The sequence below is a fragment of the Pseudomonas yangonensis genome (assembly GCF_009932725.1).
GTDB lineage: Bacteria > Pseudomonadota > Gammaproteobacteria > Pseudomonadales > Pseudomonadaceae > Aquipseudomonas > Aquipseudomonas yangonensis.
On record NZ_BLJU01000005.1, the window covers coordinates 115,344 to 172,466 of the forward strand.

The window sequence follows — 57,123 nt, forward strand, 5'->3', positions numbered from 1 at the left end:
TCGCACGGTGCAGCATGACGGGGCGCTTGCGGTTGTTGTCTTCGGCGATATAGCTGGCGTCCAGGCGCTCGGGCAGGTTCGGATCGTACTGCAGCGTACCGCACTGCCAGTTACGACCCAGGCAGTCGCGCAGAGTGAACTCGATCTTCGGACCATAGAAAGCGCCCTCGCCCGGCTGGTATTCCCACTCAAGGCCGGATTCGTTCAGCGCATCGGCCAGCGCACCCTCGGCACGATCCCACAACTCCTCGGAGCCCACGCGCTTGGCCGGACGAGTCGAGAGCTTCATGGCGATGTCGGTGAAGCCGAAATCCTTGTAGACATCGAGCGTCAGCTTGATGAAGTCGGCCGCCTCCTTCTTCACCTGCTCCTCGGTGCAGAAGATATGCGCATCGTCCTGTACGAAACCACGCACACGCATGATGCCGTGCAGCGCGCCGGACGGCTCATTACGGTGACAGGCACCGAACTCGGCCAGACGCAGCGGCAGGTCACGGTAGGACTTCAGCCCCTGGTTGAACACCTGCACGTGGCACGGGCAGTTCATCGGCTTGACCGCATAGTCGCGGTTTTCCGATGCGGTGGTGAACATGTTCTCGGCATAGTTGGACCAGTGGCCGGAGCGCTCCCAGAGGATGCGATCGACCACTTGTGGCGTCTTGATCTCCTGGTAGCCGTTCTCACGCTGCACCTGGCGCATGTACTGCTCCAGCACCTGATAGACAGTCCAGCCATTGGCGTGCCAGAACACCATACCCGGCGCTTCTTCCTGCAGATGGAACAGGTCCAGCTGCTTGCCGATGCGACGATGATCGCGCTTCTCGGCCTCTTCGATGCGCTGGATATAGGCAGCCAGCTGCTTCTTGTCCGCCCAGGCAGTACCGTATACGCGCTGCAGCTGCTCGTTCTTCGAGTCGCCGCGCCAGTAGGCGCCGGAAATACGGGTCAGCTTGAAAGCCTTGAGGAAACGGGTATTGGGCACGTGCGGACCGCGGCACATGTCGACGTACTCTTCATGGAAGTACAGCCCCATGGCCTTCTCGTCCGGCATGTCGTCAATCAGGCGCAGTTTGTATTCCTCGCCACGCGACTTGAACAGCTCGATCACCTCGGCACGCGGCGTCATCTTCTTGATGACGTCGTAGTCCTTGTCGATCAGCTCGGCCATGCGCTTCTCGATGGCCGCCATGTCTTCCGGCGTGAAGGGACGATCGATGGCGATGTCGTAATAGAAGCCCTCATCGATGACCGGACCGATCACCATCTTGGCGTTCGGGTACAGCTGCTTGACCGCATGCCCAACCAGGTGAGCACAGGAGTGGCGGATGATTTCCAGCCCCTCTTCATCCTTCGGCGTGATGATCTGCAGGGTGGCGTCGGCATCGATAATGTCGCAGGCATCGACCTGCTTGCCATTCACCTTGCCTGCCAGGGTGGCCTTGGCCAGACCCGCACCAATGGATTGAGCAACCTCCAGCACGGATACCGGATGATCGAACGAACGCTGACTGCCGTCGGGAAGAGTAATGATGGGCATGGCGCCTCCTCTCCTAGTGGTGACCCCTACCAAAGGTCACGTGGGTTGGGATGAGCCAGGAAGCGATTCGGCGGTATGTCTGCCCAACGATAGCAGGAGCCCGAAGACCAACCAGACCGAACCAGAGTCACTGGAAGTAAAGAGCGGGGATACTTTCAGAAAGCCTGAGCCCTGACAAGCCGCCGCTTGAAAACAAACCACTTATCACCCAATAAAATTCGGGCAATAAAAAAGGGGTCGCCTGGCGACCCCTTTTTATCGATTTGGTAGGCACAATTGGACTCGAACCAACGACCCCCACCATGTCAAGGTGGTGCTCTAACCAACTGAGCTATGTGCCTTCGATGGGTGCGCATTCTACGCAGATCTTTTTGGCCGTCAACAGATTTTTTCGCTAACTCACTGAAATAATCCAATTTTTTATTCGAAGCAGAAACGTTGAATATTTTGCACGGGCACTAGCCGGGCATTTTCAACTCAGGTAGCATCGATTCATTCGTAAAAAATAAAGAACAGAGGTTCAAGATGGCGCACACGGCATATCCACAATCCTATTACGCCGCTTCTGCCAACAACGCCCCGCAACGCCCCGCCCTGCAGGGCGAGGTGGAGACCGATGTGTGCATCATCGGCGCTGGCTATACAGGCCTGTCCACTGCGCTGTTTCTGCTGGAAAACGGCTTCAAGGTCAGCATCGTCGAAGCGGCCAAGGTCGGCTTCGGCGCTTCCGGTCGCAACGGCGGACAGATCGTCAACAGCTACAGCCGCGACATCGACGTGATCGAACGCACGGTCGGCCCCAAGCAGGCGCAACTGCTCGGGCAGATGGCCTTCGAGGGCGGGCGCATCATTCGTGAGCGCATCGCCAAGTACGACATTCAGTGCGATCTGAAGGACGGCGGCGTGTTCGCCGCGCTCACCGGTAAGCAAATGGGCCACCTGGAGTCGCAGAAGAAGCTGTGGGAGCGCTACGGCCACACCCAGCTGGAGCTGATGGACGCCAAACGCATCCGCGAAGTGGTTGCCACAGACAACTACGTCGGCGGCATGCTGGACATGAGCGGTGGTCATATCCATCCGCTGAATCTGGCTCTGGGCGAGGCTGCTGCCGTGGAGTCGTTGGGCGGCGTGATCTATGAACAATCCCCGGCCATACGCATCGACCGAGGCGCCAACCCGGTGGTGCACACGCCCGAAGGCCGCATCAAGGCCAAGTTCGTGGTGGTCGCCGGCAATGCCTATCTCGGTAATCTGGTGCCGGAGCTGGCGTCCAAGTCGATGCCTTGCGGCACCCAGGTGATCACCACCGAGCCATTGTCCGATGAAGTCGCTGCCAGCCTGCTGCCGCAGGATTACTGCGTCGAGGACTGCAACTACCTGCTCGACTACTACCGCCTTACCGGCGACAAACGCCTGATCTACGGTGGTGGCGTGGTCTATGGTGCGCGCGACCCGGCCAATATCGAAGCGATCATTCGCCCGAAGATGCTCAAGACCTTCCCGCAGTTGAAGGACGTGAAGATCGATTTCGCCTGGACCGGCAACTTCCTGCTCACGCTATCGCGCCTGCCTCAGGTCGGCCGTATCGGCGACAACATCTACTACTCGCAGGGTTGCAGCGGCCATGGTGTGACCTACACGCATCTGGCCGGCAAGGTGCTGGCCGAAGCCCTGCGTGGTCAGGCCGAACGCTTCGATGCCTTCGCCGGTCTGCCGCACTACCCCTTCCCGGGCGGCCGCCTGTTCCAGGTGCCGTTCAGCGCCATCGGCGCCTGGTACTACACGCTGCGTGACAGGCTGGGTGTGTAAGCGACGCTCGAAAAAAACGGCGCCCTGGGGCGCCGTTTTCATTCGCTTTCATGGACAGGCCGGCAAGGCCTGACACTGCCCACCTGAACCACTGGCTTTCGGCGGTGCAGCGAAGCGTGCATCCTCCGGCGCCAGGCGCTGAGCACAGGCCTGAGCCTGCTGCGCCTCACGTGCACAGCCCTGCTCGCCCATTAGCTGAGACAGGTTGAGCCAGCCCGCGGCGAAACCTGGCTCGCGCTTCAGACTCTCTCGCAGCGCCTGCTCGGCGCCCTTGCGATCATCATCGGCATAACGGCTATTGCTCAGGGCGAACCAAGGCAAGGCCTGTTCCGGCCAGGCCTCGGTAGCGCGACGATAGGCCCGCCGTGCAGGCTGGGCATTGCCGGTTTGCTCGAGATCGTTGGCGGCCTTCATCCAGACGTGCATGTCGGCCTGTGCCGGCAGGCGCTCCGGCGGCAGGGTCAACACCGCCCAACGACCGCCCCGCGCCCAGGTTCGGTCGAAACTGGCGAAGCTGTCTTCGAGCCGGCGCGTGGTGCCGGAACGCAGGATCAGCGTGCGCTCACGGCGGTCGTAGCCGACCACCACGGCGAAATGCCACTGCGGATAGAAGTCGAACGCCAGGTTCTGCAGCACCAGCACCGGATTGCCGGCCGCGACCTCTGCCAGTACTGCGTCCAGCCGCGGTTGCAGCGGGTACACCAGCATTTCGTGACTGCGCGCCGCGGCGACCATCTCGACCTGCAGACTGCCTTCACGGCTGGGGAGATAGACCTTGTCCTTGAGCACACCCGGCGTGGTCATCAGACCGCGCTGGTTGAGCATGGTGGCAAGAGCCGCCGGCCCGCACTGGAATGCGGCCTGAGGAAAAAAGGGAACGTCGGTGAGCTCCACCCGTTCAGGCAGACGCGCGGTCTCCGGTGATAACACCGGAGACCGCGCGCAGGCTGTAAGTAGAACGATCGAAGCGATACAGCAGAGACGAATCAGCGATTTATGCATTTGACGAAATTGAAGATGTTGGTGGCGCACAGCATATCAGTGATGATGAAGATCACCAGAAACAACACGATGATGCCCACCACACCGGCACCGGCAGGCGCCTGATCGAGCTGCTGGTTGAACTGCGCCAGTTCGGCCGGGGTCAGGCTGGCGATACGCGACTCGACCTGCTCGCGATCGACGCCCATGGCGACCAGCTTGTCCTTGACCTGTTCGTCATCGAGCATGGCCATCAACTGTTCCTGATCGACCTTGTGCTGCTGCTCGGCGATCACCTCATGGGTGCCGATCATCGCGGCGTTGGCAGCGGGAATCTGCACCACCAGCAGCAGATGGAACAGCGCGGTAATGGCGGCCAGACGGCGCATAACGGGGTTCATGGCAATTGTCATTGTGGTTATCTCCTGAGGGACGAGGTAGCCAATAGACACCATCGAAATCACTCAGGTTCACTTGGCCAGATGCACTCGTTCAGGTTTCAGTCAGCAGCTGGCTGAGTACCGCACGCAACTTGCCCGGCTTGACCGGCTTGTTCAGCAGGGGCGCGCCCAATGCCTGCAACTCGCGACGACAGGCATCGCTGCGGTCGGCGCTGATGATCAGTGCCGGAATTGACCTGGCAAACTCATCACGTAGCTGCCGAATCACCTGGCACCCGAGCACGCCGTGATCGAGGTGATAATCCGCCAGGATCACGTCGGGCGCCCTGCCCTGCAGACGCTGCAAGGCCTGGTTAAGATCGACCGCCGTGACCACTTCGCAGCCCCACTGCCCGAGCAACGCCTGCATGCTGTGCAGGATGTCCACTTCGTTGTCGATCACCAGCAGGCGCCGCCCCGGCAGAGGATTGCCAAGCACCGGCTGCGCAACGGCGTGTACCTGCCGCAGCGGCAGCTTCTCGGCCAGGGGTACACGAATGCTGAACACCGAACCGCGTCCCGGCTGCGAACGCACCTCTATCGGGTAACCAAGCATGCGCGCGATACGCTCGACGATGGCCAGCCCCAGGCCGACGCCCTTGCGCTCGGCGGCGCGGCCGACTTCCAGCTGGTTGAACTCAAGGAAGATCTTGTCCAGCTGATCGGCGGCAATACCGCGCCCGCTGTCCCATACCTGCAGCTCGACGAAGGCCCCTCGGCGCCGCGCGCCAAGCAGCACACCACCGCGGTCGGTGTAGCGGCAGGCGTTACTGAGGAAGTTACGCAGGATACGTGTGAGCAGGCGAAAGTCGGTGCGTACCGCACAGTCGGCGATGTGCACACGCAGACGCAGGCCACTGGAACTGGCGACGCTGTCGAACTCCGATGCCAGCGGCGCCAGCAGCTCTTCCAGGCGATAGACGTCGACGTCCGGCTTGATCGCAGCCTGGTCCAGCTTGGAGATATCCAGCAGATCAGCGAGCAGATCCTCGGCACCTTCCAGCGCCAGATGGCTGCGTTCCACCAGATTGTGCTCGGCGCTCGGCAATTCGCGTTCACGCAAGGTAGAAATCAGCAAGCGCGCGGCATTGAGCGGCTGCAGCAGGTCGTGGCTGGCCGCGGCCAGGTACTTGTCCTTGCTGCGGTTGGCTGCCTCGGCGGCGTCGCGCGCCTCGCGCAGGGCCAGTTCGATGCGCTCGCGCTCCTCGATCTGCCGTTGCAGGTTGCGGTTGGACTCGAGCAGCTCGAAGGTGCGAGCGGCGACGCGGCGTTCCAGTTCGTCATTGAGCTGCTGCAGGCGTTTCTGCGCTTGCTTGCGCTCGGTGATGTCGGCGACGAAGCCCTCGAAGACGCCATCGCCCTCAGGCTTGAGCAGCAAATTCATCAGCACGTCGATGGTGCTGCCATCGCGCCGGCGCAGGCGCGTTTCGTAACCGAGCAGAGCCTGCCCCTGGCTCAGGCGCTCACGAATCAGCGTCAGCTCATCGAAGCCGCCAACGAACAGGTGCCGGGCCAGATCGTCCGGTGCCCAGAGCACCTGCTGCGGATCGTCATAGCCAAGCATGCGCGCCATCGCCGGATTGGCCGCCAGCACGCCGTCCTGCAGGCTGGCCTGGATGATGCCGTGTACTGCGTGCTCGAACAGCCACTTGTAGCGGTTGCGCTCGGTTTCCAGCTCTTCCAGGCGCGCCAGCAGCTCGGGATAGTGACTCTTGCGCGCCGACTGGCTACCGAGACCGAGCAGCCCGGCCAGCGCTTCGTCAGAGCGCCTCGCCATAGACCACCTCGACGTCACGCTGGGTCGACTCGCGCGGGTTGGTGAGGATGCACGGGTCGTCCATGGCATGACTGGACAAAAACGGAATGTCCGAAGTGCCGACGCCATGCAGCGCCAGGGTTTCGCGGAAGCCCACGGCATGCTTGAAGGCGATCAGATGCTCGACCAGACGCTGGCGAATCTGTGCGTGATTCAGACCGCGGCAGTCGATGCCGAGGGTTTCGGCGATGACCTTGAAACGCTCCGGCGCCGCGCTGTAGTTGAAGGCCACCACGTGCTCGATCAATACCGCATTGCACAGGCCGTGTGGCAGATCGAGGAAGCCGCCGAGGCTGTGGCTCATGGCATGCACCGCGCCGAGGATCGCGTTGGAGAAGGCCAGACCGGCCTGCATGCTGCCGAGCATGATCTTCTCGCGCAGAGCGATGTCGCCCGGGTTGGCGATCATTTGCACCAGGTTGCCGTTGATCAGGCGCATGGCTTCCAGCGCGTGCGGGTCGGTCAGCGGGCCGTGGCCGGTGGAGACGAACGCCTCGATGGCATGCACCATCGCGTCGATACCGGTGCAGGCCGACAGGAACGGATCCATGCTCAGGGTGGTTTCCGGGTCGATCAGCGACACGTCCGGTACCACCGCCTTGCTGACGATGGAGAACTTCATCCGCTCCTGCTGATTGGAGATGATCACGAACTGCGAGACATCGGCCGAAGTGCCGGCAGTGGTCGGAATCAGGATCAGCGGCGGGCTGGGCACGCGAATGGTGTCCACACCTTCGAATTCGAGAATGCTGCGACCATGGGCAACGACGATGCCGATGCCCTTGGCGCAGTCCATCGGGCTGCCGCCACCGACCGCGACGATGACGTTGCAGCCTTCGCTGCGATACAGCTCGGCGCCTTCCATCACCTCTTCCACACGCGGGTTGGGTGAGACCTTGGTGTACAGGCAGTAGGCGATGCCCTGAGCCTGGAGACTGGCTTCGACGTCACCGGCCCAACCAGCAGCGACCACACCGGGATCGGAGACGATCAGCACCTTGCGCGCACCGAAGGTCTTGGCGTAATTGCCGACGTTATGCCGGGAGCCGGCGCCGAAGATGATCTCGGGGGAAACGAACTTTCGCAGCTGATTCAATTCGTGGCTCATACAACGGCCTGAAATTTCTTGTTATGGAATGGCGCTCAGCCTACTGCATTGCCGGTTTTATGCAATGCGACCTCCGTTCAGATCAGCCGCCGATAGAAGGCGTGTTCGGCGCGCAAGGCCTCGGCCAGATTGGCCGCCTGACGGAAACCATGGCGTTCTTCGGCGAACAGGTGATATTCCACCGGTAAATCTCGGCTGCGCAGCGCCTCGACCATGGTTTCGGTCTGGCTTGGCACCACCACGGCGTCCAGCGCGCCCTGGAAGAAAATCACCGGCGCCCTGATCCTGTCGGCCTGCAACAGCGGCGTACGGCTTCGATACCGCTCGGCATCCTGCTGCGGGTCGCCGATCAGCCAGTCCAGATAATCCGCCTCGAACTTGTGGGTGACCCGGCGCAGCGCCAGCGGGTCGCTGACGCCATAGAGACTGGCGCCGCCACGCAGCTGCGGCAGTTCGGCCAGCGCGCGCAACGCGCTGAAACCGCCAGCGCTGCCGCCGCGCACGAAGACTCGCTGCGGGTCGATACGGCCGTCGCCGGCCAGTGCTTCGATGGCTGCACGAATGTCCTCGACCTCCAGCTCGCCCCACCCGCCCGCCAGACGCAGGCGATAGGCGCGACCATAACCGCTGCTGCCGCGGTAGTTGAGGTCGAGCACGGCGAAGCCGCGCAGCGTCCAGAACGCGATGCGCGGATCGAACACCGGGTAGCAGGCTGAAGTGGGGCCTCCATGGAGGAAGATCACCAGCGGCGGACACGCGGGCTCACCAATCGGCGCATAGAAAAAACCATGGCAGCGCTCGCCCTCGCCCGCCGCACAGGTCAACGGCTGCGGCCGTGATAACTGTTCTTCAGCCAGCGGCTGAGCGCCACCGGCCAGCAGCCGTACTGCACCATTGCTGCGGCCGATGGCGAGTACCGCCGGCAGGCGATCCGGCGCAGCAGCGATGCAGTAGAAGTGGCTGGCATCGGCGGCCAGAGAGCGGAAGCGAGTAAAATTTTCGGCCAGCTGCGGCTCTGGGTAAGGCTCCGCCGCGCCTACCAGCAGAATGCCGACGCCCTGCTCGAAACGCGTCAGCAGAAACTCATCATTCTCTAGCGGCAGATAGGTGCGGCCGCCCAGTTGCCAGGGTGCCGGGGCGTGATCGCAGGGAGCGCCCTGAGGTTGCGCTTGCCCATCGACACACCAGGGTTGCCACCAGCCCGCTTTGTCGCTCAACACCCACAGCCGGCCCTGCGCATCGAAACGTGGCTGCTGCAGAGCCTGATCGCTGCCCTGCCCGGCCAGCACGCGGGTACGTTCGCCGGACTCGCGCTGGCACAGGCGCGTGGCGACCCAGGGCTGGTAGGGGCGATCCCATTCGATCCAGGCCAGACGCTGGCCAGTGGAGTCAGCCACCGGCGCGGCATAGAAGTCCGCGCCCTCGATCAGCACCTGGCGATGACCGGTGAGACCGATACGCACCAGGCGATGCACGACCGCGCCCGCCTCGTGGCTTTCCTCCACGGCCAGCAGCGCCTGCCAGGCGGGCACGAAGGACAAATCGCCGTAGCGGCAATTGACGCGATCCGTGAGCGCCTGTGGCTCAATATTCGTAGGAGCGGCTGGGCGGCATTCCGCTTCAGCCGCAATTTCTCTTGAATCAGCAAGATTCGCGGCTGAAGCCGCTCCTACGGGAGAGGGTGTGATCAACAGATGGTAGATCTGCTGATCACGCTCATTGACGAAAGCTGCGCCCCGCTCCGTGGCGCAGCAGTTGCCGCCGCCGTACTCATACACACGGCTGCGCACGGAAAACCCCGGCGGCGTCAGCTCGCGCACCACCCCGTCACGACAGAAGAACAGTCCGCACCGCGCCAGCCCGGGATCGAATGCCACCCACAGCACACCGCCATGGGCAGCGTGCAGCTCGGCAAAATCGGCGCTGGCGGCCGCGGCCTGTTCGGCGCTCCAGATCGAGTCCGGGTCGCTCACGCCTTGCATATGATCCGCGAAGCCTTCTCGTTGCGGTACTGCAGGGCATCCAGCCCCAGCGGCGCCTCATCGGCCTGGCGGCGCGCGGCGAGAATCACCTCATGGTGCGCCGACTTGCTGCACACCGGGTCGGCGTTGCTGGCATCGCCGGTGAGCATGAAGGCCTGGCAGCGACAGCCGCCGAAATCCTTGTGCTTTTCATCGCAGCTGCGGCAGGGCTCGGGCATCCAGTCGTCGCCGCGGAAGCGGTTGAAACCGAAGGAATGCCGCCAGATATGTTCGACGCTGTGCTCGCGCACATTGGGAAACTGCACCGGCAGCTGCCGCGCGCTGTGACAGGGCAGCGCGGTGCCGTCCGGGGTGATGTCGAGAAACAGATTGCCCCAGCCGTTCATGCAGGCCTTGGGCCGCTCCTCGTAATAGTCCGGGGTGACGAATATCAGCTTGCACGGGTGATTTTCGGCCGCCAGCTTGTCGCGCCACTGGTTGGTGATGCGCTCGGCGCGCTCCAGTTGCGCGCGAGTCGGCAGCAGCCCCGCGCGGTTGAGTTCCGCCCAGCCGTAGAACTGGCAGGTGGCAAGCTCGACGAAATCCGCCTCCAGCTCCAGGCACAGCTCGATGATGCGCTCGATATTGTCGATGTTGTGCCGGTGGGTGACGAAGTTGAGCACCATCGGGTAGCCGTGGGCCTTGACCGCGCGGGCCATGGCCAGCTTCTGCGCGAAGGCCTTCTTCGAGCCGGCCAGCAGGTTGTTCACCTCCTCGTCGGCGGCCTGGAAGCTGATCTGGATATGATCGAGCCCGGCGTCGGCGAATTCGGCAATACGTGCTTCGGTCAGGCCAATACCGGAGGTGATCAGGTTGGTGTAGTAGCCCAGGCCGCGCGCCGCCGCGATCAGCTCGGCCAGATCCTGACGCACCAGCGGTTCGCCGCCGGAAAAGCCCAGCTGCGCGGCGCCCAGCTCACGGGCCTGGCGAAACACCTCGATCCACTCGGCAGTGCTGAGTTCGGCGCCCTGCTTGGCGAAGTCCAGGGGATTGGAGCAGTACGGGCACTGCAGCGGGCAACGATACGTCAGCTCGGCCAGGAGCCAAAGCGGTGGCCCTGGTTCATGACCTGCTTTAGCGAAGCTCGATCCAGAACTGTGCATGGGCCACCTCGATAAAGGCCAGGATGTCTTCGTCGATGCCGGGCACATCGGGGAAGCGCTGGTGCAGGTTGTCGATGATCTCGGCCACCGAACGCTTGCCATCGACCTGCTGGAGAATCTCACCGGCACTGTCGTTGAGCTTGATCATGCCTTCCGGATAGAGCAGCACATGGCAGCCCTGCGCCGGTTCGAACTGCAGGCGAAAGCCCCGGCGAATCATCGGCACGTGATGCGAAGTCAGGGTGGTCATGTCGGGCGTTCCAGTCAATCCGCTCACAGGTCGATTCCCCGATGCCAGACACGCTCGGCCGTCACCGTGTGATACGGCGGACGCTCCAGCTCGTAGGCCATGCTCATGGCATCGAGCATGCTCCACAGCACATCCAGCTTGAACTGCAGGATGTTCAACATGCGTTCCTGCGCCTCACGAGTGCGGTAGTGCTCCAGGGTGATGCGCAGGCCATGTTCGACATCGCGCCGCGCCTGGCTCAGACGATTGCGGAAGTAGTCGTAACCGGCAGCATCGATCCAAGGATAGTGCTGCGGCCAGGCGTCCAGGCGCGACTGGTGGATGGTCGGCGCGAACAGCTCGGTCAGCGAGCTGCTGGCCGCCTCCTGCCAACTGGCGCGGCGAGCAAAGTTGACGTAGGCATCGACGGCGAAGCGCACGCCGGGCAGCACCAGCTCCTGCGACAGCACCTGATCGCGGTCGAGGCCGACGGACTCGGCCAGGCGCAGCCAGGCCTCGATACCGCCCTCCTCTCCGGGCGCACCGTCGTGGTCGAGGATGCGCTGGACCCACTCGCGCCGCGTTTCGCGATCCGGACAGTTGGCGAGGATCGCCGCATCCTTGAGCGGAATATTGACCTGATAGTAGAAACGGTTGGCCACCCAGCCCTGTATCTGCTCGCGGGTGGCGCGCCCTTCGTACATGGCGCGATGAAACGGATGATGGATGTGGTACAGCGCGCCCTTGGCGCGCAGCGCCTGCTCGAACTCGGCAGGTGTCATGGCAGCTTGGCTCATCAGAACTCCCCGGTGCGCACAGCCTATAAAACGATGCTCATGCCATCGAACGCGACCTCGATGCCGTGGGCGTCCAACTCGGCACGCTCGGGCGAATCCAGGTCGAGAATCGGGTTGGTGTTGTTGATATGGATAAGGATCTTGCGTGCGGTCGGCAGGCCGTCGAGCAACTCGATCATCCCGCCGGGACCGCTCTGGCAGAGGTGGCCCATCTCGCTGCCGAGCTTGTCGCCCACCTCGCATACGCGCATCTCGTCGTCGCGCCACAGCGTGCCGTCCACCAGCAGGCAGTCGGCGCGGCGCATCCAGCCCAGCAGCTGCTCGTCCACCTGGCCCAGGCCGGGGGCGTAGAACAAGGTCCCGCCCGTGCGCAGGTCCTCGATGAACAGACCGATGTTGTCGCCCGGATGCGGATTGCCGCGATGCGGCGAATACGGCGGCGCGCTGCTGCGCAGGGCGATGGCGGTGATGCTCAGCCCCGGGCAGGCGGGGATGGTGAACGGCTTGGCATCCAGCTCGATCAGCCGGTGCTGCAGGCCGCCGTTCCAGTGGCTGAGCATGTTGAACAGGGGAAAGCCGGTGGTCAGGTCCTGATGGACCATCTCGGTGCACCAGACCTGATGCGGGCAGCCTTCGCGCAGGGTCAACAGGCCCGTGCAATGGTCGATCTGGCTGTCGAGCAGGACGATGCCGGCAATCGCCGTGTCGCGCAGTTTGCGCGCAGGCTGCAGCGCCGGAAAGGCTTCGATCTGCGCGCGAATGTCCGGCGAGGCGTTGCACAGGATCCACTGCTCGCCTTCGTCGGAGATGGCGATGGACGACTGGGTGCGCGGCTGCGCCCGCAAGGTGCCGGCGCGCACGCCGCGGCAGTTGCGGCAGTTGCAGTTCCACTGGGGGAAACCGCCGCCGGCGGCGGAACCGAGAATCTGGATTTGCATGGCGGATTACCAGGGGGATGCCCCGGGCGTGCCGGGGCCAGGAGCGATCAGCGGTTGGCGAAGTACATGGTCACTTCGAAGCCAATACGCAGGTCGGTGTAGGCGGGTTTAGTCCACATGGTGCGGTCCTCTTTTTATGGCGCCGGGGCATTCCGGCACCCTCATTAAGCCCCCGCCAGGCAAGAGGCCAAATGGTACTTTGGGATGAATCGGCACTGGCATTGGTAGGTGACGCTATCAGTAGGCACGACTCGTACCCGAAGGTTCCTGTAATCGCCGGGCCTGAAACATGCATCAATAGAAAACGCCCGGCTGAAGGGCGGTAGGCGGGAATTCAGCGTATTCGCTCGATCACGGTGGGCCTGGTGCCAGTCTCCATCGCGGGTAAATCCGCTCCTACCAGCCACGCGCGCCTTTTCTGTAGGAGCGGATTTATCCGCGATTACGCTCAAGCAAATGCAGAGCCAAACCTCATCGCCAAATAAAAAACGCGACCGAAGCCGCGTCGCGATAAGGGTCTGCTGCCGTACAGGCTGATGGCCGCCTGCAGATCCACCCGGGTAGGGTTCTTCGCCGTGCAAAGGCGGCGCGCCGGAGCGAGCGCGCCGCTATGTGGATGCATCGGAACTCAGAGTCTGCTCACGATCTCGCGAGCTAGAGACCTACAAGGCAGAAACAGGCGAGAAAGCGGAGTGTACTTTTGTCCGCATGACTCGCTTCGCTCGCCCCTCCGGGGCCGCACTGAAGTGCGTTGGCCGCAAGCGGCCTGCCGAGCCTGTTTCTAACGCAGTAGGGCCGACGCGCAGCAGATCGTGGGCTGGCTCTCAGAAGAAGCCCAGCGGATTGATGTCATAGCTCACCAGCAGGTTCTTGGTCTGCTGGTAGTGGTGGAGCATCATCTTGTGGGTTTCACGGCCGACACCGGACTTCTTGTAACCACCGAAGGCGGCATGCGCCGGGTACAGGTGATAGCAGTTGGTCCATACGCGACCGGCCTTGATCGCGCGGCCCATGCGGTAGGCGACATTGATGTCGCGGCTCCACACGCCGGCACCCAGGCCGAACTCGGTGTCGTTGGCAATGGCCAGGGCCTCGGCCTCGTCCTTGAAGGTGGTCACACCGATCACCGGGCCGAAGATTTCCTCCTGGAACACGCGCATCTGGTTGGTGCCCTTGAGCAGGGTCGGCTGGATGTAGTAACCGCTGGCCAGGTCACCGTCCAGACGCTCGGCGGCGCCACCGGTGAGCACCTGAGCGCCTTCCTGCTGGGCGATCTCGAGGTAGCTGAGGATCTTGTCGAACTGCTGCTGCGAGGCCTGGGCGCCGACCATGGTCTCGGTGTCCAGCGGGTTGCCGCGCTTGATCTGCTTGACCTTCTTCATCACCTCGGCCATGAAGGCGTCGTAGATCGACTCCTGCACCAGTGCGCGCGACGGGCAGGTGCACACCTCGCCCTGGTTGAAGAAGCCCAGCACCAGGCCTTCGGCAGCCTTCTCGATGAAGGCCGGCTCGGCGTTCATGATGTCGGCGAAGAAGATGTTCGGCGACTTGCCGCCCAGCTCGACGGTGGACGGGATGATGTTCTCGGCGGCGCACTTGAGGATGTGCGAGCCCACCGGGGTGGAACCGGTGAAGGCGATCTTGGCGATGCGCTTGCTGGTGGCCAGCGCTTCACCGGCCTCACGGCCGAAGCCCTGGACGATGTTGAGCACGCCCGGCGGCAGCAGGTCGCCGATGATTTCCACCAGCAGGGTGATCGACAGCGGGGTCTGCTCGGCCGGCTTGAGCACGATGCAGTTGCCGGCAGCCAGGGCCGGGGCGAGTTTCCAGGCGGCCATCAGCAGCGGGAAGTTCCACGGGATGATCTGCCCGACCACCCCCAGCGGCTCGTGGAAGTGGTAGGCCACGGTGCCGTCGTTGATCTCGGCGGTGCTGCCTTCCTGGGCGCGGATGCAGCCGGCGAAGTAGCGGAAATGGTCGGCGGCCAGCGGCACGTCAGCATTGAGGGTTTCGCGCACGGCCTTGCCGTTGTCCCAGGTTTCGGCCACGGCCAGCAGCTCGAGGTTGGCTTCGATGCGGTCGGCGATCTTCAGCAGGATGTGCGAGCGCTCCTGCACGCTGGTGCGGCCCCAGGCATCGGCGGCGGCATGCGCGGCATCCAGCGCCTTGTCGATATCGGCAGCGTTGGAACGGGGGAATTCGGCGATCACCGAAGCGTCGACCGGGCTGGTGTTGCTGAAGTACTGGCCACTGAGCGGAGCGACGAATTCGCCATTGATGTAGTTGCCATAGCGCGGCTTGAGGGTGACGACGGCGCCTGGAGTACCCGGTTTCGCGTAAATCATGATGCTGACCTCTCTTGTTGTCGGAGCCCGCTGCCAATCGGGGAAGCGAGTCATGGTTCGATCTTAGGAAGGCCCCCGCGACCTCGGTATGCGCCCATGGCACAGATCGTCTCGTCATTTGGTAGTAGAGCGGCGAGCGGTCTGGCACGGGTCATTTGGCAGCAAGGTGGCAGGGCTGCGAAGGCTAAAGGCTAGACCCGTTCGCTTCGCCTTGCGTTCCCGGATACGAAAATTCGCCCCGCGACATTTCGAAGCAGCTCGCAACGGGCCAGTGGGAGCCGGAAACGACGATGGCCGGACAGAGTCCGGCCATCGTCTGCCACATCAACCGATCAGCGCTTGGCGACCAGCTCCTTCGGCAGCTTGAAGGTCCACAGCATGCCACCCTGGTTCAGGTGCTTGACGCGCTTGGCCACCTCGCCACCCCACAGCGGTACCGCACCACCCCAGCCGGACAACACAGAGACATACTGCTCGCCGTCCATCTCCCAGGTCACGGGCGAGCCGATCACGCCCGAGCCGGTCTGGAACTCCCAGACTTTCTCGCCGGTCTTGGCGTTGAACGCCTGCAGGTAGCCTTCCGGGTTGCCGGTGAACACCAGGTTGCCCTTGGTGGTCAGCACTCCGCCCCACAGCGGCGCGTAGTTCTTGTGGCGCCAGACTTCCTTGCCAGTCTTCGGGTCGATGGCGCGCAGCACACCGATGTAGTCCTCGTTCAGCGGCTTGATGGTGAAGCCGGCGCCCAGGTAGGCCGCGCCCTTCTTGTAGGCGATGTCCTCGTTCCAGATGTCCATGCCCCATTCGTTGGACGGCACATAGAACAGGCCGGTGTCCTGGCTGTAGGCCATGGGCATCCAGTTCTTCGCGCCGAGGAAAGCCGGCGCGGCGAACACGCTCTTGCCCTTCTCTGCCGCACTCGGCGAACCCGGGCGGTTGCTGTCGTCGTAGATCGGCCGGCCGTTCTTGTCCAGGCCCTTGGCCCAGGTGATCTTGTCGACGAAGGGGAAGCCGCGGATGAACTTGCCGTTGGTACGGTCAAGCACGTAGAAGAAGCCGTTACGGTCAGCGGTGGCCGCCGCCTTGATGGTCTTGCCGCCTTCCTGGTAGTCGAAGGACACCAGCTCGTTGACGCCGTCGAAGTCCCAGCCGTCGTGCGGCGTGGTCTGGAAGTGCCACTTGATGCTGCCATCGTCCGGATTCAGCGCCAGGCGCGAGGACGAGTAGAGGTTGTCACCCGGGCGCAGGTGCGAGTTCCACGGCGCCGGGTTGCCGGTGCCGAAGAACAGCAGGTTGGTGTCGGCGTCGTAGTAGCCGCCCAGCCAGGGCGCGGCGCCGCCGGTCTTCCACAGGTCGCCCGGCCAGGTCTTGCCGGCCTCGCCGCCGCTGATGCCGTTCTCGACGGCCTTGCCGTCCTTGTAGACGTAGCCCATGTGGCCTTCGACGGTCGGACGACTCCACAGCAGCTCGCCATTCTTCGGATCATAGGCTTCGATCTTGCCGACCACGCCGAACTCGCCACCGGAGACGCCGGTGATCAGCTTGCCGCCCACCACCAGCGGCGCGGCGGTGATCGAATAACCGGCCTTGTGATCAGCCACGCGCTTGCTCCACACCACCTTGCCGCTGTCCTTGTTCAGCGCCACCAGCTTGGCGTCCAGGGTGCCGAAGATCACCAGATCGTCGTACAGGGCGACACCACGGTTGATCACGTCGCAGCAAGGGCGGATGTCGTCCGGCAAGCGAGCTTCGTACTGCCACAGCTCACGCCCGGTGCGCGCATCGACGGCGAACACCCGCGAATAGGAGGCGGTAACGTACATCACGCCGTCCTTGATCAGCGGCTGCGCCTGCTGGCCGCGCTGCTTCTCACCGCCGAAGGACATGGTCCAGACCGGGCGCAGCTCCTTGACGTTCTGATCGTTGAGGATGTTCAGCGGGCTGTAGCGCTGGCCCTGAAGACCGAGGCCGTTGGTGACGATCTCGTTGGTGGTGGTGGCGTCCTTGAGAATCTCGGCGTCGGTGACCGCCAGCGCGGCGGCGGACGGCAACAGCATGGCGGCACAGAGTGCGGTGAGGAGGAAAGGCTGGCGAAGACCGGCGTGTTTCATTGCGGCTACCTCTGCGGGTTCATTGTTATTGCCGGGAATTTTTCCCGGTCTGCCGCAAATTCTTGGCTCGCACAGGCCACCCAACAATTGCACCCCCAGCCGATTTTCCTCGTTCCTTGGTAGCAATACCTGCTCCAAAGGCTGCGATCATTACGATTGCGGCGGCCACGGCTTTGCCCGACACTTGGCCGCCCGCACATTCTGACCGGAGACGCCCGTGCCCCACCCTCGCCAGGAAATTCTCAACCATCCCGATGCACTGGATTGCACTGTCTATCGTCCCGACGAGCAGGACCCGGATACCGAAGAGCAGGACCTGGGCGACGGCAAGGTCCTGATCACCGGCGCCTTCGAGCCGCCGCAGGACTGGGACGCGCACCAACGCGAGGACTACTACGGCGAAGAAGATCCCACCCACTTCGTCACAGCCCATATCGAATGCCTGGCCAAGCCGGCGACTCGGGATTTCTTCATGCCCGAGAGCGGTGACTATGTGGCCGTGCAATCCAGCCTGGGCGAAGTGGTGATGTATTACGTCTATGACCACGAAGAGACCGAGCACGGCCGTCATTACGTGCTGATTCGTGATGACGAAGAACTCTAGGCCCAGACACACTGTGGGAGGCGCTTCAGCGGCAATGTCTTCATGTGTGTAGCCCGGATGAAATCCGGGGATAGCGAGCATATTTCTCCCGGATTTCATCCGGGCTACGAAGCCGGCATAAGAGTGGGAGGCGCTTTAGCGGCGATATCTTCCTGCGCAGGTCGCGGCTGAAGCCCCTCCCACAGCCCCCCCTACAGCACCGCACGCCGCTAATCCTGACGATCCACCCGCGCCATGGCGTTGCGCTCGTAGCGCGGATAGAGATGGCTGACGCTGCGGATCAGCTCATAACGCGACAGATTGACCTGGGCGAAGCGCGCGGGGATGGGCGCGCGGATCAATTCGTTCATCTCCGCGCCCTGCTCCGCTCCCTGACGCAGCAAGCCATCGAGCCAGCCCAGGTAATCGCGCATCTGCGCAAAGGGCGCCGCGTCCGTGGTCACTGGGCCATGGCCGGGCACGATCTGCTTCCATGGCATCGCTTCGAGCCGGTCCATATCAGCCAGCCACACGTCCAGCCCAGGGCTGTTCGGTGTGGTCAGCGCGCGCTGGTAGAACAGGATATCGCCAGCGAACAAGACGCCCGTACGCTCGTCGAGAATAGCCAGGTCGGCGCCGGTGTGGCCGCGCAGCGCCAGCAGTTGCAGGCGCCTGCCGCCAATTTCCAGCGTGCCCTCCTGCACCTCCTCACTGGGCAACACCACCTCGGTGCCGCGCATCCAGTCGCCGACCAGGCGGTACATGTTCTCTGCCATGGCGTCGCCCTGTTCGGCCAGCAATCGAGTGGTCTCGGGTAACGCAGCGATGGGTACGCCGGCGAAGGCCTGGTTGCCCAGCACATGATCGGGATGATGGTGAGTCAGCAGTACGCGCACCACCTGTTTGCCGGTGGCCTTCTCGATGCTCTGGCGCAGCGCCTCGCCGTAGCGCCGCGACGGCCCGGTGTCGATCACTACCACACCGTCCGCGGTTTCGATGAAGCCGACGTTGACGATATTGCCGCCATTTTCCGCCGCGAAATTGTCGGTGCTGCCTTCCAGCAGCCAGACGCCGTCAGCGATCTGCCGGGGTTGCAGCTGGTAATCGAGTGCTTGGGCAAACCCGGTACCGAGAGCCAGCAGAAACAATATCCAGCGCATGCCTTTCTCCTCGAAATCTGCCTGAGCCGCGTGCTTCGCCCCGAGGCGGGGCTCCTACAGACTGGGCGAGCATCGTTGCTTCTTGTAGGAGCCGCGCCCCGCGGCGAATGGAACCGTCGTCAGAACGCGGCCTGGAATTCGTTGCCGTTGTTGTCGCGCAGCCAGACTTCGGCCTGCTGATCGCCACGCAGGTCGAAGGTCAGCGTCGGGTTCTCGCTGACCGCCGGGAACAATTCGATACGCCCCAGCACCTGGCCCTGGGCATCGCGCAGCTCGGCTTCCTCGATGTAGAACTCGGGAATACTGCCGACCAGGCCGTTGTCCATCGGGTGCGACACCTGCAGGCGCAAGCGGCTGTCCTCACCACGTACGAAGCGCTTGCCGAGGACCTGGCCCAGGCGCTCCTCCCAGCCAGCCTCGGCACGCACCACGCTGGGCGCAGTGCAACCGCCGCCTGCCGCCTCGACGCGAGCCGAGCCGATATGCCAGACGCCATCGTCGGTGAGCACCGCAGCACGAATCGGCGTGGCCTGCTCGACGCGGATACGGATGGCCAGGCTCGGCTCAAGCTCGGCGCCGGGGGCGAAATCGAGAATACGCGGGATGGGATTGAGTTCGGCCCAGGCCAGAATACGCTTGACCTTGCCGCGGTAGGCGCTGGCGTCGATCTGGATCGGCACCTGGCGTGCATCCTCGGCGAACGGTGGCACCTCGAGGCGAACCCTGTCGTCGAAAACGAAAGCCTCACCGTTCAGCAGACGCTGGTGGTAGTAATCCCACATTACCGAAGCGACCGGATCGGGCGCGGCCGCCCGTGCTTCCCAGGCCCAGGCAAACAGCGCCAGCAACATCAGGCTACGCCAATCCATCGCCCACCTCCGGCTCGAATCTTATTGGTATTGTTCAGGCTTCTCGAAGCGCAGCCCGTAGCGTGCGTACAGGCGCTCGAGCGAACCATCGAGAATCAGGCTTTCCAGCTGTTCTTCCAGGGCATAGGCGAGCTGACGATTGGTCTCGTGCACCGCCATTCCGATTTCCCAGATCTGCCGTCCCATGTCCGGGTAGGCGTTCTCGGCCAACGCCAGTTGCGGGTCATTGGCCTCGTGTACCAGCCAGTCCACCTCGCCACGCAGCGCCATCACCGCATCCACCTCACCACCCTGCATGGCGGCAAATGCCTGCTTGGGCGTCGGGTAGTGTCGGGTTTCCTGGCTGAGCATGCCGCCGTGCACCGAGCTCAGGTAGAACGAGGGCACGCTCTCGACCTCCACCCCGACCGGGTGCTGACGCAAGGCATGGATACTCGGCACCTCGGGCAGGCGCCGACGGTCGAACGCCAGTTGCCAGCGCTCGCGCTGATAGGGGCCGAACATCACCACGCGCTCGTTGACCAGTTCGCCCAACTCGTTGCGCAACTGCGCATAGTCACGGTCGTAAGGCACGCGCAGCATCACATCGGCCAGCTGGCCCTGCGCAGTCACCCGTCCACGCCAGATGTAGTCGCGCAGGTCATCGTCTAGCTTCTCACCCGGCGGCGCCCACATCAGTTCCAGCCTGAGGCCAAGCCCTTCTGCCAGTGCCTTGGCCAGCTCGTAGTCGACACCGCGCGGCTGACCGCCCTCCTCATAACTGTAGGGCGGGAAGTTCTGGTACAGCGCCACACGCAGAGTGCCCGACTCGATGATGCGGTCGAAATCACGCACCTGCGCCTGGGCTGTGCCCAGGCAAAGCAGCAGGCCACACAGGAGGATCAGCCGGCGCATGACGCGAGCGCTTATGAAGAAATCGTCGCGAGCGATGGCAGGTCGCGCTTCGCAGGGGCGCAGCAAGCGGAATGTATTGAAATACATGAGCATTGCGAGCACCGCCGAAACGCGAGATGCAGAGCGCAGCAGATTTATCATCAAGCGCTTACTCCTCGACGTGCACACTCTCCAGATAGGTACGCACCGCCCACAGGGCTTCCTGGCTCAGGTAGTCGGCCATCTTCGGCATGTACACGCGACCATCGCGCACCGCACCGTTGATCACCCGCTCCTTGAACCATTCGTCACCGCTGGCACCCAGCTCCAGCAGGCGCAGGTCCGGAGCGATACCGCCGGACTTGGCTTCCAGGCCATGGCAGGCGGCGCAGTTCTGGTTGTAGGCAGAGGAGCCGATCTCGATGGCGCGCGGGTTGTCGCGATAGGGGTTCTCTTCCAGCCATTCCTCACCCAGTGGCTCCAGGCCGTCGGTGTTCACTGCCTGCGGTACCACATCGCCATGCGCCCAGAGGTTGGTCGACGCGGCGAGCAGCAGCAGCGCCAGAGTGGATTGGATCTTCTTGTTCATGGCTAGGACCTCATCTAATGCACGCAAGACAGCCCGTTCAGAGCTTGTGGCGATCATCTTAGAAAGGCCGCGCAACGCGCCGAATGCTGCTTTGGTGGTCGCGTTCTAGTCCCTTGGTAGTAGGGCTTGGGTCGGGGTGTTGGCGATGCCTTGGCAGCAAGTCCAAGTCATGCCCCGACCGGGAAATCCTCCCGGTGAAGGCGGGAGTTTTTCCGTAGGCGCAAAGGTGGCCGGGTACCACCATCGACTTGCCACTGCGGCGATCACTTTCTTCAACGGGAAGCACAACCATGACAACAAGAAACCTACCCAGCACCCCGCGCCCCCTGGCGCTCGCCCTGATGCTGGCCGGCGGCCTGGCGCTGGGCCAGGGCGCGTTCGCCAAGCCGGTCACCTGGGAAGACATTGCCAACGACCACACCACCACCAACAACGTGCTGCAGTACGGCATGGGCACCAACGCCCAGCGCTGGAGCCCCTTGGCCCAGGTGAACGCCGACAACGTGTTCAAGCTGACCCCGGCCTGGAGCTACTCCTTCGGTGACGAGAAACAGCGCGGCCAGGAATCCCAGGCCATCATCCACGATGGCGTGGTCTACGTGACCGGCTCCTACTCGCGCGTCTTCGCCCTCGACGCCAAGACCGGCAAGCGCCTGTGGACCTACAGTCATCGCCTGCCCGACGACATCCGCCCGTGCTGCGACGTGGTCAACCGCGGCGCCGCCATCTACGGCGACAAGATCTACTTCGGCACCCTCGACGCCCGCGTCGTGGCGCTGAACAAGGACACCGGCAAGGTGGTGTGGAACAAGAAATTCGGCGATCACTCCGCCGGCTACACCATGACCGGCGCGCCGACCATCGTGAAGGACGGTAAGAGCGGCAAGGTGCTGCTGATCCACGGCAGCTCCGGTGACGAGTTCGGCGTGGTCGGCCGCCTGTTCGCCCGCGACCCGGATACCGGCGAAGAAGTCTGGATGCGCCCCTTCGTCGAAGGGCACATGGGTCGCCTGAACGGCAAGGACAGCACCCCGACCGGCGACATCAAGGCGCCGAGCTGGCCGGACGATCCCAACCACCCGACCGGCAAGAAGGAAGCCTGGAGCCAGGGCGGCGGCGCGCCGTGGCAGAGCGCCAGTTTCGATGCCGAAACCAACACCATCATCATCGGCGCCGGCAACCCGGCCCCATGGAACGGCTGGGCGCGTACCAGCGACGGCGGCAATCCCAAGGACTATGACAGCCTGTACACCTCCGGCCAGGTTGGCGTCGACCCGACCACCGGCGAAGTGAAGTGGTTCTACCAGCACACCCCGAACGATGCCTGGGACTTCTCCGGCAACAACGAGCTGGTGCTGTTCGACTACAAGGACAAGGACGGCAAGGTCACCAAGGCCACCGCCCACGCTGACCGCAACGGCTTCTTCTACGTGGTCGACCGCGCCAACGGCAAGCTGAAGAACGCCTTCCCCTTCGTCGACAAGATCACCTGGGCCAGCCATATCGATCTGGAGACCGGTCGCCCGGTCGAGAACCCGGGCCAGCGCCCGCCGAAACCCAAGGCCGGCGAAACCAAGGGTGAAGTGGTCGAGGTCTCCCCGCCCTTCCTCGGTGGCAAGAACTGGAACCCCATGGCCTACAGCCAGGACACCGGCCTGTTCTACGTACCGGCGAATCACTGGAAGGAGGACTACTGGGCCGAGGAAGCGCACTACAAGAAAGGCTCTGCCTATCTGGGCATGGGTTTTCGCATCAAGCGCCTGTACGACGACCACGTCGGCATCCTGCGCGCCATGAACCCCACCACCGGCAAGGTCGCCTGGGAACACAAGGAGCGTCTGCCGCTGTGGGCCGGCGTACTGGCCACCAAGGGCAACCTGGTGTTCACCGGCACCGGCGACGGCTACTTCAAGGCCTTCGACGCCAAGAACGGCAAGGAGCTGTGGAAGTTCCAGGTCGGCACCGGAATCATCTCCCCGCCCGTCACCTGGGAGCAGGACGGCGAGCAGTACATCGGCGTGACCGCCGGTTACGGCGGCGCCGTGCCGCTGTGGGGCGGCGACATGGCCGACCTGACCAAGCCGGTCGCCCAGGGCGGCTCCTTCTGGGTGTTCAAGCTACCGAGCTGGGATAACGCCAGCGCCCAACGCTAAAGGCCCAACGCATGGCGCACCTGAGTGCGCCATGCGCCTTTGCTTGTAGGAGCGGCTTCAGCCGCGAAGCGAACCAGGCCATCATCCCGAGGACTCGCCATGAACTACCTGCCCCTGCTTATCCCTGTCCTGCTGCTGGTAATCGGTAGTCACGCCATCGGCGCCGAGACCGAGAACGACGGCGTGCCGCAGATCAACGGCTGCCGCATCGAACCCGACAGCAAATGCCCCAACGCCAATCTGCGTGGTGCCGACCTGCGCAACCTCGACATGCGCCGCATGGACCTGTCCGGCGCCGACTTGTCCGGCGCCGACCTGCGCCACGTCAACCTCGACCTAGCCAACCTGGAGAAAGCCAAGCTGCGCGGCGCCAACCTGACCCGCGCCAGCCTGCAACAAAGCAACCTGCGCCTGGCCGACCTGTCCGGCGCCAGCCTGGTGGCCATCGGCGGCTGGGCCCTGTTCGCCCAGGCTGCGCAATTCGAAGGCGCCGACATGCGCGCCGCCAACCTGGAATTCGCCCGCCTCTCCGGGGCCAAGCTGCACAACGTCCAGCTGCAGGCCGCTAACCTGGAAATGACCTGGCTGAGCAAGGCCGACCTCAAGGGCGCGCATCTGGAGGATGCCAACCTGCAGGAAGTGAAGCTCGGCGGCTCCAACCTGGAAAACGCCAACCTCACTGGCGCACGCACCCGCTTCGGCAACTTTCAGGACGCCAACATGCCCGGCTGCGTGCAATGCCCCAAGGGCTGGGACTGAGCTTCACCACCGCTGCAACACCTCGGCTCTGTAGGAGCGGCTTCAGCCGCGATGCTTAAGAGCGCTTCGCGGCTAAAGCCGCTCCTACAGATCATCCAGGCGCCGGGCTAGACGCATCACCATCTGGGGCGGTGCCAAAAACAACTGAACCATGCCGGCACAAGGCAATCCCTTTTTAGGAACAGCCAGATCGAGGCGGCAGCGTCCGGGCCGCCATCAGTCATCGACCCAAGAGGGATCTGCCGTGACCACCACCACTGCAACTCCACACGCCTACCCCAACATTCTCAGCCCCTTGCACGCCACCCTGCTGTGCGGCCAGGTGCCACTTTTTCTCGGCGCCCTGATCGCAGACATCGCCTACTACCGCAGCTACCAGATCCAGTGGAGCAACTTCGCCTCCTGGTTGATCGCCGGTGCCCTGGTCTTTACCGGTCTGGCAATGCTGTTCGCCCTGGTCGGGCTGTTCCGCAGGCGCAACCCGCGCCCGCTCACCTACTTTCTGCTGCTCCTGGTTACCTGGGTACTGGGTTTCATCAACGCGCTGGAGCACGCCAAGGACGCCTGGGCCGCGATGCCCATGGGCCTGGCCCTGTCGGTGATCGTCACCCTGCTGGCCATCGCAGCCACCTGGGTCGGCATGGCCCAACCACGTACAGGAGATGCCCGATGAAAACGTACCTAGCACTGACCGCCCTGCCCCTGGCCCTGCTGCTGACTGCCTGCGGCGAAGAGCCCGGCAGCAACCAGCAGTTCTACGGTGCCCAGCCGGACCTGCCCGAGCCCGAACGCGGCCTCCTGCCGAGCATGACCATTGCCGAGCCGACGCCCTGGGGTGACCAGCGACCGACCGTGCCCGAAGGCTTCAGCGTCAGCGCCATCGCCACCGACCTGAAAATCCCCCGGCAAACCCTGGTGCTGCCCAATGGCGACATCCTCGTTGCCGAAGGCCGTGGCGGCAACGCAGCCAAGCTCAAGCCCAAGGACGTGATCGCCGGCGTGATCAAGGCACGCGGCAACACCTCGGTGGAAAGCGGCAACCGCCTGACGCTACTGCGCGACGCCGATGGCGATGGCACCTATGAGCTGCAGACGGTGTTCGCCGAAGACCTCAACGCGCCCTACGGCCTGGCGCTGCACGAAGGCAACCTGTACGTGGCCAACCAGGACGAGCTGGTGCGCTTTGACTACGAGGAAGGCCAGACCAAGGCCAGCGGCCCGCCGAGCAAGGTCGCCGACCTGCCATCGGAGATCAACCACCACTGGACCAAGGCGCTGACCATCAGCGAGGACGGCCGCTACCTGTACGTCGGCATTGGCTCAAACAGCAATATCACCGAACGTGGCATGGAGGCCGAAATCGACCGCGCCATGGTCTGGCAGGTGGACGCCGAAACCGGCGCCTACAAGCCCTACGCCACCGGCCTGCGCAACCCCACCGCGCTGGCCATCCAGCCGGGTACCGGCACCTTGTGGTCGGTGGTCAACGAGCGTGACGAACTGGGCGAGGACCTGGTGCCCGACTACCTCACCTCGGTTCAGGAAGGCGGCTTCTACGGCTGGCCCTACAGTTACTTCGGCCAACACGTCGACCCACGGGTGAAACCACAGGATGATGAAAAGGTGGCCAGCGCCATCGTTCCCGACTACGCCCTTGGCGCCCACGTCGCCGCGCTGGGCCTGGACTTCTCCAGCGAAGTGATGGGCGAGCAATATGCCGACGGCGTATTCGTCGGCGAGCACGGCAGCTGGAACCGCAAGAACCCGGTGGGCTACAAGGTGATCTTCGTGCCCTTCGAAAATGGCCGCCCTTCAGGCGACCCCATCGACTTCGTCACCGGCTTTCGCACCGAAGACGGCAAGACCCGCGGCCGCCCGGTGGGCGTAACGGTCGATCCGAGCGGCGCGCTGATCGTGGCCGATGATCTGGCCAATACGATTTGGCGGGTGGTGCGGGAAGGTAGCGAGTGAGGCTAAGGGAAACGACATATGGCTCCCACGCTCCGCGTGGGAGCCAGCCTGCGACGCTCTGCGTCGCCAGCGGATGTATATGCACCACGATCTACAAGCGGACGCGGAGCGTCGAGGGATGCATTCCCACGCAGAGCATTGGAACGATCAATACACTCACGTTATTCCTTTTCCTTCCTGTCTATCATCATTGAGCTTGGCGCAAAAGTTTCACAAAAAACCTCCGCACCAAACTTTATAGCCAAAGCAGCAGCGCTGGCAGCAATCATAACAGCAGATATGCTCACAGAATTAAAAGATGCAACTATCGCTCCCGCTATATATTTTTTATCATACACAACAGAGAGCCCTTGACTCCAGGCCTTATATATATCGCTATCCGGACTACAAACGGCTCTCCAAGCTACCCGCTTTAGTGCCGAGCTAGCCCTTTTACCCAACTCCTCTTTATTTGCTTCAGCTATGGGCGGTGGAAGGAGTTTTATATCAGGGCCTGGCAACCTTAGCGTGTAGGTGGACCGAACACTAGCTAGTAAGTCAATAGAAAACTGCGGAACAGCACGCCCCATTTCCAAGTAAATCTGATTTTCTGATTTAGTCATAACCAGCTTTACAGCTTGCTGGTCAACTTCATCAAGGCTCAAAGAATCTCCGCTATCATCCCTAAGCCCAACCAAAATACTTTCTTCCTCCAACCTCTGAATTAGTCTGCCGTGAAATTGTTTCCGTCGCCCTTCAGATTTGATGTTATTAATACTCTCAACAGCTTTAACAATAAGCTCTCGGCCCTTATCAAAATTAGCTTCTCTAAGATAACAAATAGCCAACAATGAAACAGCTTCCAGATAGAGCCTAGTGCTTTTTGAGCTTTTCTGAATAGTTCCTTCGAAGCCCATTTTTGCATAGGTAAGACTATTTGCTTCCATTGCCGTTTCGTAAAGCCAATTCTTTGCCTGAAGTATTCTTGTTTCGTGGCCAGTGGGCCTAAGTAAATTTTGTATTTTCGCTGTAATTTTCTTTGCTTTTTCTAAATCAGCAGTTCTAACACAAGCTCTCAGTTGCGGCTCCAGAACAGCCAACTCTTCCTTCTGTGCTTTAGTCAGCAATGGTTGTTGCGACACTATTCTGGCTCCTTATGAAATCAATGTCGGTTAGAAGTTCGTCCAGCATATCCATTGCATCAGAATTCGGTCTAACCCCGAACTACAGCCATGGCTCAGTGCCAGCAATCTACACCTAACCAGTAGCTTGATGCGAGCCTACAGACGACGCGCGATTTAGACTGTGCAGCAGAGGTTATGGCTATATCGGAAGCAGTTCAGCAAGCAGGCCATTGCAGCCGGCCCTCATCCCTCAGGCGCTTTCCACCCCAACCCTGACCACCCCACTATCAATCGCCAAATGCACCAGCTCCGCCTGCGAGCTGATCTGCAGTTTGTTCTTTACCAGGGTCTGGTAGTTGGACAGGGTCTTGGCGCTGATGCACAGCTTCTCGGCGATTTGCCTCGGTGGCAGGCCGCGGGCGAGCATGACGAAGATTTCGAATTCGCGCTGGGTCAGTTCACGCAAACGCGGGTCGAGGCCATCTGCGCTAGCCGGATTGCAGGCCAGCTGGGTGGCCAGTTGCTGCTCGATATAGGCGTGGCCGGCGGCGGTGCGTTTGACCGCCTCCACCAGCACTTCCGGTGAGGAGTTCTTGGTCAGGTAGCCGATGGCGCCGGCGTCCAGTGCCTGACGCACCAGGGGCAGTTCGTCGTGCATGCTGAAGAACAGCACGCGCAGTTGCGGCAGGCGCTGGCGCAGGCGGCGGGTAGTTTCCAGGCCGCTGATGCCGGGCAGGCCGATATCCATGATCACCAGGTTGGGTATCTCTTCCTGCACCCGCTGCAACGCTTGCTCACCATCACAAGCCTCGCGCAATTGCACCTCCGGCAACAGCGCACGCAGCAGGCTCGCGTAGCCCTGGCGCACCACTGCGTGGTCATCTACCAGCAGAATCTTCATGACGTTGCCTCCAGGGGAATGTTCAGGCACAGCGCCCAACCCGCTTGCGGGCGACTGTGCAGGCGCAGCTCGCCACCGAGGCTGCGGCTGCGTTCGCGCATCGAGCGCAGGCCTATGCCAGGGCGCAGCGGCAGTGCGGTGCCCTGACCGTTATCGCGCACCAGCAACCGCAGCCCTTTGCCACGGCGTTGCAGACGAATACGCACTTCGCTGGCATCGGCATGGCGGGCGACGTTGGTCAGCGCCTCCTGCACCAGGCGATAGAGATGAGCCTTGCTCGCCAGCGGCAGGCTCGGCAGTTGTTCACTCACTTGCAGGCGGCAGCGAATGCCTTGCGCCTGCTGCCAGTCAGCAGCCAGTTGTTGCAGCGCCGGGCCGAGTTCCAGACGCTCCAGCACCACCGGGTAGAGGTCGCGGATCAGGCTGCGAAAGCCCTGCTGCAGGCGCTCGCAGTTGTCGTCGAGCAGGCGCGCGGTCTCCTGCACCTGCTGCGGCCGGTCGGCAATCACCTTTAGCAGGCAGGCCTGGGCGCGAATGCCGCTGAGGTATTGGCCGAGGTCGTCATGCAGGGTCTGACCAAGGCGCGTGCGCTCGCGCTCCTGAAGTTCCAGCAGCGCCTGGGTCAGCTCGGCGTTGTCCGCCTGCACCTGCTGCAGGGTGATGGCCATCTCGTTGAAATGCCCGGCCAGGCGCTTGGCCTCGGCCAGGCCGTGGTCGCGCAGACGGGTATCGAAGTGACCGGCACCGACTTCGCGCAAGCCGGCGAGCAGTTCGTCCAGCACACGTCGAGCCCGGCGCACGGCAAAGTGAATGGCCAGCAGGCTGAGGATCAGAGCAAAGGCGCTGAGCAACAACAGTTGCAGCAGCGAGTCCTGGATTTCCTCGATCTCGTCATAGGGATCGAGGGCGATACGCAACTCGCGGCCATCCTCCAGCGGCCAGGCATCGGCCACCAGTGAGGCCGGGCCCAGCAGGCGTTCGGCAATCCAGTGCTCGATGACGTTTTCGGTCTGCTGCTCGGGCTCTTCGCCCGGGCGCAGCCAACTCACGCGGATATGCCGCAGGTTCTCGGTCAGTTCCGGGCGCAGGCTGCCGGGATTGCTGCGCGCCACTTCGCCGAGGTATTCCACAACCGCCTCGGCGGCCTGTAGCTCGCGCTGCACATCATGGCTGGCCTGGCGCAACAGCAGCGCCAGCCCGGCCAGGGTCACCAGTCCGAACAGCAGGCTGACGCCGAGGTTGATGCGGCCCAGAGCAGTCATCTACTTGACCAGGCTACTTGACCACGAAGTACCCGAGCATGCCCTTGCCTTCCAGACCCTTGGCGTAGAAGCGGTATCTACCCGGCTTGACCGGCAGGAAGAAGATCTCCGCCTCGCCGGCATCCTCGAATTCCAGTTCGGTCAGGGTGACCGCCTTGATCTCCACGCCGCCGGCCTCGACCTTGCGCAAGTAAATGGAAGTGGCGAACTCCGGCGCCTGGAAGGCGTATTCCTTCTGGCCGCTGGCGATGATCTTGAGCTGGTAGGCCTGGCCGGTTTCCAGCTGGTACTCGGTCTGCGACATGAAGTAGTCGCTTTCATCGTTACCCAGCACCAGGTCAGGCAATGCCACCGGGCGGCGGGTCATGTCACCGGCGGCGTGCAGTTGATCGACACCGAGCAGGCTGATGATCAGCAGCAAGGGCAGCAGCAGGGCCTTGAGAATACGCATGGCGTTCACCCGTTCTTGTTATTGGACGTTGCCTGCCATGCTAGGAAGTAAAGGCCCGCGCCGGGTTACTACCTTGGTACTGACGCGCTGGTACTTTGGGTAGGTTTGGCGCGCCAATTGGCGTGACGGACTACGACCTTCGTACGTGTCCGGCGCTACCTTGGGCATATTTCCCGAGACGTAAGCGCTTCCTATGCTGGCGACACCCTCTGCAGGAGTCGCCCGATGCACCGGATCAGTTGCCGCCTGTTGTTCTGCCTCGCCGCCGCGTTCGGTGTGGCGGCCGGCGCCAGCGCGAACGAGCTGCAGGTGCGCATCGGCTACCTGGCGCATCTGCCGCCGCGCGGGCCGCTGTTGTCCAATGTCATTCCGGAGCCGAGCGACGCCGGCCGCCGTGGCGCCGAGCTGGCGATCATCGACAGCAACAGCACCGGGCGCTTCCTCAAGCAGCAATTCGAGTTGCAGAGCGCCGAGAGCGACCAGACCGACGAGCTGCTCGCCGCCGCCGAGCGCCAGCACCAGGCCGGCATCCGCCTGTTCGTGGTCAACGCCCCGGCCGCCACCCTGCGCCAGCTCAGCCAGCGCCTGCCGGACAGCCTGCTGTTCAATGCCGGCAGTGCCGACGATGACCTGCGCCGCGAACAGTGCCTGGGCAACGTGCTGCACACCCTGCCTAGCCGCGCCATGCTGACCGACGCCCTGGCGCAGTTTCTCTCCGTGCGCAAATGGACACGCTGGCTGCTGGTGACCGGCAGCACCGAAGATGACATCGCCTACGCCGACGCGCTCAAGCGCGCCGCCAAGCGCTTCGGCCACAAGATCGTTGCCGAAAAGCCGTGGAGCTTCGACAACGACCAGCGCCGCAGCGCCCAGGCGGAGATGCCGCTGTTCACCCAGGCCAGTGAGTACGACGTGGTGCTGGTGGCCGACGAGCGCGGCGACTTCGGCGAATACCTGCCTTACAACACCTGGTATCCACGCCCCGTGGCCGGCACTCAGGGCCTGACCCCTACCGCCTGGCACAAGACGGTGGAGACCTTCGGCGCCGCGCAGTTGCAGAAACGCTTCGAAGAGCTGGCCGGGCGCTGGATGAACGACCGCGACTTCGCCGCCTGGATGGCCGTACGCAGCGTCGCCGCCGCCGTGACCAAGCTGCGCGCCGCCGAGCCACAGGCCATTCGCGACCTGGCGCTGTCCGCAGACCTGCCGCTGGATGGCTTCAAGGGCCGCAAGCTGAGCTTCCGGCCGTGGAACGGCGAGCTGCGCCAACCGATTCCGCTGGTACACCCGCGCGCCCTGGTCAGCACCTCGCCGCAGGACGGTTTTCTGCATCCCAGTAACGAAATGGACAGCCTCGGCTACGACCGGCCTGAGGTGAGCTGTGATCTGGCGGGTATGGTCCTGTAGGAGACCACCTGTGGGAGGGGCTTTAGCCGCGAGAGTCGCCGCTGAAGCGCCTCCCACAAAAGCAAGCGCCCAGCCGACGGCTGCAAATCATTACAACAAGAGGATCAACCCCATGCGCCTGACCCGTCTCGCCTGTGCCGTCGCCTTCGGCCTGGCCTGCCACTCGGCCCTGGCCGCCACTGCCTACGTGTCCAACGAGAAGGATGACAGCATCAGCGTCATCGACCTCGACAGCCTGGAAGTCGCCGCCACTCTCGATGTCGGCATGCGCCCGCGTGGGCTGCTGCTGTCCTCGGACAACAAGCTCTTGTACATCTGCGCCAGCGACTCGGACCGCGTACAGGTGATGGACCTGGCCACGCGCAAGATCATCAAGGAGCTGCCCTCCGGCGCCGACCCCGAGCAGTTCGCCCTGCACCCCAACGACCGCTGGCTGTACATCTCCAACGAGGACGATGCGCTGGTCACAGTGGTCGACACCCAGAGCGACGAGGTGCTGGCGCAGATCGAAGTGGGCGTGGAGCCCGAAGGCATGGCGGTGAGCCCGGACGGCAAGTGGGCGGTCAACACCAGCGAAACCACCAACATGCTGCACTGGATCGACACCAGCACCCAGCAACTGGTGGACAACACTCTGGTCGACCAGCGCCCGCGTCACGTCGAGTTCGACAAGGACGGCAAGCGCCTGTGGGCCTCGGCCGAGATCGGCGGCACGGTGACGGTGCTGGACGTGGACTCGCGCCAGGTACTCAAGGTGCTCAACTTCACCATCAAGGGCGTGCACCCGGACAAGGTTCAGCCGGTGGGGGTCAAGCTTTCGGACGACGGCAAGTACGCCTTCGTCGCCCTCGGCCCGGCCAACCATGTGGCCGTGGTGGACGCAAAGACCTTCGAGGTTCTCGACTACTTGCTGGTGGGCCGGCGCGTCTGGCACATGGCATTCACCCCGGATCAGAAGCGCCTGCTGACCACCAACGGCGTCAGCGGCGATGTGTCGGTGATCGACGTCGATGCGCTCAAGGTGACCAAGTCGATCAAGGTCGGTCGCTACCCCTGGGGCGTGGTGGTAACGCCATGAATGCGCTTCAGGTGAGCGGCGTCGGCTTCGCCTATGGCGCGCGCCAGGCGCTCAACGACCTGGCCTTCGAGCTGGCGCCGGGTCGTTTCGGTGCCCTGCTCGGCCCCAACGGCGCCGGCAAGTCCACGCTGATCGCCCTGCTCACCCGCCTGTACGACCTGCAGCAGGGCGACATCCGCATCTTCGGCCACAGCCTGCGCGACGAACCGCGCCAGGCGCTGCGCCAGCTCGGCGTGGTATTCCAGCAGAGCACGCTGGATCTCGACCTGTCCGTGCAGCAGAACCTCGCCTATCACGCCGCGCTGCACGGCATGCCGCGCCGCGAGGCGCAGGCACGTATCGACGAGGAACTGCTGCGTCAGGATCTCGCTGAGCGCCGTCATGACAAGGTGCGCACGCTCAACGGCGGCCACCGCCGCCGCGTGGAAATCGCCCGCGCCCTGCTCCATCAACCACGCCTGCTGCTGCTCGACGAGGCCAGCGCCGGGCTCGACCCGGCCAGCCGCCTGGCGCTGGGCCGGCATGTGCGCAACCTGTGCCGCGAGCAGGGGTTGTGCGTGCTATGGACCACCCATCTGCTGGACGAGATCGAGCCCAGCGACGACCTGCTGATCCTGCATCGTGGCGAGCGCGTGGCCTGGGGCAGGGCCGGCCAGTTCGGCGACGACCTGGCCATCAGTTTCGCCCGCCTGACCGGCGACGAGGCGCTGGGCCGTGGCCATGTGCGCGAGGCGATCCGACCGAACCTGGATGCCCAGGCCCGTAGGAGCGGCTTCAGCCGCGAACACCCCACCGAGGAGCCGCAACCATGATCGCCTACTGGGAATGCCTGCGCGGCATCGTCCTGCGCGAATGGCTGCGTTTCGTCCTGCAGCGTTCGCGCTTTCTCAGCGCCCTGGTGCGCCCGCTGCTGTGGCTGCTGGTGTTCGCCGCAGGCTTTCGCGCGGCGCTGGGCATCGCCATCATCGAGCCGTACGACACCTACATCACTTACGACACCTACATCGTGCCGGGCCTGGCCTGCATGATCCTGCTGTTCAACGGCATGCAGGGCTCGCTGTCGATGGTCTACGACCGCGAGATGGGCAGCATGCGCGTACTGCTCACCAGCCCGCTGCCGCGCGCCTTCCTGCTGGTGGCCAAGCTGCTGGCCACAGCGCTGATCTCGCTGCTGCAGGTCTATGCCTTCCTCGCCATCGCCTGGGTCTACGGCGTGCAACCGCCGGCATGGGGCCTGCTCGCCGCACTGCCGGCGCTGCTACTGGTGGCGCTGCTGCTCAGCGCACTGGGCTTGCTGCTGTCCAACGGCATACGGCAACTGGAGAACTTCGCCGGGGTGATGAATTTCGTCATCTTCCCCATGTTCTTCCTGTCGTCGGCGCTGTACCCACTGTGGAAGATGCGCGAGTCCAGCGAGTGGCTGTACTGGCTGTGCGCGGCCAACCCCTTCACCCATGCGGTGGAGCTGGTGCGCAATGCGCTGTACCTGCGTTTGCATGTCGAGGCGCTGGCAGTATGTATCGGCCTGACCCTGCTGCTGACGCTGCTGGCCGTGCTCACCTTCAACCCGCAGCATGCGGCGCTGCGCAAAGCGGGCTGAGCCGCCGAGTTCAACCTGTAGGAACTCCGCCCCGGGGCGTAATGCTGTTCATTTAAGGTTACAGACGTTGGCTCCCCTCTCCCATTTATGGGAGAGGGGCTGGGGGAGAGGGCTGAAAATGCCGCAAAACTGCCAGTTTCCCCTCTCCCTAACCCTCTCCCCAAAGGGGCGAGGGGACTAATCGCGTCCGACCGATTCTTATGTGATTAACATTACGCCCCGGGGCGAAGCCTGAGGGGCCACGTCGATCTCGCGGCGCAGCCATTCGCCGCGGGGCGCGGCGCCTACTCACCGAGCACTCGCCTACTGCCCAGCCCGACATTTCTACTACTTTGGTACTGGTTCTCCTCTCCAACGTAGAATTCCCAAGCCTGCGACCATGGCCTGTAATACCACTACAACAATAAGTAGAGACCTTGCCATGAAGTACCGTCTGCCCGTGCAAGCGGGCCTGATGCTTGCCTGCGTGTTACTGACCTGCCTTGCGCAGGCCGAAGATCTTTTCGACGCCGATGGTTATCGCAGCAGCCAGTACCGCAGCCCGACGCCGTCCAATCTGGAAGGTGTACAGGTCGTCGATACCCCCGCCCTGCAGAAGCTCCTTGCCGAGCGCCCCGACACCCGCCTGATCGACGTCTACCGCCGCCCTTTCGTGCAGGACCGCTTCGTCGAGGACGCCCCCCACGCCAATCTGCCCGGCAGTCTGTGGCTGGCCAATGCCGGCGACGGTAACCTGGCCCCGCAATGGCAGCGCTACTTCACCCACTACCTGCACCAGCAGAGCCGTGGCGACGTGCGCCAACCCTTCGTGTTCTACTGCCGCTCCGATTGCTGGCTGAGCTGGAACGCCGCGCGTCGCGCCCATGCCATGGGCTATCGCCAGCTCTACTGGTACCGTGATGGCGTCGATGCCTGGGAGCAGGCCGGCCTGCCTCTGGTGCCCGCTCAGCCCGCCGAACTGCCTGCTGCTTTCCTCACGCCCACTGCCACACCATAATCACGACAACGAGGTGCAAGGCCATGTACAAGATTCTGATTGCCGACGACCATCCGCTGTTTCGTGAAGCCATCCATAACGTCATCGCCGACGGGTTTCCTGGCAGCGAGATCATGGAAACCGCCGACCTGGACAGCGCCCTGGAGTTGACCCAGAGCCATGACGACCTGGATCTGATCCTGCTCGACCTGAACATGCCCGGCATGCATGGCCTGGGCGGTCTGATGAACCTGCGCAACGAGGCGCCGACCATCCCGGTGGTGATCGTCTCCGCCGAGCAGGACAAGCAGATCGTGCTGCAAGCCATCACCTATGGCGCAGTGGGTTTCATCACCAAATCCTCGCCGCGCGCACAGATGACCGACGCCATCGCGCAGATTCTCGACGGCAACGTCTACCTGCCGCCGGATATCATCCGCTCACAGAAGAGCGGCAGCTCGCGCCAGCACCACGACAACCCCAGCATCGCCCCTGAACTGCTGCAGGCCCTGACGCGCAAGCAGCTGCTGGTGCTTGAGCGCATGACCAAGGGCGAGTCGAACAAGCAGATCGCCTATAGCCTGGATATCGCCGAAACCACGGTCAAAGCGCACGTCTCGGCCATCCTGCGCAAGCTGGGCGTGCATAACCGTGTGCAGGCGATTCTCTCGGCCGGCGATATCGACTTCGCCTCCTATCTGCGGCGCTAGCTGCGCAAGAGTGAGCGTCGATCCCGCGCGCGACCTCTGGGCTCCCGCCTTCGCGGGAGTGACGCACGAGGTTGTCCTGACTCCTGCCATCAACCCGTGCTAAAACGGCGGCCTCACCGATTGGAGCCCACCATGCACATCCGCCCCTTCCAGCTCTCCGACGAAGCCGCCGTCGTCGACCTCTGGCAACGCTGTGACCTGACCCGCCCATGGAACGATCCGCACAAGGACATCCAGCGCAAGCTTACGGTGCAGCCTGAGCTGTTTCTGGTTGGGGAAATCGACGGCAAGCTGGTGGCCTCGGCCATGGCCGGCTACGAAGGCCATCGCGGCTGGGTCAACTACCTGGCGGTGTGCCCGCAGCGGCGCCAGCAGGGCCTGGCCCGTCAGCTGATGACCTATATCGAAGCGCAACTTCTGGCCCTGGGCTGTCCCAAACTCAGCCTCCAGGTGCGCGACACCAACGCGGCGGCATTGGCCTTCTACGAGCGGCTTGGCTACAAGATCGATGCCTCGGTCAGCCTGGGTAAGCGGCTGATTGCGGATGATTGACCCGCACGCCCGTTTCGTAGGGTGGATCATGCTCTACCGATCCACCGCTGCGGTGGATGTAAAAAGCGACATCCACCCTACTCACCAAAGCGAATCGTAGCCCGGATGAAATCCGGGGCAGAACGGCGTGATCCTTCCCGAAATTGCATCCGGGCTGCGGGATCGTGGCGACCTGAGCGTACGGCGTCCGTAAGGTGCGGAGCCCAGGTCAATCTCAAACCCCGGTCCCACGCTCCATCAAATGACTCATCGCCGCCTTCAGTTTCATCGGCCGTACCGGTTTGTGCAGCAGGCTGTGGCCGAGCTCGCGCATCTGCTGCTTGAGCTCGTTGCTGTAGTTGGCGGTGATCATCAGCGCCGGTAGCGGCGTGCTGCGTCGGGCGTTGATCTGCGCCACGGCGTCGACACCATTGCGCTCGTCATCCAGGTGATAGTCGGCGATCAGCAGGTCGGCCTCGGCGTGGTAGTTGTCCACCTGGCGCGCCAGGTCTTCTTCGGACAGGGCGGTAACCACGCGACAGCCCCAGCCTTCGAGCAGGGTGCGCATACCGGCGCAGATCGCCGCGTCGTTATCCAGCACCCACACCCGCGCACCGCTGAGGCGTTCGAGCAACTGATCCGGGCTGTCCTGCACCCTGCGCGCGCGGGGTGCACGGCGGGTCAGCGGCACCTCGACGGCGAACATCGAGCCCCTGCCCTGCTGCGACGCCACGCGAATGCGGTGGCCAAGCATGCGTGCGATCTTCTCGACGATCGCCAGCCCCAGACCCAGCCCGCGGTCCTGCTTGCGCTGCACGTTATCGCCGCGTTTGAACTCCTGGAAAATCTCGCCGAGCTTGTCCTGGGCGATGCCGATGCCGGTGTCCCAGACCTCGATGGACAGGCTGTTGCCGCGCCGCCGGCAGCCCAGCAGGATGCGCCCGCTGGCGGTGTAGCGAATGGCGTTGCTGAGGAAGTTGCGCAGAATCCGCGCCAGCAGCTGCACGTCGCTGCGAACCAGCGCCGAGCTGGGCAGGTAGTCCAGACGCAGGCCCTCGCTGCGGGCGATCTGGTGGTACTCGGCAGCCAGGTTTTCCAGCAGCTCGCTGACGGCGAACGGCGCGATATCCGGCTTGATCACCCCGGCATCGAGCTTGGAAATGTCCACCAGTGTACCGAGCAGGCTCTCGACGTCTTCCAGCGAGTTGCTGACGTTGCGCACCAGCGGTGCGCAGCCGGACAGGTCCTTCTTCTCGAGCAGCGCACTGGTGAACAACCGCGCGGCGTTGAGCGGCTGCAGCAGGTCATGGCTGACCGCGGCGAGGAACTTGGTCTTGGACAGGTTGGCCTGTTCGGCCTCGCCCTTGGCTTCGCGCAGACGCGCCTCCATCTGCGTGCGCTCGTCGATCTCGCGGCGCAGCTGGTCGTTCACCGTGGTCAGCTCGGCAGTACGCTCGCGCACGCGCTGCTCCAGATGCTGGTAGGCCTGGTGCAGCGCCTCGGCGGTGCGGCGGCGCTCGGTGATATCGCGGATCAGCACGAAGATGCCGACCACCTCGCCGCTGGCCTGACGGTTGGGTACGTAGGAACGCAGCATGTAGCGCTCCTGGCCGTTGTGGTTGGTTTCGGCAAATTCGAAGGTCACGCTCTCGCCGGACAGCGCCAGCTCGACGTAGGGCTCCAGGCGCTGGCAATGCTCCTCGCTGTGCACTTCGCGCAGGCTCTGGCCGAGCATGGCGCCGCGCGGCCAGCAGTACCATTCCTCGTAGACCTTGTTGGTGAATTCGTAGACCAGATCGGCCGACAGATAAGCGATCAGCGCCGGCACGTGGTCGGTGATCAGGCGGATCCAGCGCTCGCTGTCGCTCAGCGCCTGGGCCTGGCGATGACGCTCGGTGATATCGGTGAAGGTATTGACGAAGCCGCCGGTAGGCAGCGGATGGGTGCGCACTTCCAGCATGCGCCCGTCGAACAGGCGCACCTCCACCTGGCGCAGTGGTTTGCCAGCGGCATCGCGGCTGTCCGGGGTCAGCGGCTCAAGTTCGCTTTCCGCCATCACTTCGGCGAACGGCCGATGCGCATTGATCGGCGCCAGCCCGCAGAGTTCGAGGAAACGGTGGTTCCACAACTCCAGCGCGCCTTCGGCATTGACCATGGCCATGCCCTGCGACAGGTTGTCGACCGCGCGCTGCAGCAGGCGCGACTTCTGCGCCAGGGCCTGCTCGCGGCGCAGCGCCTCGCTCTGCTTCACCTCGGTGATGTCGGTGTAGAGGATCACCAGCCCGCCTTCGCGGGTCGGCCGCTCGCTGACCTGCACCCAGCGCCCGTCCTGCAGACGGAACAGGCTCGGCTCGCCCTCCTTGCCCAGTTGCGCCTCCACCACCAGGCCAGTGCTGCGGCTCAGGCGCTTGATCTCCTCCAGCCGCGTGCCCGTGCCGATGCGCGCGCGGCTGCGCGCCCACAATGCCTTGAAGCGGCTGTTGAACAGCACGATGCGCTGGCGATCGTCGAACAGCACGAAGGCATCGGAGATGCTCTCGATGGCGTCGATCAGGTGCTGGTGGGCGGTCTCGGCGCGCAACCGCGCATCACTGAGCAACTGGTTGCTGGATTTCAATTCGGCCATCGCCTGGTTCAGCGCGTCGGTGCGCTCGCGTACCTGCTCGGACAGCACCACCGAATGCTGGAAGGCCGCGTAGGCGTCATCGCCACGGGAATGGATCGACTCGACCCGTTCGATCAGCGCGGCGTTGATGCGCTTGAGCTTGGCGTTCTCCTGCTCCAGCGCCGTACAGCGTGCCTGCAGCTCAGCGCTCGCCGCGCCCAACAGGTCGGCCAATGGCGACACCGGTGAAGGTCTGGTTGATGTGCATGCCATTGAACTGCTCTCCGTAGGTGTTGAAGCCGATCACCCGCTGCTGGCGCAGCAGTGTGGCGACCGACTCGACGCCGCCATCGTTCTCGATCTCCAGGCGACGCAGAAAGCAGTCGCAACCGATGGTCAGCAGGAGCGGACCGAGGCGCTGCTCCAGCCCGGCGAACAGCTGCGCAAGATTCGGCAGCAAGGGGCCCGGGCGCATGGCGGTGAGGACGATGCCGTTCTCCACCGCGCAGTAGAAGGTCAGGCTGAGGTCGTCGTGCACCTGCTGGATCGAGCGCACGTAGTAGTGATCGCTGATCCGCACTGCCAGCGGATAGGCAGCGAACGCGCGCAGATCCAGGGCCTCGACCGGCACGCCGATCAGCTCGGCGTATTCCTGCGCGGCCGGCGCGGCATTGAGCTCGTACACCCGGCGCGTGGCACTGTCGGCACGGGTCACCACCAGCTTCTCGGCACTGGGCTGAATGTGATGAGTGCTGAACACCTCGAACTCCAGCCAGGTGTTGAACAGCACCACGACCGCCGCACCGCTGTGAAAACGGCCACCGTGATAGACGTGGGTGTGAGTCAGGTGATTGTCGTCGCCGGCCGAGCCACCGAAGTGCGGGATGCTGCCCAGCGCCGCACTGAGTGCGCCGAGCACCAGTTCCTCGCGGCTGGAAAGGCCATCGAGCAGGGTCAGGGCGAAGCTATGGCCCTTGATCGAGGCCAGCTCGTTGCTGCGGCAATCCTTGACCAGGCCATCGACCAGTTGCTGCGCATCGAGCAGATTGAAGCGCTCCATCTCGTCGATCAGTACGCTGGCGATGGAGAAGCAGCGCAGATCGAAGCCCAGCGCCACCACGCAGCCACGACCGTAGCCCTGCGGAGTGATCTCGCCGGCGCTGGTACAGCCCACCAGGCTGACGCCACCGAAATGCGCCTCCAGCGCCTGGCCGAGCCCGTCGAGATCGTATTCGGCCGAGCAGAAGAACAGCACGAAGCCGAGATAGGGATGGATCAGCTGACGTGCCAGTTCCTGGGCGGCCAATTCCACATCCTTCGTGCTGGAGACGGCGCTAAGCACGCCCTCCGACTGTTCCAAGGCCATATCACGCCCCAAATGCACCTGCTGATCATGGGGAAATTCTACGAAGGAGGCCGCAGAGGCCCCATGCTACTTGAGTACTGGGTAGTCGATCCGTAGGGCGTACTCGCGAAGCAGTACGCGACGCACGCCGCCACCCTGGTCACGCCATGCATTGGTCGACAACCGCTGCAATTCAATAGGTAGGGCGGGTGCAACCCGCCAACGGGGAAACGGCGGGTTGCAACCGCCCTACAAACTGGTGCGCATGGCGCACCCTGCCTGGGACGGCACCGCGCTTGTGTAGGGTCGGCGTAAGTAGCCCAGGAAGCCATAGAACGAAAAAGACCGGGCAGAGGTCGCCCCCTGCCCAGCCTTGTGCAACGGCGCTTACCAGCTGAGCACGGCACCCACGGCGAAGGTATCGGTGTCCTCGTTCAGACCGCTGCCGGCGGCGGCGTCGATCTGGTACTGGTTGTACTCGGCGACCAGCTTGAGGTTGTCGTTGATGGTGCGGAAATAGGCGATGCCGCGGGTCTCGTAGTCCGCCGCAACGCCCAGACCGTTGCCGTCGTCCTCGGTCTTGCCATAGGACAGCGCCACTCGGTTCTTGCCCCAGGTGTAGGAGCCCTGCAGCAGGTAACCGTCGCTGTCGATATCGCGCAGGGTCGGCTCGCCCAGGTTGTTGGTGAAGAACGGGTTGATGCCCTTGGCCTGGAAGCCCGAACCGGTCAGCGACAGGCCGCCGAACTTGGCCTGCACGCCATAACCCAGACCTTTGGAGGTGACCTTGTCGACGGTGTCGTCGGTGTTTTCGGAGGTCTGGTAGGCGCCGTTGACCCAGGTGTAGATGGTCGAGCCGCCCACATCGAACTGGTAGCTGACTTCCGATTCGAAGCGCGGATTTTCCTGGTAGGCCTTGCCGGTGGCGCTGTCGTCATTGGTGTCGACCGGGTCCATGATGCCCACTGCGACGCGCAGCCCTTCAGCCAGATTGTTGTTGCGGTAGGTGATCTGCGAGGTCGGGAACGGATACGGGTAGCCGGTACCGATGTTGCCGAAGGACACGCCGTTGCCGTCCACCAGGCCAAGGGTGTCGGAGACGTTGCCGTACCCGGCCAGCAGCTCGTCGAGGAAGATGTTGGAGCGCGAGAACAGACCGAAGTCCTTGCCCACCAGCACCTCACCCCACTCCGGACTGGAAACGGTGCCGTAGAACTGACGCACGTCGATGGCGGTGTCGGTGCCATTGGTTTCGCTGTCGTTGATGGTGACCCAGAAGGACGAGCGACCGCTCAGCTTGAGGTCGTCGATCTGCTTGCCGAAGTTGAAGCCGATCCAGTTGGGCAGAAAGCCCATCTTCACCCGCGACTGGCGACGGTCGAACTGCTCGCCGTCACGGTCCACGTCGCTGTTGACGTAGAAGGCGTTGATATAGCCGTCGGTGGAGAAAGTGGTGTCGTCCTTGTCGTACAGGACGATCTCGGCGGCGGCCTGCTGCGCAGTCGCCAGGGCGACGGCGGTGGCCAGGGTCAGGGGCAGAAATCGAGTGATGGCGATCTTGTTGTTGTGCATAACGCTCTCCGCTTGAGTGGCGACCGCCAGGGCAGTCGTGTCGGAGGCGATTATCGAAAGCGGGCCAGGCAGGCCATACGCTGCCTTGGCAGCGATTGGCTGCTGCTTTGGCCGGGCGCTACCGGCCCGCTTCGGCCGGCTCGCGACCGACCTGCTACCGGTAGCGGGAGAAAGGTCGTAGTACCTGGCCAGCCCTTGGGCGTAGAAGCGCGCCAGACGCCAAACCCCTGGAGGCGCGCCAGGCGACGAACAACGCTGGCGCGACCGCAAAAGGCTTCGCCTCGGGCGGCTACAGAAAAAGCACACCGGAAACTCGAGGGCGTCGCGCGCAAAGGGAGCCGATTAGAACGCGGCCTAAGCCGGCGAAGGCGCACCGCTGGCCAGCACGCGCCAGTCGTTGGCGCGCAGCAACTGACCGAGTGCATCGAGCAGATCGTTCTGCGTCATGGTCGCCAACGCCTGCAGCACCCGTTGCGGATGCGATTCGGGCAGCCCGGCCAGATACAACTGCCACAGCTGCTCGGCGCGAGGCAGGTTTGCCGTGGCGGGAGCCAGCGCCATCTGCAGCGCCGCACGTCCCGCTGTCAGCGCTGTATCGTCCAGCGCGGCAAGCGCCTGGCGCTGTTCCTCAAGAAAGCCGCGAACATGGGCGTAGATCCCGGCCGCATCGCATACCGGCGATTGCAGGGCGAAGAGCAGCCCCCTGCGACCTTCTACCTGGCGAAAGCCGGCAAACAGGGCATAGCCCAGTTGCAATTCGCCACGCAGCCGCTGATAAAAACGCCCCTGCAACTGTTGCCCAAGCAGGCGCCAGGCCGCCTCGGTATGCGCATCGGCAACAGGTAGCGGGCAGAACAGCAGCAACGCCGCATCGCTACCGGGCTGCGTCTGCTGACGCCAGGTAAGGCCGGGGCATCCGGCCGGCGATCCCGGCAGATCACCCAGTGGCTCGACCGCCAGGCACAGCTCATCGAGTTGCACGCGCTCGGCATCATCCAGCCCGACACTCAGCGCCTGCAGAGTCGCGTCATCGCTGCACGGGCAAAGCGCCGGCAGATGCTGCAGCAAGGTGCGCAGCAGCATGCCTTGGGGCGTAGGTTCCAGCGGCTCGCTAACGGGCGCCAACAGCAGCGGCACGATCAGGCCGCTGAATGCCGGCAACAACGTTGCCGTTCCCTGCAGCACCAGCGTCCAGCGCCCCGGTTGCACGCTCAGCTGGCAGGCAATACCCAGCCGCTCACCACGCCAACGCAAGTCGGCAATGCGCGCCTGCAAGCTGGCATCGATGCCATCCGTCGAGCCTGCGCTGGTACAGGGGCCGCGCCAATAAAGCGCAGCCGGGCCGCCAGCGCCCTGCCCCGGGTAATGCCGCAGGCGGGCGGGCGGCAGCGAATCCGGGATGAACGCCGTACTCCTGGCCAGCAAAGGTTCTTCACTGGCCAGGCGAAAATCGAAATCCAACGTCAGCGCAGCAGCGGGCTCCACCGAGGCTTGCAGCGGCAACACCAGGCCGGTCGCCGGCCAAGGCGTCTGCGGCTGTTGAGTGCAATACAACTCGATCAGCCCTTCACCGTCAGCCAGCTGACTCAGTAAAAAATCCACAGCAGCCAGGGTACGGTTTGCGTCGAACGCCCCCTTTTGCAGATGCCGCGCCAACGCCAGCGGCGCCAGCCCGAACTGCCGCAGCGTCAAGGCCTGCTGCCATTGACGCCTGCGCCGCTGCCAATGCGTATGCCCCTGCACCTGTCTGGCCCAGCTCATCAATGCCCCGCGCAAGCGAGAGCCCTGTTCTTCACCAGCGCCTTGAAAGTCCAGACGCAGGAAACATTGCCCGGCATGGCAATACAGCACCCGCGCCTGCAACTGCCGGCACAGTTGTCGCCTACGCAGGCCATCGAGCAGACCACCACAGGCGGGGTCATGCAGGGCGTCCAGCAATAACTCCAGCGCGGCGTCTGCTGCGTCCCCATCGACCTGCGCGGCAAACCCGAAGTGTACGTGGCTGGAGCCATGTTGCAGATTCAGTCGGGATGCACGCAGTGGCAGCAGAGCAACCGGCGGAGTGACTGGCTCGGATTCAGTCGCTGGCAATGGCCCCAGGACGGCTTCGCTCATGGCCAGCAGTTGCTCCGGCGGCTGCGGTCCCACCAGCGTCAGACACATATTCGCGGCACGATAGTGCTGGCGATGGTAGTCACGCAGCGCCTGCTGAAACTCCGGCTGCTCCACAGCCAGCGTGCTGCGATCACCGGCCAGAAAGTCGCCGCAGCGATGTCCGGCAGCCAATGCCTGACCCAGAGCGTGGTCGATACGACTGTCGCCATCCTGGCTGCGTGCCTGGTACTCGGCGTGCAACACCTCACGCTCACGCAGCTGCGCCTCGACCTCCAGCAGCGGCCAACGCAACATGTCCAGCAGACGGGCCAGTGCCGGCTGTAACTGCTCGGACGGTATCTGACAGACGAAATCGGTATGCCGCGCCTGCGTCGAGGCATTGACCTGCCCACCGAGTCGCTGGACGAACGCCATCAAACCCTGCTCACGGGGATAATCGCGGCTACCGAGAAACAGCAGATGCTCGAGAAAGTGCGCCAGGCCGGGATAGGCCTCGGGTTCGTCATGACTGCCCGCCGCGACCCGCAGACAGATCCCCGCGTCCTGCGCCCAGCTCTGCTGCAACACCCGCAACTCGGCGCCGTTGGTCAGGCGCCTGGAGTGGGTGATAGCTTGGACTCGTTGGTGCATGGATCGCTCTCTGGGCAGCTTGCGCTCAAGCGTCAACCTTACACCAGCACCGCACAATGCTGCTTTGGCCGGAGTGAACTGCATCCAGGGTCGTATTCGCCGGCAGCGCTTGGGCCTCAGAGAGGTCGGGAAGGCTAGTTGTCCGGCCTGGCGTAGCGCTCTTGCATCTGCCACGCCGCCGTCTCGGCAGCGTCGAGACCGGCATCGACGCTCTGGCGAAAGCCCGCGTCGATCATGGCCTGCAAGCCGGCGGCTGTAGTGCCGCGATAATCGAGCATGGTCTGGACCATCTGCGCCGGCGGCATGCCACCGCGCCCAAGCAGCTGGCTCGCTTCTGTCACCACTCCGCGCACGGCGTTTTCGGCGATCTGCTGCGGCAACCCCTTGGCCAGCGCGTGCGCCAGCAAAGCCTCGGCCAGCAGCGCCGGGTAGGCTGCCCCGGCACCGACCAGGCCAGTCAGGTAATCGAGGTCGCGCTCACTGGGAACCTCGTCAGCACTGCCGCAACTGTCGAACATTGCCTGGGTGAAGCGCTTGTCGGCGGCGCTGACCTGCTCGGCCGCATACCAGGGCGTATAGCACCGACCGATCTGCGCTGCCGCATTGGGCATGGCACGAATCACCCGTTGGCTGCCGGTGCGAGCCATCAGCGTAGCCAGCGAGACACCCGCCATGAAGGAAATCACCAGTTTGTCGGCAGCCTCGATCTGGACTGCCGCGAACTGCTCGGGGCGCACCGACAGCACGATGATGTCGGCCCATTGCGCCAGCTGACGGTTGTCTGCAGTCAGTCGTACCTCTGGCCAGGCGTCGAACCCCTCGACCCGCCCGTTGCGGCTGGAGAGCATCAGCGCAGCCGGCGCCAGCACGCCTCGCTCAAGCATCGCACCGCCAATCGATCGTCCCAGCCAGCCGCCCCCACCAATGATGCCAACCGTACGTTCAGCGAACATGTGCGCACCTCTCAGGTTGGCTCGCTGGATGCGGTCGCGACCAGCACAGGTTCGGTTACCGTGAAACCATGGCGAGCATAGAAGCGCTGCAGTTCACGCGGCTGGGGCGCCTGCTCGGTGAAGATCCTCACGTATTCCGGGATGCGCTGCATGCGCACGAGAAGGTCCTCACGGCTGTTCATGCTGATGTAGCCGATCTGGGTCAGGTACAGGGAGCGCGAGCGGACATCGGCAGGCAGCGCCTCGTAGCCGAAACGCGCAAACATGCCCGCCAGAGCCGCCAGGCGCGTCTTGTCGGCAAGCTCCACCTCGGCAGCCACCCTGGAGTCCTGCAGTGCCCAGCTGCGCACGGCGAACTCGAACTGCGAGTCGAACAGCGTCGGGCTCAGCCAGCAGTCAAAGACGTTGAGCAGCGCTTCATTGATGCTCTCGGCATAGGCCTGGGTCTGCCCGACCAGATTGTCGGTGTTCTTCGCCCGCCAACGCTCCAGCAGTGCCGAGAGCAGCTCCTCGCGGTCCTTGAAGAACCAGTAGAAGCTGGTACGCGACAGTTGCAGCTTCTTCGCCAGCGGCAGAATCCGTACGGCCTCGACGCCTGATTCGATCAGGACCTCATACGCTGCCTCCAGCCAGCCGTCGGTTGAGCCGCGCCAGCCGCCTTCACTTGATTTTGTCGGTGTATTCATAGCGCGATGGTAGCGGCCCGCTGGCGGGTCTACAACGCGAAAAGTGTGCAACGCAGTCTATCCACACGACATACCTGTACATTTCCTAGACACGCCTGGCTTCGAAAACCGCTTAACTGCGACCACTGCTAGCCAGATACGACATAGGCTGTTGCGCTGAATGTACAGATAAGTCAGCTTAATTGACACCTATGTACATTTTGCTTTTTCGCTCTTCTCTGGAGTTCCGAGCATGTCCAGCGATCCACTGCTTCAGCCGTACCAGCTCAAACACCTGACCCTGCGCAACCGGATCATCACCACCTCGCATGAGCCGGCCTATCCCGAGGACGGCATGCCCAAGGCGCTTTACCGCGCCTACCACGTCGAACGCGCCAAGGCCGGCGTCGCCCTGACCATGACCGCCGGCTCAGCCGCCGTTTCCCGCGACAGCCCACCGGTGTTCAACAACATCCTGGCCTACAAGGATGAAGTGGTTGGTTGGCTGAAGGACCTTACCGACGAATGCCACGAGCATGGCGCGGCGGTAATGATCCAGCTCACCCACCTCGGCCGGCGCACGCGCTGGGACAAGGGCGACTGGCTGCCGGTGGTGTCGCCCTCGCATCAGCGCGAGGCGGCGCACCGCGCCTTTCCCAAGAAACTCGAGGACTGGGATATCGAGCGCATCATCAAGGACTATGCCGACGCAGCCGAACGCATGCAGGCCGCCGGCCTCGACGGCATCGAACTGCAGGCTTACGGGCACCTGATGGATCAGTTCTGGTCGCCGCTGACCAACGAGCTCGACGCCCCCTTCGGCGGATCGCTGGACAACCGCCTGCGCTTCACCTTCGAGGTGCTGCGCGCGGTGCGTCAGCGGGTCGGCAACGAATTCATCGTCGGCGTGCGCTACACCGCCGACGAGGCCCTCAAGGGCGGCATCAGCGCCGAGGAAGGCCTGGACATCTCGCGGCGCCTGAAGGAAAGCGGCATGGTCGACTTCCTGAACGTCATCCGCGGCCATATCGATACCGACGCCGGCCTGACCGATGTCATCCCGATCCAGGGCATGCATAACTCTCCACACCTGGACTTCGCCGGGCAGATCCGCGCGGCTACCGACTTCCCGACCTTCCACGCGGCGAAGATTCCGGACATCGCCACCGCGCGCCATGCCATCGCCTCGGGCAAGGTCGACATGATCGGCATGACCCGCGCGCACATGACCGACCCGCATATCGTGCGCAAGCTGCTCGCTGGGCGCGAAGAGGACATCCGCCCCTGCGTCGGCGCCAACTACTGCCTGGACCGCATCTACCAGGGCGGCGCCGCCTACTGCATTCACAACGCCGCCACGGGTCGCGAAACCAGCATGCCGCACGAGATTGCCAAGGCTGCCCAGCGGCGCAAGGTGGTCATCGTCGGGGCCGGCCCGGCCGGGCTGGAGGCAGCGCGAGTGGCCGGCGAGCGCGGTCATGAGGTGGTGGTCTACGAGGCCGCCAACCAGCCCGGCGGGCAGATTCGCCTGACGGCACAAAGCCCGCGCCGACGCGAGATGCTCAGCATCATCGACTGGCGCATGAGCCAGTGCCAGGCGCTGGGCGTGACCTTTCACTTCAACCACTGGGCCGAGAGCGAAAGCATCCGCGCCGAGCAGCCCGACGTAGTGATCGTCGCCACCGGCGGCTACCCGCATACCGAAGTCCTGGAGGCTGGCAACGAGCTGGTGGTCTCGGCCTGGGACATCCTCTCCGGCGACGTCAAACCTGGGCGCAACGTACTGCTGTTCGACGACGCCGGCGACCACACTGCCCTGCAGGCCGCCGAGCTGATTGCCCAGAGCGGCGCCAGCCTGGAAATCATGACCCCTGATCGCAGCTTCGCACCGGAAGTCATGGCGATGAATCTGGTGCCCTACATGCGCTCGCTGCAGAAACTCGACACCACCTTCACCGTCACCTTTCGCCTGACCTCGGTGGCACGCGAAGGCCAGACGCTGCTGGCACAGATCGAAAGCGACTACGGCGGGGTGCGCAAGCAGCGCCAGGTCGATCAGGTGGTGATCAACCACGGCACCCGGCCAATGGACGATTTGTATCTTGAGCTCAAGCCCTTCTCGCGCAACCTCGGTGCGATCGAATATCAGGATCTGATCGTCGGCAAGCCGCAGCAGCGCGAAGACAATCCGGACGGCGAGTTCCAGCTGTTCCGCATCGGCGATGCGGTGGCCGCGCGCAACACCCACGCTGCCATCTACGACGCCCTGCGCCTGGTCAAGGATCTCTGATCAGGCGGCTCGTTGTGCCCGGTTCACGCCGGGCGCTTCGGATACCTGCTTATCGCCTCAGGGATGGGCGAGTCCCTCGATGACCTGGCCGATGATATCGCCCAACGCCGCCACCGGTTCGTCAGACGAAGCGTCGATCACCAACAGGCGTGCACCGGCCCGCTGCAGAACGGCCTGCAAGGCGTCGCTTACCGGGCGGTCACTCAGCACCAGGCGCACGTCGTTGTCCTCCAGCACGGACTGCAGTGCTGCCTGGTTTTCACCCAGCTCGCCCTCTGGCAGTTCGATCACATCGAGGTTGAGACCGGTGGTCAGGTACTCGAAGCCTGGGGACAGGCTGGCAACACTGAGGTTGTCCAACTGCGCCAGCCGCTTCTCGCTCTCGGCACTCAAGGCCAGCAGGCGCTGCTTGATCTGCGCCAAGTTGGTCGCGATCTGCTGCGCGTCGCCAGGGCTCAGGCGCACCAGGTCCGCCGCGATCACATCGGCCATGCGCCCAAGATTGTTGACGCTCAGCCAGGGCTGCTCAGCTAGCGCATCACCGCCCTGTGAACGCAATGCGATGCCGGGTAATGCACCGTCCACGGGGCGAGCCGCATCCACTTCGACGATACGAATATTGCTGCGCCGCGCCATGGGATACAGCGGGTCGTCCGGCCACAGCGAGCGCAGCGCAATCACCGCATCGGCCTCGCTCGCCGCCTTTTCCAGTGCTGCGGCTCCGCGCCCGCTGAAAAAGGAGATCTGCCGGCTGGCTGGGAGCCTGTCCGGAGCGGCACGCACGACCTCGACCCCGGTGCCTTGTAGCAGCGCCGAACCCAGGCCATGCGTCACCGGCAGGCTGGTCAGCACGCGCATGGGTTCGGCTGCCGCCACCGCTGCAGCCAGCAGGATCCCGACAGCAACGGCGAGGTTGATCAGTTTCTTGTTCATCCGAGGTTCCCTTTGAGGCCGGGCAGCAGGCCACGGGCGATAGCGGCGCCGGCAAACACGAGGCCGGCCATGATGATGATCGAAGCACCGGACGGCACCGGCAGTTCCAGGGCGATGGGCAGGAAGATGCCAACCAGCGTGCAGCATGTGGCGATCACCACCGACAGCCAGAAGAAGCCCTTCAGCGACTGGCTGAGCAGACGGGCGGCGGCAGCCGGAATGACCAGCAACGCACCGACCAGAATGGCGCCGATGACCTTGACCGCCGCGACAGTGACCAGTGCCACCAGCATGACGAAGAGGTAGTCCAGAGGTTTCACCGCGACACCACGCACGGCGGCCAGCTGCGGGTTGAAGCTGGCCAGCATGAAGCGGTTGTACAGCGGCACGGTCAGGGCCATGACCAGCAGCGAGACCAGCGACAACACGCCGAGGTCCTGCGCATTGACGGTGAGCACCGAGCCGAACAGCACATTCTCCAGAATATGGATATTGATGCGCCCGGCCAGCACCAGCAGGAGGCTGGCACCTACGGCCAGCGATACGGAGAGAAACACGCCGATCAGCGTATCCGGCGACAGACCGGTACGGTTGCGCAGATAGTTGAGCAGCAGACCGAACAACAGGCAGTAACCGAACAGGCTGCCATAGGGGCCGGTGTAAGGCTCGCCGAGCAGAATGCCGATGGCGACGCCGGTCAGCGCTGCGTGACCAACGGCCTCGGAGAAGAAGGCGAAACGCTTGACCACCACCAGCGTGCCCAACCCGCCGAGCACCGGGCCGATCAGCAGCCCGGCGAACAGGGCATTGATGACGAAGCCATAGGCCAGCGTGTCAGGTAGATAGCCAGCAGCGGCCCATGCCTGGATCAGCAGCCGCAGCTGTTCAAAGAAGGCGCTCATTGCTCGCCCTCCCCGCCGCCTGAGGGTGACTGGAGAACAACTGCAGCAGACGCTCCGGTTTCAGTGCCTGCTGCGGCGCATCATCGAACAGCACGCGGCGGTTCAGACCGGTGACACGGTCAGCCAGCCGTCCGACCGCACCCAGGTCGTGCTCGACCCAGAGTACGGTGACGCCGGCCTGCCGCCAGTCCTTCAACAACATCTCGAACACCCGCATGCCCGGCTCGTCCAGCGCAGCCATGGGCTCGTCGAGGATCAGCAATTGCGCAGCCGGCACCAACCCCTGAGCCAGCAGCACACGCTGACGCTCACCACCGGACAACGCGCCCATGCGCCGTTTGCGTTTGTCGAGCATGCCAACCCGCGCCAGCGCTTCATCGATGGACGGCGCGTGACGTCTGGACAGGCCAAGAAAGGCTGGGCGCAGCTGGCACATGGCAGCCATGAAGTCGTCCACCGTCATCGGCAGGCCACGGTCGAACTCCAGCGCCTGCGGTACATAACCGATGACACCGGGCGCAGCCGGCCAGCTCAGGCTCAGCTCGCCACGGTGCGGCATTTGCCCGAGCAGGGTCTTGATCAGCGAACTCTTGCCCCCGCCGTTGGGGCCGACCAGCGCATGCACACTGCCGGCTTGCACCTGGAACGATATCCGCTCGAGGATGGGGGTACGACCAAGCTCGAGGCTGACTTCGGCAAAATCGATCGAGGGCCCGGTAATCGTCGCAGTCGGCAAGGTTTCGACCGCCGTCATGCGCCGTTCTCCTGAATCGCACGTACCACGGTATCGAGGTTGCGGGTCATCTCCTCTTCGTATTTGCCCGCGCTGTATTCGCCGTAGGAGATGTGCGTGAGCGGATACAGATGCACGCCGGATTCACGCTGAATGGTCTCGACGTAAGTGGAGGGGAAGTCCATCTCCGAGAAGATCACCTGCACGTCCAGATCCCGCAGCTGGTCGATGGTCTTCTTCAACTGGCTGGGGCTGGGTTCGATGCCATGCGCCGGCTCGACCACGGCGGTCACCTCCAGACCGAACTCACGCAGCAGATAGTCGTAGGCGCCATGAATGGTCGCCACACGCAACTCGGCACCGTGCTCCTGGCTCAGGCGTCCGAGCGCCTCGGCACGCAGAGCACGCAGGCGCTTGCCATAGGCGCGGGCATTCTCGCGGTAAGCCTTGGCGTTATCCGGGTCGAGCTTGCCCAGCTCCCTGGCGATGGTGTTGATCTGGGCGATCGACGCACTGATCGAGAGGAAGGTGTGCGGGTTGACCACCTTGCCCGCGCCGCGTGCAGCCTGGCCGGTCGCTGCCAGCAGAGGCACGCCGGCATTGGCCTCGATCAACGGCAGCTGCGGCTTCTCGCTGGCCTCGATCATGCGCTCGGCGAAGTCGTCGTGGCCTACGCCGTTGAGCACGACCACATCCAGGTTGCCGATGCGCTTGATATCTTCGGCACGCGGTTCGTAGGCATGCGGGTTGAAGCCTGCCGGAATCAGCGGCACCACTTCAGCCTTGTCGCCGACGATGTTGCTGACGTAGCTGTAGTACGGATGCAGCGTGATGCCGACACGCAGGCGCTTGCCTTCAGCGTGGCCCAGAGCGGGCAACAGAACGGCGCTCAGGCAGACAAGGAAAGCGGCCGACATGCGGCGGCGCAGCGGGAAGCGAGAGTAGGTCGACATGGGCAAATCCGAAATTCAGTGGCGGTGTTGGCGGGTAACGCCTGCATCGAACTCGCTGAACACCTGGCGCCAGCCAGCAGCGTTCAGCGCCTGTTCGTGCAGGTCAATCGGGGCGTCGTTGAGGGCCGAGCGATTGAGCCAGACGCTGGCCTCCTCGCCGTCGAGCAGCAGCAGAAACGAGCCTGCCGTATCTTCGGCATTGCTGCGGCCGAAATAGGCGGCAGTGCTATCGCTGCGCAGCAGTTGCCAGGTATGTCCGCCGCGGTTGACGGCGCTGGCATCGGCGATGAACGGGGGAAAGCCCTCCTCTGCCAGCTGCGCTGGAGTCGGCAGGCGCTGCTCGTCCTCCAGATACAGGCGAATCTCGTCGAGGGCGACCAGCAGGTCGGTGTGAATGCCCTGCTCGGCCGCGCGCAGGTCGCGACGCGCATCCAACCGGGAGGTATCGACGGCACTCTGCTGCGTCTGCGGCTGCGCCTGCCACATCACCACCAACCCGGCACACAACAGAATGGCCAGCGCAAGCAGACACACATACAGCGTTTCATGCCCTGCGCCTGCAGGACGAACCACCTGGGTGCTCATGGAGCCTCTATATCCAGATGGTCGATTTCCACCACATGGCCGGGACCGGCATCGAACAGCACATAGAACTCACCTTCAGGGCGTTTGAAGCTCAGGCTGGAGTCGTCGCCGAGCTTACCGGCGACGAGAATTTCCTCGTCGTAGCTGATTACGTCCAGCGTCACGCCTGGCGCACCACTGCCGTCGGAAAAACCGCCAACGCAGACAATCTCCTCATCGCCCTGCGCTTCACACTGGCAGACCGGGTTGTGCGCCAGCGCCAAGGAGCTGAATGTGCCGGTCGCCGCCAGCAGCAGTGGGCGATACAGATTCTTCATGGTTTGCCTCCTCGTTGATTCAGCCAGGCCCGGGTGGCAGGCGATGCCTGGGCCAGCGGGATGGATGCCTGATGCAGGGAGCCGTCCCAGCCTTCCATGGTGATCCACAGTTCGGCATCGGCCTTGGTCCGCGGTGGAATGGGCAGGCTGGCGCCCATGCGATAGGGGCTGCCGAAAAAGATCGCGCCGGCGGCGCGCAGGCTGCGCGGTTTGCCGATGCGCAGGTAGGTAGCCTTGACCTGATCGATGCACGTGGTGCACAGCGCGGCATTGAAGTTCTTCATGTAACCCGCCGGGCCCTCGAACTTCGGGGCTTCATCGCGCAGCTCGGCCAGACGCAGGCTCCACGGACCGACCTGCACCTCGCCGATCTCACGCTCGCCCAGGCCGCTCTCGCCACGAAACAGGGAAACGTCCTTGAAGTACTTGGGCATGAAGGCCAGCGGGATGATCACCAGCAGGATGTTCAGGTGGAAACGCCACCTGTGCCAAAGGCGTCCCAAAGGCGTAGATGGCAATGTCACTGCCTTGCTCATGACTGGCCCTCCGGGGCTTCACCGATAGCAATGGGCGCCGTGCGCTGGCGCGCGGCACGCGGTTTACGCTTGGCCAGCGCGGCGGTGGCCTGGACGGTACGCTTGCTCCAGATCAACAGGCCACTGAGCACCATCATGCTCAGCAACAGCCCGAACACGAACCACACCAGCTTGAGCCAAAGACCGCCGAAATCACCGGTGTGCAGCGGTCGCATCGACTCGGTGACGAATTCCAGGGCAGAACGGTCCGACAGCAGGCGGGTCTGGTCGACGTTGCCGGTGTAGGGGTTGACAGCAGCCGACTGGAACATCAAGGGATACCAGCCACGACCACCGACGAAGATATGGCTGTAGGCATTGCCTGGCAGGCTGACGAAACTCGCCTCCAGACCGGGAATGCGCTGTGCGGCGGTATCGACGGCATGATCGATATCGATGCGCGACACGCTGCCGCCAGGCTCGATCACCGGTACCTCTTCACGCGCCACCACCGGTGGTATGCCTTCGGTGGAAATGGAAACGTGGTTGTCGAACAGCAGCGCCTGAATCAGAAACCATACGCCGGTGATGGAAATGACGGCGATGAACCAGATCGACCAGATGCCGGAAAGGCGATGAAAATCGCCCCAGAAGATACGCGCGCCCTGGTTGAAGCGCAGCGTCGGCCTGAAGAAACCCTTCCAGAACTTCTTGTAGACCACCAGCCCGGTCACCAGAGAAGCCAGCATCGGCAGGCCCATCAGCGACACCAGATACCAGCCCCAGCTGAAACCATTGGTGAAGGGCACCAACCACCAGCCATGCAGGGCACGGGTGAACTGACGGAAGTCGAACTGCGGGCTGATGCCCTGGATCGCCCCGGTATAGGGATTGACGTAGAGCGTGGGTGAGGTGCCATCCGGATAGCTGACCCGCGCAGTGAGGGCGAAGTGGTCCTCCTGCGGGCGACTGATCGATTGCACGAAGAGCTGCGGCTCGGCGCGGCTGATGGCCTGCAACACCTGACCGTAGCTCAGGCGCTCGGCATCATCGGTCGGCTTGCTGGCACGTACATCCGGGTTGGCCAGCCAGACGATCTCCTGACTGACCGTCGCCAAAGTACCGGTGACACAGATGATCAGCAGAAAAAACCAGACCGGCAACGCCAGCCAACTATGAACGAGGAACCAGATTCTGGAGCGGGATTTCTTTGACATCGGCAAACCAGGGGTAAACGCCTATAAGGCAATGACTGGGCTGGAGAAACACAAATCGGGTGTTTATCCATATAGGACGGATGAGATGGGAAAAACCCGCAGGTGCAGATGAAAAAAATTTTTATTCAGCGAGCTTTACTACCAACCAGCGGGTCAACCCACGCCCGGCACGCTATGCGTTCTTTTCTTGGTAGAATCGCCCCCTTTATTCGCCGTCGAGCATCCCGACTGTTTCCCCTCAAGGACGCAGAAAGGGTGAAGTCGGCCTCCAACAACCAGAGTGACGATGCCTCAAGAATCGAACATCTCCATCACCAGCACACGCCCTACCCTGTCCCGCCGCTTCTCCGTGGCGCCGATGATGGATTGGACTGACCGCCACTGCCGTTACTTTCTTCGCCAGCTGTCGAAGCACGCCTTGCTCTACACCGAGATGGTCACCACCGGCGCGCTGATTCACGGTGATCGCGAACGTTTCCTGCGTTACAGCGAATGCGAGCATCCCATCGCGCTACAGCTGGGCGGCAGCAACCCGCAGGATCTGGCCACCTGCGCGAAGATGGCCGAAACCCACGGCTATGACGAAGTGAATCTCAATGTTGGCTGCCCCAGCGACCGGGTGCAGAACAACATGATCGGCGCCTGCCTGATGGGCCATCCGGCGCTGGTGGCCGATTGTGTGAAAGCCATGCAGGACGCCGTAAGCATCCCGGTCACGGTCAAGCATCGTATCGGCATCAATGGCCGTGACAGCTATGCCGAGCTATGCGATTTCGTCGGCCAGGTGCTTGACGCCGGCTGCCGCAGCTTCACCGTACATGCCCGAATCGCCATCCTCGAAGGCCTGTCACCGAAGGAGAACCGCGAGATCCCCCCGCTGCGCTACGACGTCGCCGCCCAGCTCAAGCAGGATTTCCCGGACCTGGAAATCATCCTCAACGGCGGTATCAAGACTCTCGAGGAATGCGAGCAGCACCTGCAGACCTTCGATGGGGTGATGCTCGGCCGCGAGGCTTATCACAACCCCTATCTACTGGCGCAGGTGGACAGCCGTCTGTTTGGCGCCACAGACGCTGGCATCAGCCGCATGGATGCCCTGCTTGCACTGAAGCCCTACGTTGAACGGCATCTGCAAGAGGGCGGCACCCTGCATCACGTCAGCCGCCACGTACTCGGCCTGGCTCAGGGCTTCCCAGGTGCGCGGCGTTTCCGCCAGCTGCTGTCGGTAGACATTCACAAGGTACAGGACCCGCTGGGCCTGCTCGACCAGGCAGCCGAACTGCTACGCGGGCATTAACAGGCTGCTGATCGGGCGTGCTCAGTCGATAGCGACTGCGCCCGGTGGTCTGCACCAGGCCGTTTTCCTCCATACGGCGCAGCACCTGGCGCACGCTGACCAGAGACAGCGGCTCGCCGGCCTCGCTCAGCTGTCGGTGCAACTCGCGCGCCGAAACGCCCTGCTCATCATTGGCGCTGCACAGCGCCTCCACCACCTTGAGCCGGGGCATGCTGAAGCGCAGCCCGACAGCCTGCAGCCAGTCACGGCACTGGCGCGTATCCGGTCCCGCGGAAACTGAACGAGAAGGCAGGGTTCGGGTCGACATATTCGGGCTCCTTGGCGGCTCGTCTAAAGTCGGACTCCACCGACTGCGGTGCATTCTCACGCACTGTCATAGGTAATGACGAACGAGTCAGCGAAAACCACAGCCCTGAAAAGGTAAATTTTGTAAGTGACCCGACCGTTGAGCGCCTTCGGCACCTCGGGTAAGGTCATGCCATCTGCAACGACAAGGCCTCGTCATGACCTCCAAGCTGGAACAACTCAAGCAGTTCACCACCGTAGTCGCCGACACCGGTGACCTCGACGCCATCGCCCGCCTGCAACCGGTGGACGCTACTACCAACCCCTCGCTGCTGCTCAAGGCCGCTGCCCTGCCCCGCTACGCCGACCTGCTACGTCAGGCGATCGATGCCGGCAAGGGAGATCAGGGCCTGGCCTGCGACCATTTCGGGGTAGCCGTCGGCCAGGAGATTCTCAAGGTCATTCCGGGGCGCATCTCAACCGAGGTCGATGCTCGCCTATCATTCGACACCGACGCCACGTTGCTCCGCGCCGAACGCCTGATCGGCCTTTATGAGCAAGCCGGCATCGGCCGCGACCGCGTACTGATCAAGATCGCTGCCACCTGGGAAGGCATCCGCGCCGCCGAGCAACTGGAGAAAACCGGCGTGCAGACCAACCTCACCCTGCTGTTCGCCTTCGCCCAGGCGCAGGCCTGCGCCGATGCCGGCGTCTTCCTCATCTCCCCTTTCGTCGGTCGCATTTACGACTGGTACAAGAAAGCCGAGGGCCGCGACTTCGTGGGCAGCGAAGATCCGGGCGTGCAATCGGTGACGCGTATCTATGACTACTACAAGGCCAACGGCTACGACACCGTGGTGATGGGCGCGAGCTTCCGCAACCTCGGTCAGATCGAGGCGCTGGCCGGCTGCGACCGCCTGACGGTCAGCCCCGAGCTACTGCAGAAACTGGCCGAGGACGATGGCCAGCTGACTCGGAAACTGCAGCCGGGTGCAACCGGAGA

51 protein-coding genes, 1 tRNA gene and 1 pseudogene (2 of these 53 running past the window's edge) are annotated in these 57,123 nt (G+C 63.5%); 16 read left to right on the plus strand and 37 right to left on the minus strand.

From position 1 onward, the window contains the following. Positions 1-1,537: the 5' portion of a threonine--tRNA ligase gene (gene thrS / locus GYB81_RS09275; RefSeq protein WP_161867751.1), read on the minus strand. 386 nt of this gene lie to the left of the window's left edge; only the first 1,537 of its 1,923 coding nucleotides appear in the window; it begins with the start codon at positions 1,535-1,537; its stop codon lies beyond the left edge, outside the window. 264 nt (positions 1,538-1,801) lie between these two features. Beyond that, positions 1,802-1,878 (minus strand) — tRNA-Val (locus GYB81_RS09280). 184 nt (positions 1,879-2,062) lie between these two features. Between GYB81_RS09280 and GYB81_RS09285 the strand changes: the two genes are divergently transcribed. Continuing rightward, complete coding sequence (locus GYB81_RS09285) at positions 2,063-3,346, plus strand: NAD(P)/FAD-dependent oxidoreductase (protein WP_161867752.1); 1,284 nt, start codon at positions 2,063-2,065, stop codon at positions 3,344-3,346. Positions 3,347-3,394: 48 nt separating this feature from the next. Here the strand turns inward: GYB81_RS09285 and GYB81_RS09290 are convergent, their stop codons facing one another. From GYB81_RS09290 to GYB81_RS09345, 12 genes are all read right to left on the minus strand, one after another. After that, positions 3,395-4,348 carry a PA2778 family cysteine peptidase gene (locus GYB81_RS09290; protein WP_233787537.1) on the minus strand — a complete coding sequence of 318 codons (954 nt, stop codon included), beginning with the start codon at positions 4,346-4,348 and terminating at the stop codon, positions 3,395-3,397. After that, positions 4,333-4,740: a PA2779 family protein gene (locus GYB81_RS09295; protein WP_161867754.1), complete on the minus strand. Its 408-nt coding sequence runs from the start codon at positions 4,738-4,740 to the stop codon at positions 4,333-4,335. Before GYB81_RS09295 ends, GYB81_RS09290 begins: the two co-directional genes overlap by 16 nt. 79 nt (positions 4,741-4,819) lie before the next feature. Beyond that, positions 4,820-6,544, minus strand: a complete 1,725-nt coding sequence (locus GYB81_RS09300) for a hybrid sensor histidine kinase/response regulator (RefSeq protein WP_161867755.1) — start codon at positions 6,542-6,544, stop codon at positions 4,820-4,822. Then, positions 6,528-7,691, minus strand: a complete 1,164-nt coding sequence (ercA, locus tag GYB81_RS09305) for an alcohol dehydrogenase-like regulatory protein ErcA (protein WP_161867756.1) — start codon at positions 7,689-7,691, stop codon at positions 6,528-6,530. The genes GYB81_RS09300 and ercA overlap by 17 nt, the downstream gene beginning before the upstream one ends. A 77-nt stretch (positions 7,692-7,768) precedes the next feature. Continuing rightward, positions 7,769-9,673 carry a S9 family peptidase gene (locus GYB81_RS09310; RefSeq protein ID WP_161867757.1) on the minus strand — a complete coding sequence of 635 codons (1,905 nt, stop codon included), beginning with the start codon at positions 9,671-9,673 and terminating at the stop codon, positions 7,769-7,771. Next, positions 9,661-10,815 carry a pyrroloquinoline quinone biosynthesis protein PqqE gene (gene pqqE / locus GYB81_RS09315; protein WP_161867758.1) on the minus strand — a complete coding sequence of 385 codons (1,155 nt, stop codon included), beginning with the start codon at positions 10,813-10,815 and terminating at the stop codon, positions 9,661-9,663. The genes GYB81_RS09310 and pqqE overlap by 13 nt, the downstream gene beginning before the upstream one ends. Then, positions 10,787-11,065 carry a pyrroloquinoline quinone biosynthesis peptide chaperone PqqD gene (pqqD, locus tag GYB81_RS09320; protein WP_024308567.1) on the minus strand — a complete coding sequence of 93 codons (279 nt, stop codon included), beginning with the start codon at positions 11,063-11,065 and terminating at the stop codon, positions 10,787-10,789. Before pqqD ends, pqqE begins: the two co-directional genes overlap by 29 nt. Before the next feature lie 23 nt (positions 11,066-11,088). Then, positions 11,089-11,841, minus strand: coding sequence for a pyrroloquinoline-quinone synthase PqqC (gene pqqC, locus GYB81_RS09325; RefSeq protein WP_161867759.1), 753 nt, complete (start codon positions 11,839-11,841; stop codon positions 11,089-11,091). Positions 11,842-11,864: 23 nt separating this feature from the next. Continuing rightward, on the minus strand, positions 11,865-12,779 hold the full coding sequence (gene pqqB / locus GYB81_RS09330) for a pyrroloquinoline quinone biosynthesis protein PqqB (protein WP_161867760.1): 915 nt from the start codon (positions 12,777-12,779) through the stop codon (positions 11,865-11,867). A gap of 47 nt (positions 12,780-12,826) precedes the next feature. Further along, complete coding sequence (pqqA, locus tag GYB81_RS09335) at positions 12,827-12,898, minus strand: pyrroloquinoline quinone precursor peptide PqqA (protein ID WP_003243383.1); 72 nt, start codon at positions 12,896-12,898, stop codon at positions 12,827-12,829. A 705-nt stretch (positions 12,899-13,603) separates the two neighbouring features. Beyond that, the gene (gene exaC / locus GYB81_RS09340; RefSeq protein WP_161867761.1) at positions 13,604-15,124 is read right to left on the minus strand and encodes an acetaldehyde dehydrogenase ExaC; all 1,521 of its coding nucleotides are present in this window, start codon (positions 15,122-15,124) and stop codon (positions 13,604-13,606) included. Positions 15,125-15,456: 332 nt separating this feature from the next. Next, positions 15,457-17,232 (minus strand): methanol/ethanol family PQQ-dependent dehydrogenase, encoded by a 1,776-nt coding sequence (locus tag GYB81_RS09345; RefSeq protein WP_161867762.1) that lies wholly within the window; start codon positions 17,230-17,232, stop codon positions 15,457-15,459. 217 nt (positions 17,233-17,449) lie between these two features. Between GYB81_RS09345 and GYB81_RS09350 the strand changes: the two genes are divergently transcribed. Beyond that, positions 17,450-17,836, plus strand: coding sequence for a hypothetical protein (locus GYB81_RS09350; RefSeq protein WP_161867763.1), 387 nt, complete (start codon positions 17,450-17,452; stop codon positions 17,834-17,836). Positions 17,837-18,045: 209 nt separating this feature from the next. Here the strand turns inward: GYB81_RS09350 and GYB81_RS09355 are convergent, their stop codons facing one another. The 4 genes from GYB81_RS09355 to pedF all read right to left on the minus strand — a co-directional run bounded on the left by GYB81_RS09355 (position 18,046) and on the right by pedF (position 21,306). Next, a complete protein-coding gene (locus tag GYB81_RS09355) occupies positions 18,046-18,975 on the minus strand; it encodes a quinoprotein relay system zinc metallohydrolase 1 (RefSeq protein ID WP_161867764.1) in 930 nt (309 codons plus the stop codon). Positions 18,976-19,094: 119 nt separating this feature from the next. After that, positions 19,095-19,844: a quinoprotein dehydrogenase-associated SoxYZ-like carrier gene (locus tag GYB81_RS09360; RefSeq protein WP_161867765.1), complete on the minus strand. Its 750-nt coding sequence runs from the start codon at positions 19,842-19,844 to the stop codon at positions 19,095-19,097. A gap of 21 nt (positions 19,845-19,865) precedes the next feature. Next, positions 19,866-20,738, minus strand: a complete 873-nt coding sequence (locus GYB81_RS09365; protein WP_161867808.1) for a substrate-binding periplasmic protein — start codon at positions 20,736-20,738, stop codon at positions 19,866-19,868. Positions 20,739-20,886: 148 nt separating this feature from the next. Beyond that, positions 20,887-21,306 (minus strand): cytochrome c-550 PedF, encoded by a 420-nt coding sequence (gene pedF, locus GYB81_RS09370; protein WP_017363267.1) that lies wholly within the window; start codon positions 21,304-21,306, stop codon positions 20,887-20,889. Positions 21,307-21,596: 290 nt separating this feature from the next. Here pedF and exaA point away from each other — a divergent pair, with 290 nt between their 5' ends. The 4 genes from exaA to GYB81_RS09390 all read left to right on the plus strand — a co-directional run bounded on the left by exaA (position 21,597) and on the right by GYB81_RS09390 (position 26,189). Further along, the gene (exaA, locus tag GYB81_RS09375; RefSeq protein ID WP_161867766.1) at positions 21,597-23,459 is read left to right on the plus strand and encodes a quinoprotein ethanol dehydrogenase; all 1,863 of its coding nucleotides are present in this window, start codon (positions 21,597-21,599) and stop codon (positions 23,457-23,459) included. A gap of 99 nt (positions 23,460-23,558) precedes the next feature. After that, a complete protein-coding gene (locus GYB81_RS09380; protein ID WP_012018412.1) occupies positions 23,559-24,218 on the plus strand; it encodes a pentapeptide repeat-containing protein in 660 nt (219 codons plus the stop codon). A 244-nt stretch (positions 24,219-24,462) separates the two neighbouring features. Next, complete coding sequence (locus GYB81_RS09385; protein ID WP_161867767.1) at positions 24,463-24,891, plus strand: DUF2231 domain-containing protein; 429 nt, start codon at positions 24,463-24,465, stop codon at positions 24,889-24,891. Next, positions 24,888-26,189 (plus strand): PQQ-dependent sugar dehydrogenase, encoded by a 1,302-nt coding sequence (locus tag GYB81_RS09390; RefSeq protein ID WP_161867768.1) that lies wholly within the window; start codon positions 24,888-24,890, stop codon positions 26,187-26,189. Before GYB81_RS09385 ends, GYB81_RS09390 begins: the two co-directional genes overlap by 4 nt. A 161-nt stretch (positions 26,190-26,350) precedes the next feature. Here the strand turns inward: GYB81_RS09390 and GYB81_RS09395 are convergent, their stop codons facing one another. From GYB81_RS09395 to GYB81_RS09410, 4 genes are all read right to left on the minus strand, one after another. Next, the gene (locus GYB81_RS09395; protein WP_161867769.1) at positions 26,351-27,310 is read right to left on the minus strand and encodes a hypothetical protein; all 960 of its coding nucleotides are present in this window, start codon (positions 27,308-27,310) and stop codon (positions 26,351-26,353) included. A gap of 232 nt (positions 27,311-27,542) precedes the next feature. Continuing rightward, positions 27,543-28,193 (minus strand): response regulator transcription factor, encoded by a 651-nt coding sequence (locus tag GYB81_RS09400; protein ID WP_161867770.1) that lies wholly within the window; start codon positions 28,191-28,193, stop codon positions 27,543-27,545. Then, the gene (locus GYB81_RS09405) at positions 28,190-29,455 is read right to left on the minus strand and encodes a HAMP domain-containing sensor histidine kinase (RefSeq protein ID WP_161867771.1); all 1,266 of its coding nucleotides are present in this window, start codon (positions 29,453-29,455) and stop codon (positions 28,190-28,192) included. The genes GYB81_RS09400 and GYB81_RS09405 overlap by 4 nt, the downstream gene beginning before the upstream one ends. A gap of 13 nt (positions 29,456-29,468) precedes the next feature. Then, a complete protein-coding gene (locus GYB81_RS09410) occupies positions 29,469-29,906 on the minus strand; it encodes a cupredoxin domain-containing protein (RefSeq protein WP_161867772.1) in 438 nt (145 codons plus the stop codon). Between the two features lie 225 nt (positions 29,907-30,131). Between GYB81_RS09410 and GYB81_RS09415 the strand changes: the two genes are divergently transcribed. From GYB81_RS09415 to GYB81_RS09445, 7 genes are all read left to right on the plus strand, one after another. Beyond that, positions 30,132-31,313, plus strand: coding sequence for an ABC transporter substrate-binding protein (locus GYB81_RS09415; RefSeq protein ID WP_161867773.1), 1,182 nt, complete (start codon positions 30,132-30,134; stop codon positions 31,311-31,313). 112 nt (positions 31,314-31,425) lie between these two features. Continuing rightward, positions 31,426-32,391: a YVTN family beta-propeller repeat protein gene (locus GYB81_RS09420; RefSeq protein WP_161867774.1), complete on the plus strand. Its 966-nt coding sequence runs from the start codon at positions 31,426-31,428 to the stop codon at positions 32,389-32,391. Next, entirely contained in the window at positions 32,388-33,203 is an 816-nt protein-coding gene (locus tag GYB81_RS09425) for an ABC transporter ATP-binding protein (RefSeq protein WP_161867775.1), read from the plus strand. The genes GYB81_RS09420 and GYB81_RS09425 overlap by 4 nt, the downstream gene beginning before the upstream one ends. Next, a complete protein-coding gene (locus tag GYB81_RS09430; protein ID WP_161867776.1) occupies positions 33,200-33,991 on the plus strand; it encodes an ABC transporter permease in 792 nt (263 codons plus the stop codon). Before GYB81_RS09425 ends, GYB81_RS09430 begins: the two co-directional genes overlap by 4 nt. Before the next feature lie 421 nt (positions 33,992-34,412). Next, entirely contained in the window at positions 34,413-34,988 is a 576-nt protein-coding gene (locus GYB81_RS09435; protein ID WP_161867777.1) for a PQQ-dependent catabolism-associated CXXCW motif protein, read from the plus strand. Positions 34,989-35,011: 23 nt separating this feature from the next. Beyond that, on the plus strand, positions 35,012-35,677 hold the full coding sequence (locus GYB81_RS09440) for a response regulator transcription factor (protein WP_161867778.1): 666 nt from the start codon (positions 35,012-35,014) through the stop codon (positions 35,675-35,677). Positions 35,678-35,809: 132 nt separating this feature from the next. Then, positions 35,810-36,229, plus strand: coding sequence for a GNAT family acetyltransferase (locus GYB81_RS09445; protein ID WP_161867779.1), 420 nt, complete (start codon positions 35,810-35,812; stop codon positions 36,227-36,229). Between the two features lie 214 nt (positions 36,230-36,443). Here GYB81_RS09445 and nahK read toward each other — a convergent pair whose 3' ends face one another. The 6 genes from nahK to GYB81_RS09475 form a co-directional block, all read right to left on the minus strand. Continuing rightward, complete coding sequence (nahK, locus tag GYB81_RS09450) at positions 36,444-39,086, minus strand: hybrid sensor histidine kinase/response regulator NahK/ErcS' (protein ID WP_161867780.1); 2,643 nt, start codon at positions 39,084-39,086, stop codon at positions 36,444-36,446. Beyond that, positions 39,016-40,179 (minus strand): nitric oxide-sensing protein NosP, encoded by a 1,164-nt coding sequence (gene nosP, locus GYB81_RS09455; protein WP_161867781.1) that lies wholly within the window; start codon positions 40,177-40,179, stop codon positions 39,016-39,018. The genes nahK and nosP overlap by 71 nt, the downstream gene beginning before the upstream one ends. Positions 40,180-40,545: 366 nt before the next feature. Then, a complete protein-coding gene (locus GYB81_RS09460; protein WP_161867782.1) occupies positions 40,546-41,730 on the minus strand; it encodes a porin in 1,185 nt (394 codons plus the stop codon). Between the two features lie 354 nt (positions 41,731-42,084). Then, positions 42,085-44,475, minus strand: a complete 2,391-nt coding sequence (pqqF, locus tag GYB81_RS09465; protein ID WP_161867783.1) for a pyrroloquinoline quinone biosynthesis protein PqqF — start codon at positions 44,473-44,475, stop codon at positions 42,085-42,087. 134 nt (positions 44,476-44,609) lie between these two features. Beyond that, entirely contained in the window at positions 44,610-45,428 is an 819-nt protein-coding gene (locus GYB81_RS09470; protein WP_161867784.1) for a pyrroline-5-carboxylate reductase family protein, read from the minus strand. Positions 45,429-45,439: 11 nt separating this feature from the next. Beyond that, positions 45,440-46,114: a TetR/AcrR family transcriptional regulator gene (locus tag GYB81_RS09475; RefSeq protein ID WP_161867785.1), complete on the minus strand. Its 675-nt coding sequence runs from the start codon at positions 46,112-46,114 to the stop codon at positions 45,440-45,442. A gap of 232 nt (positions 46,115-46,346) precedes the next feature. Here GYB81_RS09475 and GYB81_RS09480 point away from each other — a divergent pair, with 232 nt between their 5' ends. Next, entirely contained in the window at positions 46,347-48,383 is a 2,037-nt protein-coding gene (locus tag GYB81_RS09480) for an NADH:flavin oxidoreductase (protein ID WP_161867786.1), read from the plus strand. A 57-nt stretch (positions 48,384-48,440) separates the two neighbouring features. On the opposite strand, the gene GYB81_RS09485 is transcribed toward GYB81_RS09480, so the two are convergent. The 8 genes from GYB81_RS09485 to GYB81_RS09520 are packed head-to-tail and all read right to left on the minus strand — an operon-like array spanning position 48,441 to position 54,538. Further along, on the minus strand, positions 48,441-49,316 hold the full coding sequence (locus GYB81_RS09485) for a metal ABC transporter substrate-binding protein (protein WP_161867787.1): 876 nt from the start codon (positions 49,314-49,316) through the stop codon (positions 48,441-48,443). Continuing rightward, complete coding sequence (locus tag GYB81_RS09490; RefSeq protein WP_161867788.1) at positions 49,313-50,218, minus strand: metal ABC transporter permease; 906 nt, start codon at positions 50,216-50,218, stop codon at positions 49,313-49,315. Before GYB81_RS09490 ends, GYB81_RS09485 begins: the two co-directional genes overlap by 4 nt. Continuing rightward, entirely contained in the window at positions 50,202-50,972 is a 771-nt protein-coding gene (locus tag GYB81_RS09495) for a metal ABC transporter ATP-binding protein (RefSeq protein WP_161867789.1), read from the minus strand. The genes GYB81_RS09490 and GYB81_RS09495 overlap by 17 nt, the downstream gene beginning before the upstream one ends. Further along, complete coding sequence (locus tag GYB81_RS09500; protein ID WP_233787549.1) at positions 50,969-51,868, minus strand: metal ABC transporter solute-binding protein, Zn/Mn family; 900 nt, start codon at positions 51,866-51,868, stop codon at positions 50,969-50,971. Before GYB81_RS09500 ends, GYB81_RS09495 begins: the two co-directional genes overlap by 4 nt. A gap of 51 nt (positions 51,869-51,919) precedes the next feature. After that, the gene (locus tag GYB81_RS09505; RefSeq protein ID WP_161867791.1) at positions 51,920-52,489 is read right to left on the minus strand and encodes a DUF6162 family protein; all 570 of its coding nucleotides are present in this window, start codon (positions 52,487-52,489) and stop codon (positions 51,920-51,922) included. Then, entirely contained in the window at positions 52,486-52,806 is a 321-nt protein-coding gene (locus GYB81_RS09510; RefSeq protein WP_161867792.1) for a hypothetical protein, read from the minus strand. Before GYB81_RS09510 ends, GYB81_RS09505 begins: the two co-directional genes overlap by 4 nt. Beyond that, positions 52,803-53,342 carry a PA2404 family protein gene (locus tag GYB81_RS09515; RefSeq protein WP_161867793.1) on the minus strand — a complete coding sequence of 180 codons (540 nt, stop codon included), beginning with the start codon at positions 53,340-53,342 and terminating at the stop codon, positions 52,803-52,805. The genes GYB81_RS09510 and GYB81_RS09515 overlap by 4 nt, the downstream gene beginning before the upstream one ends. After that, entirely contained in the window at positions 53,339-54,538 is a 1,200-nt protein-coding gene (locus tag GYB81_RS09520; RefSeq protein WP_161897812.1) for a PepSY-associated TM helix domain-containing protein, read from the minus strand. Before GYB81_RS09520 ends, GYB81_RS09515 begins: the two co-directional genes overlap by 4 nt. A gap of 286 nt (positions 54,539-54,824) precedes the next feature. On the opposite strand from GYB81_RS09520, the gene dusA reads away from it, so the two are divergent. Then, on the plus strand, positions 54,825-55,835 hold the full coding sequence (gene dusA, locus GYB81_RS09525) for a tRNA dihydrouridine(20/20a) synthase DusA (RefSeq protein ID WP_161867795.1): 1,011 nt from the start codon (positions 54,825-54,827) through the stop codon (positions 55,833-55,835). A gap of 79 nt (positions 55,836-55,914) precedes the next feature. On the opposite strand, the pseudogene GYB81_RS25005 reads toward dusA, so the two are convergent. Further along, positions 55,915-56,196: pseudogene (locus GYB81_RS25005) on the minus strand (hypothetical protein); the annotation flags it as partial. Between the two features lie 142 nt (positions 56,197-56,338). Here GYB81_RS25005 and tal point away from each other — a divergent pair. Then, positions 56,339-57,123, plus strand: the 5' portion of a protein-coding gene (tal, locus tag GYB81_RS09535) for a transaldolase (RefSeq protein WP_161867796.1). It continues 142 nt past the right edge of the window; only the first 785 of its 927 coding nucleotides appear in the window; it begins with the start codon at positions 56,339-56,341; the stop codon falls past the right edge of the window.

Excerpts from the sequence above, each read along its gene's own strand:
- GYB81_RS09285 (WP_161867752.1), top strand. The coding sequence starts at position 2,063 with ATGGCGCACACGGCATATCCACAATCCTATTACGCCGCTTCTGCCAAC.
- GYB81_RS09290 (WP_233787537.1), bottom strand. The coding sequence starts at position 4,348 with ATGCATAAATCGCTGATTCGTCTCTGCTGTATCGCTTCGATCGTTCTA.
- GYB81_RS09295 (WP_161867754.1), bottom strand. The coding sequence starts at position 4,740 with ATGACAATTGCCATGAACCCCGTTATGCGCCGTCTGGCCGCCATTACC.
- GYB81_RS09300 (WP_161867755.1), bottom strand. The coding sequence starts at position 6,544 with ATGGCGAGGCGCTCTGACGAAGCGCTGGCCGGGCTGCTCGGTCTCGGT.
- ercA (WP_161867756.1), bottom strand. The coding sequence starts at position 7,691 with ATGAGCCACGAATTGAATCAGCTGCGAAAGTTCGTTTCCCCCGAGATC.
- GYB81_RS09310 (WP_161867757.1), bottom strand. The coding sequence starts at position 9,673 with ATGCAAGGCGTGAGCGACCCGGACTCGATCTGGAGCGCCGAACAGGCC.
- pqqE (WP_161867758.1), bottom strand. The coding sequence starts at position 10,815 with ATGCACAGTTCTGGATCGAGCTTCGCTAAAGCAGGTCATGAACCAGGG.
- pqqD (WP_024308567.1), bottom strand. The coding sequence starts at position 11,065 with ATGACCACCCTGACTTCGCATCACGTGCCGATGATTCGCCGGGGCTTT.
- pqqC (WP_161867759.1), bottom strand. The coding sequence starts at position 11,841 with ATGAGCCAAGCTGCCATGACACCTGCCGAGTTCGAGCAGGCGCTGCGC.
- pqqB (WP_161867760.1), bottom strand. The coding sequence starts at position 12,779 with ATGCAAATCCAGATTCTCGGTTCCGCCGCCGGCGGCGGTTTCCCCCAG.
- exaC (WP_161867761.1), bottom strand. The coding sequence starts at position 15,124 with ATGATTTACGCGAAACCGGGTACTCCAGGCGCCGTCGTCACCCTCAAG.
- GYB81_RS09345 (WP_161867762.1), bottom strand. The coding sequence starts at position 17,232 with ATGAAACACGCCGGTCTTCGCCAGCCTTTCCTCCTCACCGCACTCTGT.
- GYB81_RS09355 (WP_161867764.1), bottom strand. The coding sequence starts at position 18,975 with ATGCGCTGGATATTGTTTCTGCTGGCTCTCGGTACCGGGTTTGCCCAA.
- GYB81_RS09360 (WP_161867765.1), bottom strand. The coding sequence starts at position 19,844 with ATGGATTGGCGTAGCCTGATGTTGCTGGCGCTGTTTGCCTGGGCCTGG.
- GYB81_RS09365 (WP_161867808.1), bottom strand. The coding sequence starts at position 20,738 with ATGCGCCGGCTGATCCTCCTGTGTGGCCTGCTGCTTTGCCTGGGCACA.
- pedF (WP_017363267.1), bottom strand. The coding sequence starts at position 21,306 with ATGAACAAGAAGATCCAATCCACTCTGGCGCTGCTGCTGCTCGCCGCG.
- exaA (WP_161867766.1), top strand. The coding sequence starts at position 21,597 with ATGACAACAAGAAACCTACCCAGCACCCCGCGCCCCCTGGCGCTCGCC.
- GYB81_RS09380 (WP_012018412.1), top strand. The coding sequence starts at position 23,559 with ATGAACTACCTGCCCCTGCTTATCCCTGTCCTGCTGCTGGTAATCGGT.
- GYB81_RS09390 (WP_161867768.1), top strand. The coding sequence starts at position 24,888 with ATGAAAACGTACCTAGCACTGACCGCCCTGCCCCTGGCCCTGCTGCTG.
- GYB81_RS09400 (WP_161867770.1), bottom strand. The coding sequence starts at position 28,193 with ATGAAGATTCTGCTGGTAGATGACCACGCAGTGGTGCGCCAGGGCTAC.
- GYB81_RS09405 (WP_161867771.1), bottom strand. The coding sequence starts at position 29,455 with ATGACTGCTCTGGGCCGCATCAACCTCGGCGTCAGCCTGCTGTTCGGA.
- GYB81_RS09410 (WP_161867772.1), bottom strand. The coding sequence starts at position 29,906 with ATGCGTATTCTCAAGGCCCTGCTGCTGCCCTTGCTGCTGATCATCAGC.
- GYB81_RS09415 (WP_161867773.1), top strand. The coding sequence starts at position 30,132 with ATGCACCGGATCAGTTGCCGCCTGTTGTTCTGCCTCGCCGCCGCGTTC.
- GYB81_RS09420 (WP_161867774.1), top strand. The coding sequence starts at position 31,426 with ATGCGCCTGACCCGTCTCGCCTGTGCCGTCGCCTTCGGCCTGGCCTGC.
- GYB81_RS09425 (WP_161867775.1), top strand. The coding sequence starts at position 32,388 with ATGAATGCGCTTCAGGTGAGCGGCGTCGGCTTCGCCTATGGCGCGCGC.
- GYB81_RS09430 (WP_161867776.1), top strand. The coding sequence starts at position 33,200 with ATGATCGCCTACTGGGAATGCCTGCGCGGCATCGTCCTGCGCGAATGG.
- GYB81_RS09435 (WP_161867777.1), top strand. The coding sequence starts at position 34,413 with ATGAAGTACCGTCTGCCCGTGCAAGCGGGCCTGATGCTTGCCTGCGTG.
- GYB81_RS09440 (WP_161867778.1), top strand. The coding sequence starts at position 35,012 with ATGTACAAGATTCTGATTGCCGACGACCATCCGCTGTTTCGTGAAGCC.
- GYB81_RS09445 (WP_161867779.1), top strand. The coding sequence starts at position 35,810 with ATGCACATCCGCCCCTTCCAGCTCTCCGACGAAGCCGCCGTCGTCGAC.
- nahK (WP_161867780.1), bottom strand. The coding sequence starts at position 39,086 with ATGGCATGCACATCAACCAGACCTTCACCGGTGTCGCCATTGGCCGAC.
- nosP (WP_161867781.1), bottom strand. The coding sequence starts at position 40,179 with ATGGCCTTGGAACAGTCGGAGGGCGTGCTTAGCGCCGTCTCCAGCACG.
- GYB81_RS09460 (WP_161867782.1), bottom strand. The coding sequence starts at position 41,730 with ATGCACAACAACAAGATCGCCATCACTCGATTTCTGCCCCTGACCCTG.
- pqqF (WP_161867783.1), bottom strand. The coding sequence starts at position 44,475 with ATGCACCAACGAGTCCAAGCTATCACCCACTCCAGGCGCCTGACCAAC.
- GYB81_RS09470 (WP_161867784.1), bottom strand. The coding sequence starts at position 45,428 with ATGTTCGCTGAACGTACGGTTGGCATCATTGGTGGGGGCGGCTGGCTG.
- GYB81_RS09475 (WP_161867785.1), bottom strand. The coding sequence starts at position 46,114 with ATGAATACACCGACAAAATCAAGTGAAGGCGGCTGGCGCGGCTCAACC.
- GYB81_RS09480 (WP_161867786.1), top strand. The coding sequence starts at position 46,347 with ATGTCCAGCGATCCACTGCTTCAGCCGTACCAGCTCAAACACCTGACC.
- GYB81_RS09485 (WP_161867787.1), bottom strand. The coding sequence starts at position 49,316 with ATGAACAAGAAACTGATCAACCTCGCCGTTGCTGTCGGGATCCTGCTG.
- GYB81_RS09490 (WP_161867788.1), bottom strand. The coding sequence starts at position 50,218 with ATGAGCGCCTTCTTTGAACAGCTGCGGCTGCTGATCCAGGCATGGGCC.
- GYB81_RS09495 (WP_161867789.1), bottom strand. The coding sequence starts at position 50,972 with ATGACGGCGGTCGAAACCTTGCCGACTGCGACGATTACCGGGCCCTCG.
- GYB81_RS09500 (WP_233787549.1), bottom strand. The coding sequence starts at position 51,868 with ATGTCGGCCGCTTTCCTTGTCTGCCTGAGCGCCGTTCTGTTGCCCGCT.
- GYB81_RS09505 (WP_161867791.1), bottom strand. The coding sequence starts at position 52,489 with ATGAGCACCCAGGTGGTTCGTCCTGCAGGCGCAGGGCATGAAACGCTG.
- GYB81_RS09510 (WP_161867792.1), bottom strand. The coding sequence starts at position 52,806 with ATGAAGAATCTGTATCGCCCACTGCTGCTGGCGGCGACCGGCACATTC.
- GYB81_RS09515 (WP_161867793.1), bottom strand. The coding sequence starts at position 53,342 with ATGAGCAAGGCAGTGACATTGCCATCTACGCCTTTGGGACGCCTTTGG.
- GYB81_RS09520 (WP_161897812.1), bottom strand. The coding sequence starts at position 54,538 with ATGTCAAAGAAATCCCGCTCCAGAATCTGGTTCCTCGTTCATAGTTGG.
- dusA (WP_161867795.1), top strand. The coding sequence starts at position 54,825 with ATGCCTCAAGAATCGAACATCTCCATCACCAGCACACGCCCTACCCTG.